We start from the raw sequence: 54546 nt of genomic DNA on the forward strand, positions 1-54546 counted from the left end.
GCCACATGAACGGGCGCAGCGCGTCATACCAGGCCCAGAGCGGCGCGGTCTCTTTCGCATAACCCGCATCGGTGACGGGCTGCGACAGTGCCGCCGGATCGAGCGCCATCTCGACCAGCGCCTGTTTGAGGAAGCTCGCGCCGATGAAATTCGACGGGTTGGGATGGGTGAAACGGCCCGGATGCGCCTTGGCCCAGTCCAGCAGCCCCGCCATATCCTTCGGCGGCTCGCTCACCCGATCCGTGTCGTAATCGAAGACGAATTTCGCAAGCCGCCACGGGCTCTCATAGCCATCGGTCGGAACGGTGAAATCGGTGCTCGCCGCCGAGCCCGTCGACAGATCGAGATATTTCGCATTCGGCAGATCGGCCACGAAAGGCCCATGCAAAAGCCCCGCCTCTTTCATCGCGAGAAAGTTCGGCCCGTTGATCCAGATGAGGTCCACCGCCCCGCCCTCATCCTTGCCCGCCGCCTTCTCGGCCTGCACGCGCGAGACGGCCTCGGCGGTGTCGCTCAGCTTCACCTGCTCGACCGTAACGCCGTATTTTTCCTGCATCTGCTCCGACACCCATTCGATGAAGGCATTGGTGCGCGGATCGCCGCCCCAGGCGTTGAAATAGACCGTCTGGCCCTTGGCCTCAGCCTCGGTTTGCGCCCAGTCGGCGAAAGCGGGCGTGGCAAGCGGCAGCGCAAGGGTCAGGGCGGACAACAGGAACTTCATAGTCTCTCCGTTCAGGAAAACGCCCGCCAGCCCATCAGCCAGCGGGTCAGAGTGGTCACGAAACAGGCAGCAGCGAAGATTCCGGCAAGGATCGGGAAGGCCTGCGGGAAGAGGCAGATCGCCGCGAAGAAGAGGATCGTCTCGGCCCCTTCGGTCAGCCCGCCAAGGTAGTAGATGCCCTTGGTCGGGTAAGCGTCGGTGCTCATCTTCCGTTTCGCGGCAATCGAGGCGAAGGCCAGAAAGCTCGACCCGGTGCCGACGAAAGCGGCGATCAGGATCGCGGCGGGCAGCGCGTTGCGCGCGGGATCGGCCAGCGCGAAACCCACCGGGATCAGCGCGTAGAACAGGAAATCGAGCGCGATATCGAGGAACGCCCCGCGATCGGTCGGCCCCTTGATCCGCGCGATGGCCCCGTCGAGTCCATCCGCGATCCGGTTCATCAGGATCAACACAAGTGCCAGCCAATAGGCGTGGAAAGCAATCGCGGGGATCGCCAGAAGGCCCAGCGCGAAGCCTGCCACCGTCACCTGATCGGCACGCACACCGCGTGCGGCCAGCGCCTGCGCGGGCGGCTGCAACATCGCGCGCTGCAGGGGAAGGAGAGCGGCGTCGATCATCCGCGCCTCCACGCCATGAATCGCTCCGCGAGCCGCAGCGTGCGCGGGTTCACATGGGCCTGCCGCCAGCGCCCGGCGGCGTTCTTCGCGGCCTCGGACCAGCTCGGATAGACATGCGGGGTCGCGAGGATCTTGCCCAAGCCCAGCCCGTGGCGCATCGCCAGCACGAACTCGGCCAGCACCTCGGCGGCATGGGCCCCGCAGATCGTCACACCAAGGATCTTGTCGGAGCCCTTCGCGGTCACGATCCGCACGAAGCCCTCGCCCGCGCCTTCGGCAAGTGCCCGATCCAGATCGCCCAGCGGATAGGTCGTGACCTCATGCGCGATGCCCTCCGCCTCGGCCTCGGACGCCGTCATCCCCACCCGCGCGAGTTCCGGCGCGGTGAAGACCGCATGCGGGATCGGCGCGGCATGGGCCTTGAAACGCCAGAAGGGCGCGGCCAGCGCATTCGCCGCCGCGATCCAGCCCTGATGCCCGGCGGCATTGGTCAGCTGCATCGGCCCCGCCACATCGCCCGCGGCGTAGACATTCGGCGTCAGCGTCTCGAGATACTCATTCGTTTCGATCACGCGGTTTGCCGGGATGCCTAGCTCCTCCAGCCCAAACCCTTCGAGCCGCGCCTTGCGCCCGACAGCGACCAGCAGCGTGTCGAATTCGATCTTCGAGCCGTCCTCCAGCTCCAGCCATTTGCCCGTGTCGCGCCCGAAACGGATCGCCTTCGCGCCGAGCTTCAGCTCGACCCCATCCGCGCGCAACGCCGCCGCGATGGCTTCCGCCGCCTCCGCATCCTCGCGGATCAACAGCCGCTCCGCCGCCTCGATCAGCGTCACGCCCGCCCCAAGCCGCGCCAAGGCCTGCGCGATCTCGCAGCCGATTGGACCACCGCCAAGGATCACCATTTTCTCGGGCGGCGCGGCCATCGCTGCCAGCGCGTCCCAAAGCGTGTCCGAAGTCAGCGGCTCGACCTGTTCGATCCCTTCGATCGGCGGGATCACCGGCGCGGCCCCGGTCGCCAGAACGATCCCACGCGCGGTCAGCCGTTGCTCTCCGATGCGCACCGTCCAGGGGTCTTCCAGCCGCGCATGACCTTCGATCACCTCGACGCCCAACCCTTCATACCGCTCGACGGAGTCATTCGGCGCGATCTGCGCAATCACCTCGGAAATGCGCCGCGTCACCACGGACCAATCGACCGAAACCTCCGCGCGCACTCCCAGCGCCTCGGAGCCGCGCGCCGCCCCCGCCGCCTTGGCCGAGGCGATCAGCGCCTTCGACGGCACACAGCCGAAATTCAGGCAATCGCCCCCCATTGGGCCTTCCTGCACCAGCGTCACCTTCGCCTTGGCCTGCGCCGCGACGTATGAGGCCACCAGCCCCGCCGCCCCGGCCCCGATCACGATCAGGTTGCGGTCGAACTTCGCCGGACGCTGATAGCCGCGATAGGCCCGCCTGCGCGCCCAGAGTCGCAGCACCGCCCGCGCCACCCAGGGAAACACCGCCAGCGCCGCGAACGCGCCCAGCAGCCCCGGCGAGACGATGCCCGACAGGCTGTCCAACTCCCCAAGCTGCGCGCCCGCCGCGACATAGACCGCCGTCCCCGGCAGCATCCCGAGCTGCGAGATCACATAGAACCTCCAAGCCTTCATCCGCGTCAGACCGAAGGCGAGGTTGATCACGAAGAAGGGCACCACCGGGATCAGCCGCAGCGAGAACAGGTAGAACGCACCATCGCGCGCCGCCCCTTTCTCGATCTTCGCGAGCCTCGGCCCGAGCCGTCCGCGCACCCAATCCCGCATCAGGTAGCGCGCCACAAGAAACGCCAGCAGCGCCCCGATCGAAGAGGCAAACGAGATCAGCACCAGCCCCTGCCAGAAGCCCAGCAGCGCCGCGCCCAGCAGCGTCAGCCAGACCGCAAAGGGCAGCGACAGCGCCGTCACGACGACGTAAGTCACGAAGAACCCGATCGGCAGCGCAAGCGGATGCGCGTCGCGCCAATCGGTCAACCCTGCATGAAGCTTGCGCAGCAGATCGGGATCGGGATCGGCCACGAGCACCGCCGCGATCACCGCCAATGCGATCAGGATCAGGAATATCAGGGGCTTGCGCATGGTCCTCCGGCTGCTCTCGTCCCAGTGATAGAGACGTTCCGATCTTTCCCCAAGTCGTTTTGGGTGCGACATACGTTACGCGCTTTCTCTCGTCCGCGCGATTTGGCACTGTTACGCGCAAAACGGAGGCAGGGATGCATTTTCTGGGCGTCGATGGCGGAGGCAGCGGGTGCCGGGCGGTTCTCGCGGATGCGTCTGGCCGCGTGATCGGGCGCGGCGAGGCAGGCCCTGCCAATATCGCGAATGATCTCGAGGGGGCGCTCGGCAATATCCTTGCGGCCTGCCGGGAGGCGACCGGGGAAATTCCGCCGTCCGATATCCGCGCCGTGCTCGGGCTCGCAGGTGCCAACCTGACTCCGAATGGCGAGGCGCTGATCGCGCGCCTGCCCTTTCGCGCCCATGTCACGCAGGATGTGACGACCTCGGTGCGCGGCGCTCTGGGCCACGCGGACGGGATCGTCGCGGCCATAGGAACGGGGTCGGTCTTCGCACGCCAGATCGGCGGGAAAATCCACTCCATCGGCGGCTGGGGGCTGCGGCTGGGCGACGAGGCCTCGGGCGCCTGGATCGGCCGCGCATTGGGCATGCGCGCGGGCCGCGCCATCGACGGCTTTTGCGAGATCACCCCCTTCCTGCGCGCCTTCCTCGAAGAGATCGACGGGCGCTCCGGGCTGATCGGTTTCAGCCTGCGCGCCAGCTCTGCCGATTGGGCGCGCTTCGCCCCGCGCGTGCTCGAATCGGACGACGCCGCCGCTGCCGAGATCCGCGCCGCCGCCGAAACGGAACTGCGCGCGGCGATCACCCTGCTGCAACCCGAGACGCCGCTTCCGGTGACATGGATCGGCGGGTTGGGCCCGTCGCTTGCGCTGGACGACTGGCCCCGCGCCGAGGCGAAGGGCAACGCGCTCGACGGCGCCCTCGCGTTGGCAATGGAGGATGCGTTTTGAACAAGCTGATCCTGACGGCTGCACGCGTTTTCGACGGCGCTGCCTTTCATGAAAACCATGCGATTATGCTGGAACAGGGTCGAATTTCGGCGCTCTGCCCGATCGCGGAACTGCCCGAGGGCAAGGTGATCGAACTCCCCGGCGGCACGCTCGCGCCGGGCCTTGTCGATCTGCAGGTGAATGGCGGCGGTGGCGTGATGCTCGACGGGCACGCGACGCTCGACACGCTCGCGACGATCTGCGCGGCGCACGCTCGGCTCGGGGCCACGACGATCCTGCCGACGCTGATCACCGACACACGTGCGGCGACCCAGACCGTGCTCGCCGCAGGCATCGCCGCGGTCTCACGGGTGCCGGGCTTCGGTGGGTTGCATCTCGAGGGCCCGCATCTCGACCCCAAGCGCCCCGGCTGCCATCCGCCGGGCTGCATCCGTCCGATGGACGACGACGATATCGAGACGCTCTTGGAGGCCAAAACCGGGCTGCCCGCGCTGCTGGTGACGCTCTCGCCCGCCAATGCCACGCCCGCGCAGATCGCGCGGCTGTCCGAGGCCGGGATCGTGGTTAGTCTCGGCCATTCCGAATGCAGCTTTGCGGAGGCGCAGGAGGCGATTGTCGCAGGCGCGCGCATGGTCACGCATCTTTTCAACGCGATGAGCCAGCTTGGGAGCCGCGAGCCGGGCCTCGTCGGCGCGGCGCTGGCGCAGCCCGTCGCGGTGGGACTGATCGCGGACGGCATCCATGTCCACCCCGAGACGATCCGGCTGGCACTGGCCGCGAAACGTCAGGGCGAGATCTTCCTCGTCTCCGATTCGATGGCCTGCGCGGGCTCGGACCTCGCCGAATTCACCCTCGCCGGTCGCCGCATCCTGCGCCGCGACGGCGCGCTGCGGCTCGAGGATGGCACGCTCGCCGGGGCCGATCTGTCGCTACCGCAGGCGGTGCGCTTCATGATCGAGACGGTTGGCGTGCCCCCCGAACAGGCGCTCGCCATGGCCACCCGAATCCCGGCCGAAGCGATCGGCGCGCCAGCGGGCCGGATCGCGCCGGGCCTTGCCGGGGATCTGGTGCATTTCGACGAAAACTGGTGCCTGACCGGGGTCTGGCAGGGCGGTCAGGCGAAGTCTTCCACCGCGTAGCCCTGAATATACAGAAGCGCGCTCAGATCGCCGAAATTGATCCGGATATCGCATTCGGCGGCCACGGACGGTTTCGCGTGCAGCGCCACGCCCGCTCCGGCGAGCTTCAGCATCCCCAGATCGTTCGCCCCGTCACCCACGGCCATTACCTGCGCATGATCGAGCTTCAGTCTTTCCGAAATTTCCAGCAAAGCCTGAACCTTGGCTTCCCGCCCGAGGATCGGCTGCGAGGGTACACCGGTCAGCTTGCCTTCCTCGACGAGCAGCAGGTTCGCGCGGTTCTCATCAAAGCCCAGCGTCTCGGCGACATAGCCGGTGAACGCCGTGAACCCGCCCGAGACCAGCGCGCAATAGGCCCCGTTCGCCTTCATCGTCGCGATCAGGTCATGCCCACCGGGCATGAAGGTGATGCGCTCCTCGATCACCCGCGCGATGACCCCTTCGGGCAGCCCCTTGAGCAGACCGACCCGCTCGGTCAGCGCGCCCTCAAAGTCCAGCTCGCCATTCATCGCGCGCGCGGTGATCTCCTTCACGCGCTCGCCCACGCCCGCCACATCGGCCAGCTCGTCGATGCATTCCTGCTGGATCATCGTCGAATCCATATCCGCGAGCAGCATCTGCTTTTTTCGCCCCTCGGACGGCTGCACCACCAGATCGACGCCGAGCCCCTGCAGCCCTTCCCAGGCCTCCCAGCGATTCGACGGCACCTGTTCGACGCAGAATTCCGCCGCCACATTGGGGTTGAGCCAGCGCGCATCGCCCCCGCCCCAGGCACCACAAAGCGCATCGAGCGTGGCCTGATCCAGATTGGCCTCTTTCGGGTCGGCGATCAGCGTGGCGGTAAACATGCGCGCTCCTTGGGGAATGTCGGTGGAAATGTCGGTTCCGTGACTTCAAGCGGCGCATTAGACCAAAAATTTCCCTTGCGCCAGAGCAAGGGCGGGCGTAATGGCGGCGGTGGGACACCCTTCCCCAACGAAGGGCATATATCTGGAAGGATACCAGCAATGGCTATCGACGCTCCGGCCGCGCGGCCGGCAAACCCGCGCTTCTCTTCGGGCCCCTGCACGAAGATCCCCGGTTTTTCCCTCGACATGCTCTCCGACGCGCCTCTGGGCCGTTCGCACCGTGCCGCCATCGGCAAGGCGAAGCTGAAAGAGGCGATCGAGACCACCCGCGAAATTCTGGGCGTGCCCGCCGATTACCGCATCGGCATCGTGCCCGCCTCCGACACCGGCGCCGTCGAAATGGCGATGTGGTCGCTCCTGGGCGAGCGCAAGGCCACCATGTGCGCCTGGGAAAGCTTTGGCGCGGGCTGGGTGACCGATGTGGTCAAGCAGCTCAAGATCGAAGCCGAGACGAAGACCGCCGAGTATGGCGACATCGTCGATTTCTCGACCGTCGATTTCAACACCGACGTCGTCTTCACCTGGAACGGTACCACCTCGGGCGTGCGCGTCCCGAACGGTGACGCGATCCCGGCCGACCGCGAAGGCCTGACCATCTGTGACGCCACCTCGGCCGCTTTCGCGATGGAGCTGCCCTGGGACAAGCTCGACGTCACCACCTTCTCCTGGCAGAAAGTGCTGGGCGGCGAAGGCGGCCACGGCGTGCTGGTCCTGAGCCCCCGCGCTGCCGAGCGTCTGGAAAACTACGCCCCCGCCTGGCCGCTTCCGAAGATCTTCCGCATGACCAAGGGCGGCAAGCTGATCGAAGGCATCTTCAAGGGTGAGACGATCAACACCCCCTCGATGCTCTGCGTCGAAGATTACCTCGTCTCGCTGAACTGGGCGAAGTCGATCGGTGGCCTGAAAGGTCTCGTCGAGCGCGCGAATGCCAACGCAAAAGCGGTCTGGGATTTCTGCGACGCGCGCGACTGGATCGCGAATCTCGCCAATGATCCGGCGACCGCCTCGACCACGTCCGTCTGCGTGAAGTTCACCGATGACCGCATCAAGGACGGCGCGGCGTTTGCCAAGGCTGTCGCCAAGCGGCTTGAGGCTGAAGGCGTGGGCCTTGACCTCGGCGCCTATCGCGACGCCCCGGCGGGTCTGCGCATCTGGTGCGGCTCGACCGTCGAAAAGGCGGATGTCGAGGCGCTCCTGCCCTGGATCGAATACGCTTTTGAAGCCGAGATCGCCGCTCAGGCGTAACTCCTGACAGATCGGCGGGCCTCCGGGCCCGTCCTTCCCCGATTTTCTGAAAATTCAAGGAGCTCCGAAATGGCGCCCAAAGTTCTCGTCTCCGACAGCCTCTCCGAAACCGCAGTCCAGATCTTCCGTGACCGTGGCATCGAGGTCGATTTCGAACCCAAGCTCGGCAAGGACAAGGAAAAGCTCGCCGAGGTGATCGGCAAATATGACGGTCTCGCGATCCGTTCGGCCACCAAGGTCACCGCGAAGCTGCTCGAAAACGCGACCAACCTGAAAGTCGTCGGCCGCGCCGGTATCGGCACCGACAACGTCGACAAGGAAGCCGCCTCGAAAAAAGGCGTGATCGTGATGAACACGCCGTTTGGCAACATGATCACCACCGCCGAGCACGCCATCGCGATGATGTTCGCGGTCGCCCGCCAGATCCCCGAAGCCGATGCCTCGACCCAGGCCGGCAAGTGGGAAAAGTCGAAATTCATGGGGGTCGAGCTGACCGCTAAGACCCTCGGCGTGATCGGCGCGGGCAATATCGGCGGCATCGTCTGCGACCGCGCGCGTGGCCTCAAGATGAAGGTTATCGCCTATGATCCCTTCCTTGGCGAAGAGAAGGCCGCGAACATGGGCGTGGAAAAGGTCGAACTCGACGAACTGCTCAAGCGCGCCGATTTCATCACCCTGCACGTGCCGCTGACCGATTCGACCCGCAACATCCTGTCGCGCGAGAACCTGCAGAAGACCAAGCCGGGTGTCCGCATCATCAACTGCGCCCGTGGCGGTCTGGTGGACGAGCAGGCGCTGGCCGATCTGATCAAGTCGGGCCATGTCGCGGGCGCCGCCTTCGACGTGTTCTCGGAAGAGCCCGCCACCGAAAACCCGCTCTTCGGCCTGCCGAACGTGGTCTGCACCCCGCACCTCGGCGCCTCGACGACTGAGGCGCAGGAAAACGTGGCGCTGCAAGTGGCCGAGCAGATGGCGAACTACCTGCTCGATGGTGCCGTCGAGAACGCGCTCAACATGCCCTCGATGACCGCTGAAGAAGCGAAGGTCATGGGCCCCTGGGTGAAACTCGCCCAGCACCTCGGCGGCTTCATCGGCCAGATGACCGAGGATGCGATCAAGGCGATCAACATCACCTTCGACGGTGTGGCCTCGGAAATGAACCTCAAGGCGCTCGACGCCGCTGTGGTTTCGGGCATCCTGAAAGCGTCGCAGCCCGACGTGAACATGGTCTCCGCCCCGGTTATCGCGAAAGAGCGTGGTATCCAGATCTCGACCACCTCGCAGGATCGCACCGGCGCCTTCGAGGGCTACATCAAGGTCACCGTCGTCTCGGAGAGCAAGGAGCGCTCGATCGCGGGCACCGTGTTCTCGGATGGCAAGCCGCGCTTCATCCAGATCAAGGGCATCAATATCGACGCCGAAGTGGGCGAGCACATGCTCTACACCACCAACGAGGACGTGCCCGGTATCATCGGCAAGCTCGGCACCGTGCTGGGCGAGCATGGCGTGAACCTCGCGAACTTCACCCTCGGCCGCTCGAAGCAGGGCGGCGAGGCGATCGCAATCGCCTATGTGGACGAGGAAGTCTCGCCCGCCGTGGTCAAGGCGCTCAAGGACAGCGGGAACTTCAAGCAGGTCAAGCCGCTGGAATTCACCCTCGGCTGATCTAGCTGAGGTCGGATACAGGGCCCTCCGCACCTGCGGAGGGCCTTTTACATTCGGGGATCAAGATGCGGACCTATGCGATCGGAGACATTCACGGCCATCTGGCGAAACTGCACGCAGCCCATGCGCTGATCGCGGCGGATCGCGCGGCTTGCGGGGATCAGGAGGCTCCAATCGTTCACGTCGGAGATCTCGTTGATCGCGGGCCGGACTCGTCAGGTGTGATCGAGTATCTGATGCAGGGTCAGGGCCGTGGCGAGAACTGGATCGTGCTACGCGGCAATCACGACCGGATGTTCCTGGGCTTTCTCGAGGATCCTTTCACCGAGGATCCGATCCTCAGCCCCCATGTCTCCTATCTCAACCCGCGCGTCGGTGGCGAGGCGACGTTGCAGAGCTATGGTATTCCCGATGCCTTCTCCCGCCCGCTCGAAGATATCGCGCCAGAACTCACTGCCATCCCGCAGACCCATCGCGACTGGCTCGTGGCGCAACCGGCCTATTTCACCCGCGGCGCGGCGATCTTCGTTCATGCCGGCATCCGTCCGGGTATTCCGCTCGAAGATCAGGTCGAGGATGACCTTTTGTGGATCCGTAAACCGTTCCTGACTGACCGGCGCGATCATGGAGCGCTCGTGGTGCATGGCCATACGAATATCGAGGCGGCCACCCATTATGGTAACCGCCTCAATCTCGATTCCGGCGCGGGTTATGGCCACCCGCTCTCGACAGTGGTGATCGAGGGCCGCGACGCGTGGCTGCTCACGCCCGAGGGCCGGGCAGAACTGCCGCGCGGCTAAACCTCAGCGCGGCTCGAAATAGTCGAGCGGGATCTTGAGGTAGGACCGCCCATTGCCTTCCGCCTCGGGTTTGCGCCCGCCACGGATATTCACCTGAAGCGCGGCCAGCATCAGTTTCGGCAGTGGCAGGGTCGCATCGCGCGCCTCGCGGGTGGCGATGAACTCCTCGCGGCTGATCCCGTCCTTCACATGCTTGTTGCGCGCGCGATGCTCTGCCACGGTCGCTTCGCAACGCGGCTCCTCACCCTCGCCGGGATAGTCGTGACCGATGAACAGCCGCGTCTCGGCGGGCAGATCGAGGATTGCGCGCACCGAATCCCACAGCTCGGCCGCCGAGCCACCGGGGAAATCTGCGCGGCTCGTGCCGCTTTCGGGCATCATCAGCGTGTCATGCACGAAGGCCGCATCGCCCACGACATAGGTGATCGAGGCCAGCGTATGCCCGGTCGAAAGCATCACCCGAACCTCGAGATTGCCGATCGTGAAGGTTTCGCCCTCGGCAAAGAGGTGGTCCCACTGGCTGCCATCCTGCGGCAAATCGGGGGTGTTGTAGATCCCGGCCCAGAGGCTCTGCACCTTGCGCACGCGCTCGCCGATCCCGCGCTTGGCGCCCAGCTTTTCGGCCAGCCAGACGGCAGAGGAGAAGTGATCGGCATGCGGATGCGTATCGAGAACCCATTCCACCTCGATCCTGGTCTCCCGGATGTAATCGAGGATCTTCTCGGCATTGCCATTGCCCGTGGCCCCGGCCTGGTGATCGTAGTCCCAAACCGGATCGACAACGGCGCCCTTCATCGTCTCGGGGTCGTGGAAAACATATTGCCAGCTTCCGGTCGGCTTGTCCCAGAAGCCCTTCACAATCGGGTTCGCGCTCATCTCTGTCTCCTGTATCATATTCGCCTTCGTGAATGTGTTTACGACCTCCCGTGTTTCAACCCCCCGTGAAGGCCTTTGTGACGTGCCGTCATTATGACGCAGTCCCGCTGGTCCGAGTTCCGCCAAGGGATTACCCTCACGCGCAACACAAATCTGGAGGCCCCCATGACCGGCATCGTCATTCTTTCCGGCACCCGCACGCCCATCGGCACCTTTGGCGGTTCGCTTTCGGGCTTCGCGCCCATCGACCTCGCCGCCCTCGTCTCGAAAGAGGCGATCGCGCGTGCGGGCATCGCCCCTGAGAAAATCGACCAGGTCGCTTTCGGCCACATCATCAACACCGAACCGCGCGACATGTATCTCAGCCGCGTCGCTGCCGTGCAGGCGGGCGTTCCGGTTGGCACGCCCGCGATGAACGTGAACCGCCTTTGCGGCTCGGGAGTGCAGGCGGTGGTCTCGGCGGCGCAGATGCTGATGCTCGGCGATGGGGATTTCGCGCTCGCCGGTGGCTGCGACGTGATGAGCAAATCGCCTTACATCATGCCCGCCGCCCGCTTCGGTCAGAAGATGGGCGATACGCGGATGCTCGACATGATGACCGGCGCGCTGACCTGTCCCTTCGGCACCGGCCATATGGGTGTGACCGCCGAGAATGTCGCCGCCGAGTGCTCGATCTCGCGCGAGGATCAGGACGCCTTCGCGATGGAGAGCCAGGAGCGCGCCGCGAAAGCCATCGCCGAGGGCCATTTCAAGGACGAGATCACCCCGGTCGAGATCACCTCGCGCAAGGGCACCGTGGTTTTCGACACCGACGAACACCCCAAGGCCACCAGCCTCGACAAGCTCGCGAGCCTCAAGCCCGTGTTCCAGAAAGAGGGCTCGGTCACGGCGGGCAATGCCTCGGGCATCAATGACGGCGCCGCCGCTCTCGTGATCGCGCGCGAAGAGGCCGCCGCGGCGGCTGGGCTCAAGGCTCGCGCCAAGATCACAGGCTACGCCATCGCGGGCGTGCGCCCCGAGGTGATGGGTCTCGGCCCGATCCCGGCGGTGCGCGCCCTGCTCGACAAGACCGGGCTGTCGGCTGCCGATTTCGATTGGATCGAAAGCAACGAGGCCTTCGCCGCGCAAGCCCTCGCCGTCTCGCGCGAGCTCGGCCTCGACCCGACCAAGGTGAACCCTGATGGCGGCGCCATCGCGCTGGGTCACCCCGTCGGCGCTACTGGCGCGATCCTGATCGTGAAGGCGATGCATGCGCTCGAGCGCACCGGCGGCAAGCGCGCCCTGATCACCATGTGCATCGGCGGCGGCCAGGGTATCGCGCTCGCGATCGAGCGGGTCTGATCCGGCGGCGGGAGATAGATCGGATTTTCGTGATTTTCTCTCGCCAAGCCCCCCATCGCAGTTAAGGGCATGTTCATGCACCTCTGCCAATCTGCCCGCCGAGAGACATTCGAGGGCAGTCTGGCGGCATGCATGCGTCGATCGCAGATAAACTGGCACAGGAGCGGCGATCACGCCTCGCCGCCGAAAAACTTCTGGAACAAAAAAGCCGGGAGCTTTTCGCGGCCAATCAGAAGCTCGCGATGCATGCGCGCATGCTCTCCGATCAGATTGTCGAGCAGCGCGAGGGGCTGGCCAAGGCGCTATCCGAACGTGCGAGCCTGATCGGCGAGAATGACCGCGTCCGCACTGATCTCGAGCGGGCCAATTCGATGGCGATGATCGCGCAGCGCCGACTCTGGGATGCGGTCGATGCGATCGCGGACGGGTTCGCCGTCTATGACACCGAGTTGCGGCTCGTCGCCGCAAACCACGTCTATCTTTCCTTTTTCGAAGGAGAGATCGCGATCGGTCCAGGCGTTTCCTATGACGAGGTCACGCGCATCGCCGCTCAGCGTGGATTGTTCGACCTGCAAGGCCGCGATCCGCAGGACTGGCATTTCGAAATGAGCGAACGGATCCGCCGCAAGGTAATCCCCCCGGTCGAGATCCAGACCCATGATGGCCGCTGGTTCCGCATCAACAACCGCTGGGGGGCGCAGGGTGATCTGGTCACCTATGCGCAGGACATCACCGACGCGGTCCGCCGCGAGGAAGAGCTGCGCGAGGCCCGCGACCGCGCGGAAGCCGCCAATCGCGCGAAATCCGCCTTTCTCGCAAACATGAGCCACGAAATCCGCACCCCGATGAACGGCGTCGTCGGAATGGCCGATCTTCTCTCGGAAACTGACCTGACCGAGGAACAGCGCCTCTATGCCGATACGATCCACTCTTCCGGCGAGGCGCTGCTGACGATCATCAATGACGTTCTCGATTACTCGAAGATCGAGGCGGAGCGGATGCGGCTCTATCCCGAGCCCTTCGATCTCGAACGCTGCCTGCACGAGATCATGGTTCTGCTACAGCCCGGCGCAAAAGATCGCGCGCTGAAGCTGCTGGTGGATTACGACCTGTTCCTGCCCACCCGCTTCACCGCCGATCCCGGACGGATGCGCCAGATCCTCACCAATCTGCTCGGCAATGCGGTGAAGTTTACCCAGGCTGGTCACGTGCTTGCCCGCGTAGTCGGGTTCGAGCGCGATGAAGGTCAATATGAGCTGCATATCACCGTCGAGGATACGGGCATCGGCATCGCGCCCGAGCTGCTCGAGCATGTCTTTGGGGAGTTCAATCAGGTCGAGGCGGACTCGAACCGAAAGTTCGAGGGCACCGGCCTTGGCCTTGCGATCACCCATCGCCTCGTGCAGCTGATGGGCGGCGAGGTCTGGGTCGACAGCGCGCTGGGCGAGGGGTCGTGCTTCGGCTTCAAGCTGACCTTGCCGCGCGCCGAGCCCGCGACGCCGATCGACGTGCCAAGCCCCCCGATCACCCTGCGCGCGGCTCTCGTGGTCGACGATCTTCTGGTCAACCGCATCATCCTCGAACGCCAGCTGCAAACCTACGGTCTCGAGGTCACCCTTTGCCGCTCCGCAGAAGAAGCCCTGCACGTGATCGACGACGGGGCCGAGTTCGACGTGATCCTCACCGATCACCGCATGCCGTCGCTCGACGGGATCGCCTTCGCCCAGAGCCTTCGCGCAAAAGGTCGCGATGTCCCGATCCTGTTGCTCAGCTCTGATCCGGAAGCCGCACGCGTCGCGCAAACAACCGATGTCACGGGCTGCCTGCAAAAGCCGGTGCTGAGATCCGAGCTCTTCCGCGCCTTGCAAGATGTCTCGCAACGCGCGCCGCCTGAACCCGACGCGCCGCTGGAGCCAGCTCCCGCTGCCGAGCTCCCAGCCCGGCAGATGCGGGTGCTTGCGGCCGAGGACAACCGAACGAACCAACTCGTCTTTTCGAAGATGGTGAAGGATCTCGATATCGACCTGCGCTTTGCCAGTAACGGGCGTGAGGCGGTCGAAATCTGGCGCGACTTCGCGCCCGATCTGATTTTCATGGATATCTCGATGCCCGAAATGGACGGGCGCGAGGCTACCCGCGCGATCCGCATGGCCGAAGGTCCGGGGGCACATGTTCCGATCTGCGCGCTGACGGCCCACGCGATGGAGGGTGACAGCGAGTCGATCTTCGCCGCCGGGGTCGACCATTATCTGACCAAGCCGCTGAAGAAATCGCTCATCGCGGAGCGTATCGCCGCGACCGCCCCCGAAGCCACGCGCCCGCCGCTGCCCCCGGAAGATCAGCGATAGGCGCTCAGGATTTCCAGGAAGGCATCGCCAAAACGCTCGAGTTTCGACTCGTTCATTTCGGAAATCCGGCCCATGGCGATGCGGTCGCGGGGCTGTGTTTCGGCAATCTTGCGCAGCGTCGCATGGGAGAGCGAAAGCGGTTTCCCGATCCCGTCCTCGCCGCGCTGAAGTCGCGTGGCCTCGGCGAGAAGCACGTCATAGATTTCGCCTTCCTGCCGTCCGGCCAGCTTGCGCCGCGCCGGGTGCATTTCGTCCACCGCGCCCGCAATGACTGACAGAAACTCCGCGCCGTAGCTTTCAAGCTTCTTCGCGCCCACGCCGCCGATCCCGGCCATTTCATCAAGGCTCATCGGTCGCTTTTCCGCCATCTCGATCAGCGTGCGATCAGTGAAAACGATATAGGCGGGCACGCCCTGCGCTTCGGCCAATGCGCGCCGCTTCGCCTTCAACGCCGACAGCAGCGGTGCATCTTCCTCGCTTACCAGCGTTTTCACCACATTCTTCGCTGTAGCCTTCGCCACGAGATCGCGGCGCAGCGTGATCGATTGCTCGCCGCGCAGGATCGGTCGCGCCGCCTCGGTCATTACCAGCGCCCCGTGCCGCGACGCATCGGGGCGGATCAGGTCATGCCCCATCATCTGCCGGAACACCGCCTGCCACTGTGCCCGGCTCAGGTCGCGGCCCACCCCGAAAGTCGGTAGCTTGTCATGGCCCCACTGCCGGATCTTGTCGGTCTCCGACCCCAGAAGGATCTCGATCAGATGCCCCGCGCCGAAGCGTTCCTCCGAGCGCAGCGCCGCCGAGAGCGCCTTGCGCACTGCCTCGGTCCCATCAAACAGCTCGGGCGGCGTGTCGCAGAGATCGCAATTCCCGCAAGGTGCGGCGTCCTCCCCGAAATAGCGCAGCAGCTTCACCCGGCGGCATTCGGTGGCCTCCGCGAGGCCCAGCAAAGCATTGAGCCGCCCGTGATCGGCTTCTTTGCGCTCGGGCGGGGCCAACCCCTCGTCGATCTGGCTCCGGCGCAGCTTGATATCGTCGGGCCCGTAAAGCGTCAGCGTTTCCGCCGCCGCGCCATCCCGGCCCGCGCGTCCGATCTCCTGATAATAGGCTTCGATCGATTTCGGCAGATCGGCATGGGCGACCCAGCGGATGTCCGGCTTGTCGACGCCCATCCCGAACGCCACGGTCGCCACGACGATCAGCCCGTCTTCCTGTTGAAAGCGCACCTCGACTGCGCGGCGCTCCTCGGCCTCCATCCCGCCGTGGTAATGGCAGGCCAGATGCCCCGCCTCGGTCAGCGCCTTCGCCAAAGTCTCGGTCTTGGCCCGCGTACCGCAATAGACAATCCCGGACTGGCCCTTGCGCGCGGCGGCAAAGTTCAGGATCTGGCGTCGCGGCTGATCCTTGGGCGAAAAAGCCAGATGGATGTTCGGCCGGTCGAAGCCACGCAGGAAGCTCTCCGGGGTCTTCCCGTCGAAGAGCCGGTTGACGATCTCGGCGCGGGTTTCTTCATCTGCGGTGGCGGTGAAGGCCGCAAGCGGCACGCCAAGGCTGCGCCGCAGCTCGCCGATGCGCAGGTAATCGGGGCGAAAATCATGACCCCACTGACTGACGCAATGCGCCTCGTCCACCGCGATCAGGCTGACGCCCGCACGCTTGAGCAGATGCCCCGCGCCGCCCGAGGCGAGCCGTTCCGGTGCCATGTAAAGCAGCTTCAATCGCCCCTCGTCGATCGCGGCAAAGACCTCTTCGGTCTCTTCTTCGGTGTTGCCCGAAGTCAGCGCGCCCGCCTCGACGCCGGCCTGCCGCAGCGCGCGCACCTGATCGCGCATCAGCGCAATCAGCGGCGAGATCACCACCGTCACGCCCTCGCGCGCCAGCGCAGGAAGTTGATAACATAAGGATTTTCCGCCACCCGTCGGCATGATGGCGAGCACGTTCTGCCCCGCGATCACCGCGCGCACGATCTCTTCCTGGCCGGGCCGGAAGGCGTCAAACCCCCAGACCCGCGCCAGTAGCTCGGCGGGGGCTTCGGCTGCCGCAGCCGCTGGCATCAGAAGCTGTTGCCGTAGAAGAAGGCCGCGTTGTTGAAGAGCGCCTGACGGATGATGATCAGTGCGATGAAGGCCACCAGCGGTGCCAGATCCAGCCCGCCCGTATCCGGCAGGAAGCGCCGGATGCGCCCGTAGATCGGCTCAAGCAGGTTGTTCAGGCCAAACCAGATCTGTGCCACCAGCGGTTGACGCAGGTTGAGCACCTGGAAATTGATCAGCCAGCTCATGATGATATGGGCGATCATGATGAACCAGATAACGTTCAGGATCAGCACCAGCGCCTGAAAGAGCGTGACCATCGAACACCTCCGCTTTGGGTCGCAAAGACAGGTAAGCGAGCCGAACCGCCTTTGCAACCGCAGGCTGGGTCGCATTTTCCGTAACGTCTCTCTTGACGCTTCCGCTGCGTCGCAGCACGACTGGTTGCATGTATCCCGTCATCCGCATGGCCAAAGAGATCGTGAAGTTCCGCAACGCCCCGCCGTTGCCGGTCACGGGCACCCATATCAGCCACCATATCTGCTGGCCCTGGGATATCGACCTGTGGATGGAGCTCAATAACGGCCGCACGCTAACGCTTTACGATCTGGGGCGGATTCCGCTGGCGATGCGCACCGGTCTGGGTGCCGTGCTCAAGCGCAACAAATGGGGCATCGTGGTCGCGGGCAACACGACCCGCTATCGCCGCCGCGTGCAGGCCTTCCAGAAGATCGAGATGCGCTCGCGCTGTATCGGCTGGGACGATCGCTGGATGTGGCTCGAACACGCGATGTTTACGCGCGGTGAGTGCTCCTCGCATATCCTGATCCGCGGCGCGGTGACCTCGAAACAGGGGATGATCCCGCCCGCGCGGGTGCTGGAGGAAATGGGCGTGTCCGAGCCCTCCCCGCCTTTGCCCGAGTTTGTCACCGCCTGGGCCGAGGCGGATGCGAAACGCCCCTGGCCGCCGGAGATCTGAGGCGGGTTAGAGCCTTAAATCGACACGCAGGTCAGCACCCGACCGCCGGCTGGGCGCATTTGCGGTGCCATTGCGGGCACGACCGAGCTGCGGGCTTTCGAGAGAAATCGCAGACCGCAAGCGGAGCAAAGCACCCACCCAAGGCTCGGGCGCGCCCTTCACCTCTCACCTTCACCGTGACGCTTGCGCCGACGCCCCTTTTCGGGCTTCATCCTCCTCAAAGGCCGCCAGACCCAATCGGCGCGCCACATGAGGGGGGCAGGGCAGATGATCACCGCGAAGAAACGGATCTGGGGCTGGTGGTTTTTCGACTGGGCAAGCCAACCTTATAACACGCTGCTGATCACCTTCATCTTCGCGCCTTTCGTGAAAGATCTGCTGGGTTCGGGCACCGCGGCGCAGACCGTCTGGGGCTATGGTGTGGGGCTTGCGGGGATCGTGATCGCGCTTGCCTCGCCCTTCCTCGGCGCCATCGCCGACCGCTCGGGGCGCCGCATGCCCTTCATCTGGGTCTTTTCGGTGATGTATTTCGTGGGCGCGTGGTTCCTCTGGTATGCCGAGCCCGGCAATTTCCACCTTATGGCGATCATGATCGCCTTCGCGATCGGCATGATCGGGATGGAATTCGCCACCACCTTCACCAATGCGATCCTGCCCGATCTTGGCCCGCGCGAGGAGATCGGACGGATTTCCGGTTCGGGCTGGGCCTTCGGCTATATCGGCGGGATGATCACCCTCATCATCATGTTACTGCTGCTTCAGGCCAACCCGACGACCGGCAAGACCATGCTCGGGATCGACCCGCTCTTTGGCCTCGATGTCGCCACCCGCGAGGATACCCGCGCCGTCGGTCCGCTCACCGCGCTCTGGTACGCGGTTTTCATGATCCCGTTCTTCCTCTGGGTGAAGGAGCCGCGCAAGGCCGACGCGCTGCCGGTGCGCACCGCGCTGCGCGGCGCCTGGCCGGAACTGCGCGCGACGCTGCGGACGCTGCCGCACCGGCGTTCGTTGTTTTCCTTCCTGCTCAGCTCGATGTTCTACCGCGATGCGCTGAACGGCATCTACACATTCGGCGGGCTCTACGCGGCGGGGGTTCTGAACTGGTCGATCACGATGATCGGCATCTTCGGTATCCTCGGCACGATCACCGGCGCGCTCTTTGCCTGGCTCGGCGGCAAGGCGGATGACCGCTGGGGGCCCAAGGCGGTGATCGTGACCACGGTGATCTTGCTGACGCTCGTCGTGGTGGGCATCGTCTTTGTCTCGCGCGAGAGCGTCTTTGGCATGGCCGTCTCGCCTGACAGCTCGCTGCCCGATATCGCCTTCTACATCCTTGGTGGCATGATCGGCGCTTGCGGCGGCGCGCTGCAATCGGCCTCGCGTACGATGATGGTCCGCCAGGCCGATCCCGAGAAGATCACCGAGCATTTCGGCCTCTACGCGCTCACCGGCAAGGCCACCGCTTTCATTGCGCCGCTTTCGATCGGGGTCGTGACGCAGATCTCGGACAATCAGTCGATCGGCATCACCCCGATCATCGTGCTTTTGATTTTGGGCCTTCTGCTGCTAGGCTGGGTGCGAACCAACGGAGACCACAGCCCCGACGGACAGCCCCAATCATGATCGCCAAGTTTTTCGCAGCCGCCCTTTCGCTTACGCTCATTGCCTCGCCTGTCGCCTCCGAGCCGCTTGCCCGCGTGCTCTTCGGCGCGAAATCCGCGCCCTCCGAACAGGCGCCTTCCGCGATCGGGTTTTATTCGCGCGGCTGCGCCGCCGGGCTTCAGGCAATGCCCGAGAGCGGGCCGACCTGGCAGGCGATGCGGCTGTCGCGCAATCGCAACTGGGGTCAGCCCGAGATGCTCTCCTATCTTCAGGACCTCTCGCGCTTTGCCGCGAGCCTGCCGGGCTGGAAAGGTCTCTATATCGGCGATATCAGCCAGCCGCGCGGCGGTCCGATGACGGGCGGCCATGCGAGCCACCAGATCGGGCTCGATGCCGACATCTGGATGCTGCCGCCGAAACGGCTCGACCTCAGCCGCTCCGAGCGCGAGAAGATCTCCTCGATTTCCGTGCGCACGGCCGATCAGCGCAGCGTCAACGGCAACTGGACGCCGCAGCATATGGCGCTGCTGCGTCACGCGGCCTCCGATCCGCGCGTTGACCGGATCTTCGTCGCCGCGGCGGCAAAGATCGCGATGTGCAATACCGCGCCACGCGGGGATCGCGCCTGGCTTCAGAAGATCCGGCCGATCTACGGGCACAACACGCATTTCCACGTGCGCTTGAAATGCCCGCCCGGCGCGCGATATTGCGAGACCCAGAAACCCACGGTCGCGCAGCTGTCGAAGGGAGGCGATGGTTGCGATGACACGCTGATGTGGTGGGTGACGGATTATCTCAACCCGCCCAAGACGGCACCGAAGCCGCCGAAGGGTCCGCCGAAGAAAACAGCCAAGACCTATGTGATGTCGGATCTCCCCTCCCAATGCCGCGCCGTTCTGTCCTCGCGCTAGCCTTCGGCGCGGGGCTGGCCCTGCTGGCGGGGCTCGCCCCCGCCGGGCCGCATCCGCGCGCGCAATTCCTGCAAAGCTATCACTGGACCATGCCGGGCGTGAGCGTCTTTGGCGGGTTTTCCGGGCTTGAGCTCGGTCCCGACGGGCGCGATTTCGTTACCCAGTCCGACCGCACCACGATCTGGCGCGGTCAGCTCGATCGCGATGCGTCGGAGCGGATCACCGGCGTCACCATAACCGAGGGGCCGAACTGGCTGCACAGCTCCAAGGGCAAGGTTCTGACCCGGCATCTGGGCGATAGCGAGGGGCTTGCGCTTGCCCCCGACGGATCGGTCTATATCTCTTTCGAGGGGCTCGCGCGGGTGTCGCATTTCCCCACCGATGGCGGCCCGGCCGAACTCTTGCCGCGCCCGAAAGCCTTCGCGAAGATGAAAGGCAATTCCTCGCTCGAAGCGCTGGCCATCGACGATCTGGGCACGCTCTACACGATGCCCGAGGACTCCGGCAGCACGCGCAAACCCTTCCCGGTCTGGCGCTATCGCAATGGCGAATGGGACCAGCCCTTCGCGATCCCGCGCGACGGGAACTGGCTGCCGGCGGGCGCGGATTTCGGCCCCGATGGCCGGCTCTATGTTCTCGAGCGTGATTTCTGGGGGCTTCTGGGCTTTCTCACCCGCGTGCAGGTCTTCGACGTGCAGGACGATTCCCTCTCGGGTGGTGACGTGCTCTTGCAGACCGGGGCGGGCCGGCACGACAATCTCGAAGGGATCTCGGTCTGGCGCGATGCGAGCGGCGCGATCCGGCTCACGATGATTTCGGATGACAATTTCTTCCCGTTCCAGCGCACCGAGATCGTCGAATATCGCCTCGCATCCCCGCAGCGCACCGCCAAGAGGGATTGACGCACGCGCTACAAGCGCGTATCGCGCGCCCTTGCCCGGAACGGTCCGGGCCATGTCTCCGCTACCATGTAAAAACGGTTGAACATCATGACCCGCTACATTCCTGGCATCATTGCCATGGCCATCATCGTCGTGGCCTCCAACATCCTGGTGCAGTTCCTTCTGGGCAACTTCCTCACCTGGGGTGCGTTTACCTATCCCTTCGCCTTCCTCGTCAACGACGTGATGAACCGCATCTACGGCCCGGGCGCTGCCCGCCGTGTCGTCTTCGCCGGTTTCGTCGTGGGCGTGATCTGCTCGCTGATCGGCAGCCAGATCATGTTGCAGGGCGACGGCTTCGAATATCCCGCCGTGACGCTGCGCATTGCGATCGGTTCGGGCACCGCCTTCCTGATCGCGCAGATGGCCGACATCCTCGTCTTCGACAAGCTGCGCAACGGCGTGTGGTGGCAGGCCCCTGCGGTCTCGACCCTGATCGGCGCCTCGCTCGACACGATGATCTTCTTCTCGATCGCCTTCTCGGCCTCGCTGACCTTCCTCGAGCCGGCCAATGACGTGTCCTGGGCGAACGAGCATTTGCCGCTTCTGGGCTTTGGTCCGCAGGTTCCGCTCTGGGTGTCGCTTGCCTGTGCAGACTGGCTTGTGAAACTTGCCTTAACTTTGGTCGCTCTGCTGCCTTTCAAGGCAATTGTTACCAAACTTTCTCCAAGGATTGCGTAATTCTTCTTGCCACACACAAAATCTGTGGCACGCTGTGGATAACGGCAACGCATTGAAAGGAGGTGGTCCAGTGTCGAGAGTGATAGTGGAGAGAGGTGTCGGGACAGTCAGGGGGGCCGTGGCCTGAGGGCAAACCCTAGGGCAAAGAGCCTTGACTGGGACGGCTGGATCCTTCGGACCCTAACCGGACCATCTCCGTAGATCTCGGAGGGCCGTCTCACCCAGAGACGGCCCTTTTCGATAAGGCGCTCCATCGCATATGGAGCGCCTTATTTCGTTGATGGAGATCACAGACGAGATCACGTTTCGGGCCTACCCTTCCCTTGCGTAACCTTTGTGGGAGGGAAGAAAATGCGCTTCATCACCAGTCTCGCCGCCTTTGCGGCGCTCACCGTCACGACCCCGGCCTTCGCTCAGAATGCCGAAGTCGGGAAGCGTCTCTTTGACCAGTATTGCTCGTCATGCCATGGCCTGGAGGGCAAGGGCGACGGCGCGATGGCCGAGTTTCTGAACATCAAGCCGAGCGATCTGACCGCTCTGTCCGCGGCCAATGACGGGGAATACCCGATGCTCAAGGTCATCCACATCATCGACGGGCGCACCGGCGTGCGCGGCCATGGCGGCGACATGCCCGTTTTCGGTGACGTGTTCATGGAAGAGGGCGGGCACGATCCGAATTCCTATACCGATGTTCTGGAAACGCGCGGGCGCGTGCTCTCGCTCGCGACCTATCTCGAATCGATCCAGCAATAAGCGACGTATCGTTCACAAACCGGTCTGGCTCGCGGGGTGATCTCGACTTCGCGATCCGGATATGCTTTTGAAAGGCGGGGGCGCGAGTCCCCGCAATTTCAGTATGTCTGAGGGTTGAGGCGAATGAGCGATATTGACGCGATGAGCTTTGAAGAGGCGATGAAGGCTCTCGAAGAGGTCGTGGGCCAGTTGGAGCATGGCGACGTGCCACTGGATCGCTCGATCGAACTTTACGAGCGTGGCGCGAAGCTCAAGGAGCGCTGCACGAAGCTTCTCAAGGAAGCCGAGGAGCGCGTCGAGAAGATCACGCTCGGTGCCGATGGCTCCCCGCAAGGCACGGCGCCGGCCGAAGGTCTGTAAATGTTCGAGACCCGCCTGAAAGAGGTTCAGCGCTCCGTTCAGGTTGCGCTCGACGCGGCCGTTGCCCGACAACCCGAAGGTCCGCTGCGCGCCCCGATGCATTACGCGCTGCAAGGCGGCAAGCGTCTGCGTGCCTTTCTCGCGCTCGAAAGCGCCGCGATCTTCGGCATCCCGGAGGCGCAGGCGATGCCCGCCGCCGCCGCCGTCGAGGCGCTGCACGCCTATTCGCTTGTGCATGATGACCTGCCCTGCATGGATGATGACGACCTGCGCCGGGGCCAGCCGACCGTGCATGTGAAATGGGATGACGCGACCGCCGTGCTGACCGGCGACGTGCTCCAGACGCTGGCCTTCGAGCTTTGCGCCGATCCCATCCTCGGCGCGGCAGATCGGCGCATCGCGCTTGTCACGGCGCTGGCGAAAGCCTCCGGCGCGGCCGGTATGGGCCACGGTCAGGCGCTCGATATCGCCGCCGAGACCGCCCCCGAACCGCTCACGCTTGACCAGATCATCGCGCTGCAGGCGGGCAAGACCGGGGCGCTGATTTCCTTTGCCACCCGTGCCGGGGCGATCCTCGCCGGGGAAGACCAAAACCCCTTGCAGGCTTACGCCGAAGCGGTCGGCCTCGCCTTCCAGATCCATGACGACATCCTCGACGTCACCGGCGATGAGGCCGCCACCGGCAAGCGTGTCGGCAAGGATAGCGAGGCGGGCAAAGCCACTTTCGTTTCGCTGCTTGGTCTCGATGGCGCCCGCGCCCGTGCCGATGCCCTGATCCAGGACGCGATCGACGCCGTTTCCCCTTACGCAGAGAAGGCGGAAAACTTGCGAGCGGCCGCGCGTTTCGTTATCTCCCGCGAGATGTAGCGCGCCTCAGGGGGCAAGCCGATGACCGATACGCCGAAAGATCCGACCGCAACGCCGACCCTCGACCGGGTGCGGCTGCCCTCCGATCTCAAGAGCCTCACCGATGCCGAGCTGAAAAAGCTCGCCCATGAACTGCGCACCGAGACGATCTCAGCCGTGTCGCAGACCGGCGGGCACCTGGGCGCGGGGCTCGGCGTGGTCGAGCTGACCGTGGCGCTGCACGCAGTGTTCGACGCGCCGCGCGACAAGATCATCTGGGACGTGGGCCACCAGTGCTACCCGCACAAGATCCTCACGGGCCGCCGCGAGCGTATCCGCACGCTGCGCATGAAGGGCGGTCTGTCGGGCTTCACCAAACGCTCGGAATCCCCCTATGACCCGTTCGGCGCGGGCCATAGCTCCACCTCGATCTCGGCGGCTGTCGGCTTCACGATGGGCCGCGAGCTGGGCGCCGAGACGGGCGATGCGATCGCGGTGATCGGCGATGGCGCGATGTCGGGCGGCATGGCCTTCGAGGCGATGAACCACGCGGGCCATCTGGGCAAGCGGATGTTCGTCGTGCTCAACGACAACGAGATGTCGATTGCTCCGCCCGTGGGGGCGCTCTCGAACTACCTCACCCGGCTTTATTCCGAAGCCCCGCTGCAGGATCTGAAATCGGCCGCGAAAGGCGCGATGAGTCTTCTGCCCGAACCGTTCCAGGAAGGCGCGCGCCGCGCCAAGGAAATGCTCAAGGGCATGGCGATGGGCGGCACGCTCTTCGAAGAGCTCGGCTTTTCCTATGTCGGCCCGGTGGATGGGCATGATCTCGACCAGCTCCTGCCGCTCCTGCGCACGCTCAAGGCCCGCGCGACCGGCCCGGTGCTGATCCATGCGCTGACCAAGAAGGGCAAGGGTTACGCCCCCGCCGAGAGCCGCCCCGATGGTGGCCATGCCACCGCGAAATTCGACGTGGCGACGGGCGAGCAGAAGAAATCCCCCTCGAACGCGCCAAGCTACACCAAGGTCTTTGCCGAAAGCCTGATCAAGGAAGCCGTGAAGGACGAAAAGATCGTCGGCGTCACCGCCGCGATGCCCGATGGCACGGGGCTCAAGCAATTCGCCGAGCACTACCCGCGCCGCTGTTTCGACGTGGGTATCGCCGAGCAACACGCCGTGACCTTCTCGGCCGGTCTCGCCGCTTCGGGGATGAAACCCTTCTGCGCGATCTACTCGACCTTCCTGCAACGCGGCTACGACCAGATCGTGCATGACGTGGCGATTCAGCGCCTGCCGGTGCGTTTCGCCATCGACCGCGCGGGTCTGGTGGGGGCCGATGGCGCGACCCATGCGGGCAGCTTCGATATCGGCTTCATGTCGTCCCTTCCGGGCATGGTCGTGATGGCCGCCGCCGACGAAGCCGAACTCGTCCACATGGTCGCCACCGCCGCCGCCCATGATGAAGGCCCGATCGCCTTCCGCTACCCGCGCGGCGAAGGCATGGGTGTCGACATGCCCGAAGAAGGCGTGCCGCTGGAAATCGGTAAGGGCCGGATGATTGCGGAAGGCGCGCGCGTCGCGATCCTGTCCTACGGCACCCGTCTGGCCGAGGTTCTCAAAGCCCGCGAAGCGCTCGCCGCACGCGGCCTTGCGCCGACGATTGCCGATGCGCGCTTCGTCAAGCCGCTCGACACCGATCTGATCGACCGGCTCGTGGCCGAACACGAGGCGCTGATCTGCATCGAGGAAGGCGCGGTCGGCGGCTTCGGCTCCCATGTCGCGCAGTATCTGTCGGATCAGGGCGTCTTCGATCGCGGCTTCAAATTCCGCTCGATGGTCCTGCCTGATACGTTCATCGACCACGCCTCGCCCGAGGACATGTATCGCTCGGCGGGCATGGATGCACCGCAGATCGAGGCGAAGGTGCTGGAGCTTCTGGGCGTCGCGATCGCGAAACGGGCCTGAGATAAGCGCAGCTTATGCAGGCGAGGTCTGCATAAGCCAGGCTTATGTGGCCTCGGTCTCGCTCAGCAGCCCTTCCGAAACCAGCCGCGCGGCCCAGCCCTCCGGCCCCTCGAAGAGATGCGTCTTCCAGCCGAAGGTATGCGCCGTCGCGATATTGTCCGCGCGATCATCGGTGAAGATCAGATCGGCGCCCGAAAGCCCCGTCGCCTCTTCCACCATCTGATAGATCTTCGGATCGGGCTTCGTTACGCCCATATGACCCGAGATGAAATCGCGGTCGAACTCGCGCAGAAACGGGTAATGGGTCGCCGCATAATCATAACTCCCGATCCCGAAATTCGTCAGCGAGAAGACCGGCATCCCCTTGGCCTGCAAGGCTTTCATCAGCCGCAGCGAATGCGGGATCTCGGGGGCGGCCATCTCGATCCAGTCATCGTGCCAGCGCCGGATCGCATCGCGCCAGGTCGGGTATTTCTCGGCCCAGGCATAGATCGTCTCGCGGAACGGCGCGCCGCGGTCGATCTCGTCATTCATGCCGTGCAAATCGACCTCGGCGAACATCGCCTCGCGCGTTTCGCGAGGCATGATCCGATCGTAATGCCGCTCGGGCTGCCACTCGATCAGCACGTTGCCGATATCGAAGATCACCGCCTTAACCATTGCCTGCCTCCTTGATCGCCGCCCGCGCCACCCGGTCGAGCGCATCCGAGAACCGCGCGCGATCGGCCTTGGAGAACGGCTTGCCACCGCCCTGCCGGAACGGATCGGCCGAACGAAGATCGGCCATAAGATCCCGCGTTGCCAATACGTTACCGATATTGGAAGGGTTTAGCGCCTCGCCATCGGGGCGCAGTACCCGTGCGCCCGCCTCGACACATTTCGCGGCCAGCGGAATGTCATTGGTGATGACCACATCGCCCCGGCCCGCGCGTTCGGCGATATACATGTCGGCCACGTCCGGCCCCTGATCGACATAGATCATCTCGACCAGCGGATTGGGCGAAGGCCGCAGCCCGCCATTCGAGACCAGCATCAGCTTGACGCCCAGCCGGGTCGCGACCCGCTCGGCCTCGGCCTTCACCGGGCAGGCATCGGCATCGACCCAGATCACGCCCAGAGCGCCTCGGCGTGGAATTCGAGGTGATCGGGGATGAAGCTTTGTACGAAGTAATAGCTGTGATCGTAGCCCGCCTGCATCCGGAAGGTGCCGGGTTGACGACGCGCGGCCATCGCTTCGGCGAGCGCCTCGGGCTTCAGAAGATCGAGGAACTGGTCCGAGCCGCCCTGATCGATCAGCACCTCGCCGTCGAAGCCGTTCTCGCGCATCAGAAGGGTTGCGTCATGTGCCGCCCAAGCCGCCTCATCGGATCCAAGATAGGCATCGAATTGCTTGCGCCCCCAATCGCTTTGCGTCGGATGCACGATCGGTGCGAAGGCCGAGACCGAGCGGAACCGGTCGGGCAGCGACATCGCGAGCGTCAGCGCGCCATGCCCGCCCATGGAATGGCCGGTGATCGCCTGCCGTTCGGGGTCGATCTCGAAGGCTGCGTCGATCGCGTTGGGCAGTTCCTCGGCGATGTAATCCCACATCCGGAAATGCGGCGCCCAGGGGGATTGCGTGGCGTTGACGTAGAAGCCCGCGCCCTGGCCCAGATCGTAATCCTCGTGATCCGCCACGCCTTCGCCGCGTGGTGACGTGTCGGGAAAGACCAAGGCAATCCCGTGATCTGCGGCATAGGCCTGCGCACCAGCCTTGGTCATCGCGTTCTCATGCGTGCAGGTGAGCCCCGAGAGATACCAGAGCACCGGCACCGGCCCGTCCTCGGCCTCGCGCGGCAGGAACAGTCCGAACGTCATCTCGCAGTCATTGACCTTGGAGATATGCGAATAGACGCCCTGAACGCCTCCGAAACAGCGGTTTTCCGAGATCGTTTTCATCAAAGCCTCCTCAGCCGTTAACCCAGTGGATGACCGCCGGAACCGTGAGGATCGAGACGGCGGTCGAGACGAGGATGGAGGCCGAGACACGCTGCGGCGCCACCCCGAAATGCTGCGCCAGAATATAGACATTGCCCGCGACGGGAAGGGCGGCGGCGGCGATCATCACGCCCGCCGCGTAAGGATCGACATCGAAGATCAGAAGCGACGTGATCGCGATGGCGGCTGGGTGCAGAAAGAGCTTGCCGAAAGAGAGCCAGACCGCCGGCGCCGGCTTCTCGGCAGATTTCCCCGCGAGCGAGGCGCCGATGGCGAAAAGCGCACCCGGCGTGGCCGCCGCGCCGAGAATCGTCATGAATTCTTCGAGCGGCCCCGGCATCGGCAGTTTCAAACCAGCCCAGGCCAGCCCCGCGAGCATCGAGACGATCATCGGGTTCTTCACCAGCCCCAGCGCGATCGGCGCGAGAGAGACCTTCCCGTGCCGCGCGGCAGTGATGAAGATCGTGATGATCGAGGAAAACACGATCAGATCGCAGCTCAGCACCATCAGCACCGGCCCGACCGCAGCCGGTCCCAGCAGCACCACAAGCATCGGCACGCCGAGAAAACCCGTGTTGCCGGTCATCGACGTATGCGCCTCCATTGCCGAAAGCGCGGTCGGCAGCTTGCGCGCCCTGGCGACGGCGAAAGTGATCAGCCAGACCGCTCCGGAGCCGCTGATATAGGCGAGAATGAACTGTGGATCGAAGAGCTGACCCAGATCGAGATTGGCGGAGAATTTGAACAGCATCGCCGAGAGCGCGAAATAGAAGACGAATTTCGTCAGCCACGCGGTCGCCTCGGCGGTGAAAAAGCGGATTTGCCCGGCGAACCAGCCAAGCCCGATCAGGGCGAAGAAGGGCAAGGTCTTGAGAAAGATCTCGAGCATGGCCAAGCGCTAGCATGCAGTTTGGACAAGTGCCAGACAGGGAATGAAACCGCTGCGCTGTTTGGAAAGCGCAGGAGGCCTCCGGCGGGGATATTTCGAGCAGTTGGAAGGATGGAACAGCACTCATCTTCCAACTGCTTCAAATATCCCCCGCGGAGCGTCCCTCATGCGCAAGCCGCGCGGCGGTTGGGATCAGCCGCCGCCGATCAACACGCCGGCGGCAAAGACCAGCGCGCCGCCGAGCACGACCTGGAAGGTGGCGCGCAGGAAGGGCGTTTCCATGTAGCGGTTCTGGATCCAGGCGATGGCCCAGAGCTCGAAGAACACGATGATGATCGCGATCGTGGTCGCGGTCCAGAAATCGGGGATCAGGTAGGGCAGGGCGTGGCCCAGACCGCCAAGCGCGGTCATCACGCCCGAGGCGATGCCGCGCTTGATCGGCGAGCCGCGGCCCGAGATGACGCCGTCGTCATGGGCGGCCTCGGTGAAGCCCATCGAGATGCCCGCGCCGACCGAGGCTGCGAGGCCGACGAGCAGCGTGGTATGCGGGTCTTGCGTGGCAAAGGCGGTGGCGAAGATCGGGGCCAGCGTCGAGACCGATCCGTCCATCAGGCCGGCAAGGCCCGGCTGCACCCAGGTCAGCACGAACTGGCGATGCGCGGCGCGGTTTTCCTCGTCGCGCTCATCCTCGCCCAGATGGGTCGCAGTCAGTTCCTCGGCCTTCTTCTCGTGGCCAAGTTCGGCCGCGGCCAGATCGCCCAGCAATTCGCGGGTCGCCGCGTCCGAGCTGCGCTGCGCGGCCAGCGTGTAGAACTTGCCCGCCTCGCGCTCCATCGCCTCGGCCTCGCCGCGGATCGTGTCGAGCGAGAGGTTCTTCGCCAGCCAGATCGGTTTGCGGTTGTAGAAGCCCGCGACATGTTCGCGACGAATGAGCGGGATCACCTCGCCGAAGCGTTCCGTGTGGCGCGCGATGAGACGGCGGCGATGCTCGTCCTCCTCGGCGGCCATGCCCTCGAAGATCTTGGCCGAGGCGGGGAAATCCTTGCGCAGGTGCTCGGCATATTGGCGGTAGATGCGCGCGTCGTCCTCTTCCGAGGAAATCGCGAGCGCGAGCACTTCCTGCTCAGACAGGTCATCGAACCGGCGGCGGGAGGCAAATCCGGGGAGCATGGGGAGGCCCTCTCTTTTTAGAACGATTCCAAAATAGCGGGGTTTGCACGCAATGCAATGCAGCATTTCGAACTAATCAGTTCAGAAACTCTTGCAATCTGAACGGATCGGTTCATATTCCTAACTGAACGAACGAGTTCAGTTATGGAGATTCGTCATGAAACGCTTCGCTTTCGCCCTTATCCTGAGTGTTGCCGGTGCCACTGCGGCTTCGGCCGGTATCGGGGATTTCTCGCTGCCGCGTCTCGACTTCCCGGGCACGGGCAGCCCCGTCGTCACGCAAGGTTGCAATGACCTGACGCAGACCTGCGCGGATAATTAATCGCGACCAAGATGCGTCTCTCCGCGCTCGGCGGCGAGGCGCATCTGGTGCTCGCGTTCGCGAAACCGCGCGCGATCGGCGGCGGAATATTCACCGATGCAGCGATGGCAGGAGACGCCCTCCTCATAATCGGGATGGCGCTTGTCCTCAGCCGAAACCGGGCGGCGACAGGCGTGACAGCTGTCATAGTCGCCCTGCTTGAGCCCGTGACGCAGGCTCACGCGCTGGTCGAAGACGAAACAGTCGCCGTGCCAGAGCGAGCCCTCTTCGGGCATCTCTTCGAGATATTTCAGGATGCCGCCCTTGAGGTGATAGACCTCGGGCACGCCCTCAGCGAGCAAGAAATTCGTCGATTTCTCGCAGCGGATACCTCCGGTGCAGAACATCGCGACGCGCTTGTTGTGGAAACGGTGCGCGTTGTCGCGCCACCACTGCGGAAACTCGCGGAAGGATTTCGTGCCGGGGTCGATGGCGCCCTCGAAGGTGCCGATCTCGATCTCGTAATCGTTGCGGGTGTCGATCACGACCGTGTCGGGCGAGGAGATCAGGTCGTTCCAGTCCTGCGGCTCGACGTAGTGGCCGACGCGGGCCTTCGGGTCGATATCGGGCTCACCCATGGTGACGATCTCGCGCTTGAGGCGCACCTTCATCCGGCCGAAGGGCATCTGCTCGGCCGTGCTTTCCTTCCACTCCAGATCGGCGCAACCCGGCAGGGTGCGGATATGGGCCAGCACCGCGTCGATCCCCGCGCGCGAGCCCGCGATGGTGCCGTTGATCCCCTCGCGCGCGATCAGGAGCGAGCCTTTCACGCCTTGCGCACACGCGAGCTTCGCCAGCGGGGCCTTGAGGGCCTCGGGATTTTCGAACCGGGTGAAATGATAAAGCGCGGCGACGGTGAACATGGGGCAGGCATTAGCGCCGCGCGGGGGCTTTAGGCAAGAGCCGTTGACCATATGGGGTCCGCGCCCTACCCATGAGAGGAGCCTGCGGGAGAGACAAGATGACCAAAGCCCTGATCGTGATCGACGTGCAAAACGACTTCTGCCCCGGCGGCGCGCTGGCTGTGGCGGGCGGGGACGAGATCCTGCCGCGCGTGAACGTGCTGATGAGCGAGTTCGACACGGTGGTGCTGACGCAGGACTGGCATCCGGGTGATCATTCCTCTTTCGCGAGCCAGCATGAGGGCGCAGCGCCCTTTACGCAGGTGCATATGAATTATGGGCTGCAGACGCTTTGGCCGGATCATTGCGTTCAGGGCACCAAGGGCGCCGCGTTCCATCCCGATCTGGCGGTGGAGCGGGCGCAGATGATCATCCGCAAGGGCTTTCGCACGGGAGTGGACAGCTATTCGGCCTTTTTCGAGAATGACCACAAGACCACCACGGGGCTCGCGGGCTACCTGCGCGACCGGGGCATTGAGGAGCTGAGCTTTGTCGGCCTCGCCACCGATTTCTGCGTGGCGTGGTCTGCGCTCGATGCCGCGAAGCTGGGGTTCAGGGCGCGCGTGCTGGAAGGCGCGTGCCGGGCGATCGACCTCGACGGTTCGCTGGTTGCCGCGCATGAGGCGATGCGCGCGGCGGGCGTGAAGCTGGAGGCCTGACCGATGGTCGATATCGCGAGCCGCGTTTATAACCACAAGTGGAAGATCGACCCGATCGTGCGGTCGCTCATCGACACGGATTTCTACAAGCTGTTGATGTGCCAGTCGATTTTCCGCAACAAGCCCGACACCAACGTCAAATTCAGCCTGATCAACCGGACCAAGGCGATCCGGCTGGCGGAGCTGATCGACGAGGGGGAGCTGCGTGAACAGCTCGATTATGCGCGCTCTCTGAAGCTGACGCGGGGCGAGAGCACCTGGCTGCGCGGCAACACGTTTTACGGCAAGCGGCAGATGTTCCGCTCGGATTTCATGGAGTGGTTCGAGGGCTATCAACTGCCGCCCTACACGCTCGAAAAGCGCGACGGGCAGTATGAGCTGACCTTCGAGGGGCCGTGGCACGAGGTCATGCTCTGGGAGATCCCGGCGCTGGCGATCCTGATGGAGCTGCGCGGGCGCGCCGTGCTCAACCGGATGGGGCGGTTCGAGTTGCAGGTGCTTTATGCCCGCGCGATGACCAAGGTCTGGGAGAAGATCGAGGCGCTGCGCGAACTCGACGATCTGCGGATCGCGGATTTCGGCACGCGGCGGCGGCATTCCTTTCTGTGGCAGGACTGGTGCGTGCAGGCGATGCTGGAAGGGCTGGGCGATATCTCGGAAGGTGGCGCCTTCACCGGCACGTCGAACTGCCTGATCGCGATGCGGCGCGATATCGAGGCGGTGGGCACGAACGCGCATGAGCTGCCGATGGTCTATGCCGCGCTGGCCGAGAGCGACGCGGAGCTGGCGCAGGCGCCCTACAAGGTTCTGGCCGACTGGCATGAGGAGCACGAGGGCAACCTGCGCATCATCCTGCCCGACACTTACGGCACGAAGGGGTTTCTGGAGCACGCGCCGGACTGGCTGGCGGGCTGGACGGGGATCCGGATCGACTCGGGCGATCCGGCGACGGGGGCCGAGGTCGCGATCGAGTGGTGGAAAGCGCGCGGCGAGGATCCGCGCGAGAAGCTGGTGATCTTCTCGGACGGGCTCACCGTCGACAAGATCCGCGAGCTGCATGCGCAATTCGCCGGTCGGGTGAAGGTGAGCTTCGGCTGGGGCACGCTGCTGACCAACGATTTCCGCGGGCTGGTGCCGAATGATGCGCTCGCGCCGTTCAGTCTGGTGTGCAAGGCGGTCGAGGCGAACGGGCATCCGACGGTGAAGCTGTCGGACAACCCGGAAAAGGCGATGGGGCCGGAGGCAGAGATCGCCCGCTACAAGCGCGTCTTCGACGTGGGCCAGCAGCAGGCGATGAAGGTTCTCGTCTGAGTGCTCAGGTGATCGCGTTCAGGATCAGGTAAAGCACCGCCGAGAGCGCGGCCGAGGCCGGAACGGTGACGACCCAGGCCGCGGCCACGGTCAGCATATGCGAGCGGCGCACGAGAAGGCGGCGCTTGCGCTCTTCGGGGGGCACGGGCTTGCCCTTCTTGATGCCCAGTTCGCGGGCGCGTTTCTCGGCATGCCATTCGCGGTAGAAGCCCACGCCGAAGATGCCGCCGACCGCGATATGGGTCGAGGAAACCGGCAGGCCCAGCCAGGACGCCACGATCACCGTGATCGCCGCCGAGAGCGCCACGCAATAGGCGCGCATCGGGTTGAGCTTGGTGATCTCGTTGCCCACCAGCTTGATCAGCTTCGGCCCGAAGAGCAGGAGGCCGACTGAAATGCCGAGCGCGCCGACCGCCATGACCCAGAACGGGATGCCGACCTGAGCGGCGATATCGCCCTGCTCGACGGTGTGGACGATCGCGGCGAGCGGGCCGACCGCATTGGCTACGTCATTCGCGCCATGCGCAAAGCTCAGCAGCGCCGCCGAGACCACGAGCGGGACCGAGAACAGCGACTTGAGCGATTTTTTGCGGTTCTCCATCCCCTCCGACTGGCGACGGATCATCGGCAGGGTGATCAACCAGCCGCCGACACCGACGACAAGGCCGATCGCGATCGCTTGGAGCAGGGTGATCTTGAAGAGGTGCTTGAGGCCCTTCAGCGCGAGATAGGTCGCGAAGGCGCCCGCCATGATGCCGATCAGGATCGGCACCCATTTGCGCGCGGCGGCGATCTTGTCGTCGACATAGATCACCTTGGATTTGATGATCGCGAGGAAGAAGGCCGCGATCACACCGCCCATCACCGGCGAGATCACCCAGCTTGCCGCGATCATCCCCATGGAGGTCCAGTCGACCGCACCGAAGCCCGCCGCAACGATTCCGGCGCCGACGACGCCGCCGACGATGGAGTGCGTGGTCGAGACCGGCGCACCGAGCCACGTCGCGAGGTTCAGCCAGAGCGCGGCAGCCAGAAGCGCCGACATCATGGCCCAGACGAAATGGGTGGAATCGGGCAGGGCCGTCGGTTCGATGATGCCCTTGGCGACGGTTTTCACCACGTCCCCGCCCGCGACAAGCGCGCCGAGGGATTCGAAGACCGCAGCGATGATCAGGGCAAACAGCAGCGTCATCGCCTTCGAGCCCACGGCCGGGCCCATGTTGTTGGCCACGTCATTCGCGCCGATATTCAGCGCCATATACGCCCCGATTGCGGCTGCCGCGATCACCACGAGCTGACCGGGCTGCCCGCCCATCAGCAGCGCCGCGACGAGACCCGCGAGCACGATGAAGGCCAGCGCCAGACCCGGCGCGACGAGCCCGCGCGCAACGAAATGCGCGCCCTCTTCGACCCGACCGATCCGCTTGAGATCCTTATCGAGAGTTTTCCACTGATTGACGCGGGGGTCGGGGTTCTGGTTGGCCACTGTCACGAACCTGTCGTCTGGGTGTCACAAATCCCCGGTGGCCTAGCGGGAATGGGCCTTTGTGACAAGCCTGCGCAGGCGTCTCTCTCTCAAAGGTTGCGCAGAATCTTCTGCAATCCTTCTTCGGCGACGAGGCTGGCGGCTTCTTTCGGCGCGAACCATTTGCGCTTGCGCTGGCCGACCTCCGGATAGGTTTTCTCCAGTTGCTCCACCCGCAGCAGGAAAACGACGACATCGGTTGGCACCGCAAGACCACTGTCGAGGATCTTGTCATAGCGGAAATCGCCGATCGGTTCCTTGTCGATCTTGCCGCGTGCACCGGCCTCTTCCCAGGCCTCCTGCTTGGCCGCGCCCGAAAGCGAGCGGCCCCGCATCGGCCAGCCCTTGGGCAGAACCCAGCGCCCGGTATCTCGGGATGTGATCAGCAGAACCTGGGTCTTGCCGTCGCGCACGCGCAGGCACAGCGCCGCCACCTGCAACGAGGCGGGGCGATGGCCGAGAATGCCCTTCGCAACGGTGGTGGCCCATTTCATCTGCCGGTCTCCCATGGCGGCGTGTCGTCGATCAGGTGGCGCGCGAGGTCGAGCGCACGCTCTAGGTACAGTCTCTGACGCGGATCGGAAGGGGTGGCGCGGGTCACAATCCAGCCAGCGGACGCAAAGGCACGTAGTGCTATGAAAAGCGGCAGCAGTGCCTCCTGTTCCGGCGGGAACGCGCGCGCGCCGCGATAGCCCGCCACCAGCCCCTCGGCCTGCGCGGCCCAGAGCGGGTCGCCCCAGCCCTGCACGAGCGCCGTCGCGAGGTCGTAAAGCCGATAGCCCGGCCCGCAATCGTCGAAATCGATCAGCGCGAGGCCCGCCGGACCGCTCAGCACGTTCTCGCGCAGGATGTCGGCATGGATCGGGCCGATATCGCCGGCCAATGCAAGGCGTGCCCGCGCCAGATCGCGCGCCTCGATCAGCGTCGCGGCCTCGTCCGTGGTGAGTTGCGGATGCTCCCAGAACCGTCCCCAGAGCGCCTGCTCGCCCAAAAGCCCCTCGAGATCCCAGGCATGGCGCGTGAAGTCATCCGGCGGGGCGGCGTCGCAGGCGGTATGAAACTGCGCGATCAGCGCGCCCAGGGCCTCGGCCTCGCGGCGCACCTGCGCAGCATCTGGCCCAAGAGGGAGATCCCCCGCCCCGATCGGCACCCCCTCGAGCCATTCAACGCAGGAGGTCACCCGGTTGCGCACCTGGCCCGTCAGTTCGCCGTTCAGCGCACGCACCGGGCGCGGCACCGGCAGGCCCTGCTCGGCCAGCGCCTCGCACCAGCGCAGCTCGGCCTCGATCCCCTGTCGCCCCTGATAGCCGGGCCGGTGCAGCCGCAGCGCCACGCGGCGGCCATCCTTCAGCCGCGCCTCGAAGACGATATTCTCGCGGTTCTTCACCAACCGGGGCGGTTCGGCGGCCTGCCCCCAGGAATAAAGCGCGGTCTCCGCCATCGCCTGCGCGATCTTGTCAGAACTCATGCGGGCAGCTCCTCGAAACAGTCTGTGAGCTTGCCGATCAGCTCGTCGGCATCGCTGCGCGAGAAGACCATCGGCGGGCGGATCTTGAGGATATGCTGGGCGCGGCCCACCCGACCCATCAGCACGTGGCGGTCGCGCATCGCCTCGACGATCCGGCCTGCCTCCGCGCTGGCAGGCTCGCCATCCCGCGCCAGTTCGATCCCGAGGAAAAGGCCAAGCCCGCGCGTGTCGGCGATCAGCGGATGCGAGAGCTCGCGCAGCCCGCCAAGCAGATAGGCCCCAACCTCGGCGGCATTCTCCTGCAGGCCTTCGTCCTCGATCACCCGCAAGACCTCCATCGCCGCGACGACCGAAACGGGATTGCCGCCAAAGGTGTTGAAATAGCCGAACGCCTCGCGGAAGGCGGCCATCACCTGAGGCTGCGCCACCAGCCCCGCGACGGGGTGGCCATTGCCCATCGGCTTGCCCATCGTGACCACGTCGGGGGTAAAGCCCAGCCATTCGTGGCCCCAGAAATTCGACCCTATTCTGCCGAAACCGGGCTGAACTTCGTCGCACAGGATCAGCCCACCGGCGCGGCGGATCACCTCCACCGTGGGATCGAGGAAACCGGGGGCGACGCCGGGCATGCCCTCATTGGCGAAGATCGGGCAAAGCATGAAACCGGCGAAACCGTGGCCGCTGGCCTCGAGTTCGTCGATGGCGCGCGCGACATGCGCGGCAAAAGCCTCGGGCTGCGCGGCGAGCGAGCCGCCCAGAGGCGCGAGGCTATCCGGCGCGGGCACCCGGCGGATATGATCGGGCCAGCCCCCGATCGGCGGGCGCCGGGTCGACAGATGCGCCACCGCCGTCGTGTTGCCGTGATAGGTGTTGTCGGTCGCGATGAAGCCGCGCTTGCCGGTGACCGCCTGCGCCATGCGCAGCGCCACGTCATTCGCCTCGGAGCCGGTGCAGGTCATCAGAAGCTGGCCGGGGAAACTGACCTTGCCCAGCAGCGCCTCGGCATAATCGAGAATGCCCTCATGCAGGTAGCGCGTGTGGGTATTCAGCACCCCCGCCTGCTCGCAGATCGCCTTGACGATGCGCGGATGGGAATGGCCGCAATGGGCGACGTTGTTATAGGCGTCGAGGTAGCGCTGCCCGTGGGCGTCAAACAGAGACGCGCCCTGCCCGCGCACGATCTCGACAGGGCGATCATAGAAAATCGGCACGTTCGGGCCCAGAAGCCGCGCGCGCCGCTGCAGCAGATCATTCCCCATCCGATACCTTCCCACGCAGCGCCTTCACCTCGCCCCGGATCGTCTTCGCCTTCAGCCGCCGCTTCTTGGACCCGAGCGTGGGCCGCGTCGCGATCCGCGTCTTCGGCTTTTCCAGCGCCTTGCGGATCATCTCGGCCAGACGCTCGCGCGCGATGTCGCGGTTGCGCGCCTGCGAGCGCGTGTCCTGCACCTGCAGGATCAGCGCCCCGTCGGTGGTCCATTTCCGCCCCGCGATCCGGCGCAGACGGGTCTTGACCGGCGGCGGCAGATTGGGCGAGCGTTCCGCCTCGAAGCGCAGCTCCACCGCGGTCGAGACCTTGTTCACGTTTTGCCCACCGGGGCCCTGCGCCCGGGTGAAGCTCTCGGTGATTTCCCAATCCTCGATGGCAATCTGATCGTTGATCCGCAGCATGGGCCACAAGCTAGCCCAAGAGAGGGAAAACGAAAGCCCCCTCCTTCCAACTGCATGAAATATCCCGGGGGTGAATGGCCGCAGGCCAGAGGGGGCAGCGCCCCCTTTCTGACTGAGACACGTCGCCATCCGGCGACGGCGGTGGCAGCGCCTCCTTACCCCGCCAGCAACCGCGCCCCGTCATGGCCGGTGATGCGCACGCGCATCAACGTACCCTCGGGCTGGTCGGTCTCGAAGGCAACCTCGGCAAAGCCTTCGGTGCGCGCCACGCGCGGGCCTTCGGTCAGCACGATCTGTTCGGTTCCCACTTGCGCCTGAAGGTGGGCGGCCAGAGCCGCCTCGCCCTTGGCGCGCAGACGCGCGGCGCGCTCCTTGATGATCGGGCCCTTGACGGCGGGCATCCGGGCGGCGGGCGTGCCCTTGCGCGCGGAATAGGGGAAGACATGCAGGAAGGTCAGATGGCAGTCATCGACGAGCCGCAGGGAGTTTTCGAACATCTCCTCGGTCTCGGTCGGGAAGCCCGCGATGATGTCCGCGCCGAAGACGATGCCGGGGCGTAGCTTGCGCGCCTCTTCGGTGAAGGCGATGGCATCGTCGCGCAGATGGCGGCGTTTCATCCGCTTGAGGATCATGTCGTCGCCCGCCTGAAGGCTCAGATGCAGATGCGGCATCAGGCGCGGTTCGGTTGCGATCGCGAGCATCAGGTTCTCGTCCGCCTCGATCGAATCGATCGAGGAGATCCGCAGGCGCGGCAGGTCCGGCACCAGCTTCAGGATGCGCATCACCAGATCGCCCAGGCGCGGCTCGCCCGGCAGGTCCGCGCCCCATGACGTCAGGTCCACCCCGGTCAGCACGACCTCGTTGAAGCCGCGATCGACGAGACGCTTGATCTGCTCGACCACGACACCCGCCGGGACCGAGCGCGAATTGCCGCGACCGAAGGGGATGATGCAGAAGGTGCAGCGGTGATCGCAGCCGTTTTGCACCTGCACATAGGCTCTATGCCGGCCGAATCCGTCGATCAGATGCCCGGCCGTCTCCTTCACCGACATGATGTCATCGACCATGACGCGCTCGGTCTGGCCGATGAAATCGGGACCTTGCGGGGCAAGCTGCGCCCAGGTCTCGGCCTGCATCTTCTCGTGATTGCCGATGACCTTGGTGACCTCGCCCATCGCGGCGAAGGTCTCGGGTTCGGTCTGCGCGGCGCAGCCCGTCACGATCACCGGCGCGCCGGGGTTCTCGCGCGCCAGACGGCGGATTTCCTGCTTGGCCTTGCGCACGGCCTCGGCGGTCACGGCGCAGGTGTTCACGACGACCGCACCCTCCAGACCGGCCTGCTCGGCCAGCTCCTTCATCGCCTCCGTCTCATAGGCGTTGAGACGGCAGCCCAGCGTCGAGAAAACGGGCGGCTTCATAGCGCGGCCAGAAATTCGGGGGTGAGGGTCGCGTCGAAGACATGCGCGGTCGGGCCGGTCATCCAGACGCCGTCCTCGCGCCAGTCGATCTCGAGCTGGCCGCCATCGACATCGACAAGGACGCGTTTGCCTGTGAGGCCGCGCAGGTTCGCGGCGACGGCGGTGGCGCAGGTGCCCGAGCCGCAGGCCAGCGTGATGCCGGTGCCGCGCTCCCAGACGCGCATGCGCAGGTGGTCGGGGCCGATGAGCGAGGCAAATTCGACATTGGTGCGCTCGGGGAAGAGCGGATCATGCTCGATCACCGGGCCCTGCATCGCGACCTCGACAGCCTCGGCATCCTCGACGAAGAAGACGCAATGCGGGTTTCCCATGCCCACCGCAACCGGATCGCCCCCGAGCGGCAGATGTTGGGGATCGGTGCCCGGCAGGATCGGGATCTGCGAAGGCTCGAGAATCGGTGCGCCCATATTGACCGAGACGAGACCATCGGTGCGTCGAAGCGCCGAAAGCGCCCCGCGTTCGGTGACAAGCGTGACGTGATCCTGCCCGAGCTGGCGCATCATGTAATCGCTCACGCAGCGGGTGGCATTGCCGCAAGCGCCCGCGCGCGATCCATCAGAGTTCCAGAAATCGAGCGTGAAATCAGCACTTTGTGCCGGACGGATCACGGCAAGCTGGTCAAACCCCACGCCGCGATGACGATCTCCGAGCGCGCGCGCAAGCGCAGGCGTGACCGGATCGTCGCCCTCGCGGGCGTCGATCACGACGAAATCATTGCCGAGCCCGTGCATTTTCATGAAGGGCAGGCCGGAGGCTGTGCGCGTTGTATTCATGGCGCGCGATATACGCCTGCGGCCCGGTTTTTTCCAGATGCGTAGTTTTTGTGAATTTTATGCCTTGACCCCCCCGACGCGGGTTTGTAGAGACGCGCCCTGTGATGGGCCGTTAGCTCAGTTGGTAGAGCAACTGACTTTTAATCAGTGGGTCGCAGGTTCGAATCCTGCACGGCTCACCATCACCTTCCAAAGCCCGGGCCTCGGCCCGGGTTTTTGCGTTTCCGGGGCGCTGCAACGCGGCATGTTTCGGAACCCGGGCCGGGGCGGCTGCGTAACTCCTGCAAAGGAGGCACCATGTTTCAGTGGATTACCGGCGTGATCGCGGCTTTTGGGTATCTGGGCATTGCTGGGCTGATGTTGGCCGAGAACGTCTTTCCGCCCATCCCTTCCGAGCTGATCATGCCGCTGGCGGGCTACATGGCGGCGCAGGGGCAGTTTTCCTTGGTCTGGCTGATCCTGGCCGGGACGGCTGGGTCGGTCATCGGCGCTGTGCTGTGGTACTGGATCGGGCTGAAGATCGGCCTGGAGCGACTTGTGCGCTCTCACGCCGCCACGGGCGCTGGATCGGGATCGCTCCGCGCGACATCACCCGCACGAAACATTGGTTCGACCGCCACGGCTGGGCGGCGGTGTTTCTCGGGCGGATGATGCCGGGCGCGCGCACATTGATCTCGGTGCCTGCGGGGATGGCACGGATGCCTTTCGTGCCGTTTCTTGCCTATACGACCGTCGGCTCGGCGCTCTGGACGAGTTTCCTGACGATCGCGGGTTTCTTGTTGCACAAGCAATATGGCGAGGTAGCGGATTGGGTGAACCCGGTGTCGACTGGTCTGCTGATCGCTTTGGTTCTGATCTATCTCTGGCGGGTGATCCGCTGGAAGCCCCGCGAGGAAAGCCCCGCGTGAGCGCACTCAAAAAAGGTCGGTTGCGTATCCGAACGCTTCGAAATCAGCCGCGTAAAGTTTGCGGATGAGCGCTTCGCTTTCTTCGCAATAGGCCGCGCGAAGTTTTCCCTCCGCATTCGTCGGATTGCCCGCCCGCGGAAGCTCCGCCGGGCCGTCGCTTCCCCAGATCCGCTGCACGACCGTCGCGAGATCCGCATCGAGCGTTTCCACTTTGCAGATATGATCGAAGGCCTCGATCGGCAGCAGCATCAGCGCGCTCTGCGGCGCCCAGTGGGCATCGCGATAGAGACCGCCCTGATCGAGAAAGCGGCAAAAGGAGAGAAAGCTCGGCTGACCGTTCTCGTCGAGTTCGAGCATGTGTTTCCAGCGATCCATGCGCGGGCCGCGCAGGATTTTGTCGTGATAGGACGACAGCAGCCGGGTGAAGGGATTGCGCACGACGGTGAAGGTCACGACGGCATCGGTCTCGAGTGCTGCGACCTGAGCGCGCGACATGTAAGGCGGGCGCAGCCATCTGTGCTTGTCGCCTTCGCCCGAGAGCGGGCGGCGATAGGCGGAATGTTCCGACAGGATCCGGGCGACGGTCGTATTCGCCGCTTTCGGCACGCGATTGTAGAAAAAACCGTCTTCGGGTGAAAACGCGCCGCGCGGAATCATGTGAAAGAGGCTGCACGGGCTGGAACTGGGATATTTTCGGAAAAACGGTGTCAGGGCATTGAGGGCCGGTCGCGCGATCCTGTCGCGCAGATCATTTGCCGGAAGGGAAGCCATGAGGGTCGAGCGTCTTTTCTTTCGCGGGGTGCTTTTCTTCCTTCGGGGAATTGAGCCGATAAATCAACGCTTGAGATGATGCGCCGATGATGCGGTGCATTTCGGGAACGAGGGCAGTGGATTTGGGTCGAACTATGGTGAGCCCGCGAGCCGGCGCAGCCATCGTTTGATCTCGCGACAGTCCGAAAACTGTTGTTCGAGGCGACCTGCGAAGCTACACCCGCGCCCTGAAACATGCCCGCTACGTAAAGTGATCCCATGTCCGCCCAGAAACGCCGCATCATCATTCATCTCGGATTTCCGAAGACGGGAAGCACGACGATCCAAGGGATGCTCGCCGCCAATCGCGATCGTCTGGGTGATGGGATTGTCGCGTCGCCCAAGGACGAGCTGACCTACCGGCTACGCAAATATGCGCTCAAATACCGACGCAGCGGGCATCTCTTCTGGTGGAAGCTCCGGCACGAAGTGGCGCTGCGCCAGATGGTTCGCAAGATTGATACCATGGAGTTTGAAACCCTGATCATCTCGGATGAGAACATGATCGGCATCGAATCCGGGAAGATTTTCGATCCGCCCGAACAGACCAACTATCTGCCTTGGGTAGCCCATCTCGACGCGGCCCTCTCGGGCTATGATGTCCATTACGTTATTTATCACCGGGAACCGAAATCCTGGCAGCGCAGCTCCTGGAACCAGGCGTTCAAGATGCGGCGCGTGAAGGCTGATTTCGAGACCTGGGCGAAGGATCACTCCGATCTCGACGCGCCCCGCCGGATTATCGAGCAATTCCGCGGGTTGCTGGGCGACCGGCTACATGTGCTCGACATGGCCGAGGAGATTGGCGCGGATCGTCTGATGGGGCGCTTCATACTCGAACTCGCGGGGGTCTCGCAGGAACGGATTGCGGACGTGGTGCTTCCGCCGCGCGAGAACGAAAGCCTGCCGCTGGCCTCGATCGAATTGCTGCGCCTGATCCATGAGACCGGGAAGTTCCGTGGCGGTCGCTATCGGACCCTGTCACGGCTCTTCAAGGCGCATCCCGAGCTCTTTGCTCCCAATCCGAAGCCGCCGCGCAAGGACGGGTGATCGCAGCTGCGGTCTTCCCGCGTTGGCAAGTAGGGCGCAAAGCGCTTATATGCCCGGCAGAACGATCTGAGAGGACAAGCCGTGGCGATCCACCTGCATCACAATGACCTGCCCGAAGGGCTCGATCTTGGGCCTGTCGTGGCCATCGACAGCGAGACCATGGGGCTCGACCCGCGGCGCGACCGCTTGTGCCTCGTCCAGCTCTCTTCGGGTGATGGCGATGCGCATCTGGTGAAGATCGCGAAAGGTCAGACCGAGGCGCCGAACCTGTGCAGGATGCTGGCCGATCCCGACGTCGAAAAGCTCTTTCATTTCGCGCGTTTCGACGTGGCCGCGCTCTATAATGCCTTCGGGGTCGAGACGAAGCCGGTCTTCTGCACGAAGATTGCCTCGAAGATGGTGCGCACCTTTACCGATCGGCACGGGCTGAAAGTGCTGGTGCAGGAACTGGTCGGTGTCGATATCTCCAAGCAGCAGCAAAGCTCGGATTGGGGTGCGGCGGAGCTGACCGAGGCGCAGATGGAATATGCGGCTTCGGACGTGCTGCACCTCCACAAGATCAAGGCCGAGCTGGTGAAGCGGCTGGAGCGCGAGAACCGGATGGAGCTTGCGCAGGCCTGTTTCGACTTCCTGCCGACGCGGGCGAAGCTCGATCTGCTGGGATGGGAGGAGCCCAATGACATCTTCCACCACTGATTATTCCGGCATCGCCAAGCGGGTGATCGGGATCGAGGCGGCGGGGCTGGCGGCACTGGCCGACAGTCTCGATGGCGAGTTTTCGCGTGCGGTGGGGATGATCCTCGAGACCAAGGGGCGGGTCATCGTCTCGGGAATGGGGAAATCGGGCCATATCGGGCGCAAGATCGCGGCGACGCTGGCTTCGACCGGCACGCCCGCGCAATTCGTGCATCCGGCAGAGGCAAGCCATGGCGATCTGGGCATGGTCACGCGCGATGATCTGGCGCTGGTGCTGTCGAATTCCGGGGAGACGCCGGAACTGGCCGACCTCATCGCCCATACGCGGCGCTTCGGCATTCCGCTGATCGGGGTGGCGAGCCGACCGGAGTCGACCCTGCTGCGTCAGGCGGATCTGGCGCTGGTGCTGCCTGCGGCCGAAGAGGCGTGCGGCACCGGCGTCGTTCCCACGACCTCGACGACGATGACGCTCGCGCTGGGCGACGCGCTGGCGGTGGCGCTGATGGAGCATCGCGAATTCACCGCCGAGCATTTCCGCACCTTCCACCCCGGCGGCAAGCTGGGCGCGCGGCTGTCGAAAGTCGCTGACCTGATGCATCGCGAGATGCCGCTTGTCGGGCTCGAGACGCCGATGCCCGAGGCTCTGCTGGTGATGAGCCAGAAGGGCTTTGGCGTCGTGGGTGTCACCGACGCGGCGGGGCGTCTGGCCGGGATCGTCACCGATGGTGATTTGCGGCGTCACATGGAGGGGCTGCTCGATCACAAGGTGGCCGAGGTGATGACCGCCAATCCGCGCACGATCGCGCCGGGCCAGCTGGCCGAGGCGGCCGTGGCGCAGATGAATGAGCGCAAGATCACCTGTCTCTTCGTCGTGGAAGACGAAAAGCCCGTGGGCTTCCTGCAAATCCATGACTGTCTGCGTGCCGGGATCGTCTGATGATCTATGACAACCGCCATACGCAGCTGGTGAACTGGGCGAAGGTCGTCCTGCCGCTGCTGGCGCTTGTCCTTTTGTCGACGATCTTCCTGATCTCGCGCCGGATCGATCCGAGCGCGGCGATCCCCTACGCCAAGGTCGACGTCGAGAAGCTCGCGCGCGAGAACGCACTGACCCGGCCGGAATATTCCGGGGTGACGGATGATGGCTCGACCCTGTCGGTGACCGCGAAACAGGCGCGTACATCGCCCGAGGCGACAGGTGGCGCGAGTGCCGATCAACTCGCAGCGAAGCTCACCGCGCCGGACGGGCATGTCACGGACCTGAGTTCGAATGCGGGTCTGTTCCGGCCCGATCTGGGTCAGGTCGAGCTGTCGGAAAAGGTCGCGATGCAGACTTCGGATGGCTACCGGATGAATTCCGATAAGATGGTCATGAAGACCGATGGCAGCCTGCTGAGCTCGCCCGGTCCGATCCATGGCGAGGCGCCATTCGGCACGCTTGACGCAGGCTCGATGCAAATGACGCCCACGGCCGATGGCAAAGGGCATGATCTTGTTTTCAATGGCGGCGTGAAGCTGATATATCAGCCGCAACAGTGAGGGTTTTCATGTTTCGGACGCCTTTTCCCGCAGCTTTCCTGATTACGATCGCGCTTCCCGTTCTGGCGACGGCGCAGCAGCTGTCCTTCGCGGGCATCCGCGCGGACCAGAACGCGCCGGTCGAGGTGCTCTCGGATAGTCTCAAGGTGAACCAGGAGAGCGGACAGGCCGTGTTCAGCGGCGATGTGCGCGTCAATCAGGGCACCATGCATATGCAGGCGGCGGAGGTCGAGGTCATCTATGATCCGAAGGACCGCTCGAAGATCTCGACGCTGCATGCGACGGGCGGCGTGACGCTGGTTTCGCCCACCGAGGAGGCCGAGGCACAGGAAGCCGTCTATGACGTGGCGGCGGGCACCGTGGTGATGACCGGCAATGTGCTTCTGACTCAGGGCGAGAACGTGATGTCGGGCAACAAGCTCAATGTCGATCTGCGCACCGGCACCGGCCAGATGGACGGGCGCGTGCGCACGCTGCTCAAACCCGCGACCAAGACCGGGGGACAGTGATGTCGGTTACGACGGGGGAACAGGACGCGACCGGGCTCGCCCCGGTGGCGGGGCAGGGCGGCTTGCAGGTGCGGGGTTTGCGCAAGAGCTATCGCCGCCGCCCGGTGATCCGCGATGTCTCTCTGGATCTCTCGCGGGGGGAGGTCGTAGCGCTGCTGGGTCCGAACGGTTCGGGCAAGACCACCTGTTTTTACAATATCGCCGGCTTGATTCGCCCTGATGCGGGCGAGGTGCTGATCGACGGGCGCGACGTGACGGGCCTGCCGATGTATCGGCGCGCGCGGCTGGGGATCGGCTATCTGCCGCAGGAAGCCTCGATCTTCCGCGGGCTTTCGGTCGAAGATAACATCATGGCGGTGCTGGAGATCGCCGAGCCTGACCCGCATACGCGCCGCGAGCGGCTCGAAGAGCTGCTGGGCGATTTCTCGATTGGCCATCTGCGCCAGGCGCCTGCACTGGCGCTGTCGGGCGGAGAGCGGCGGCGCTGCGAGATCGCGCGCTGCCTTGCTGCCGATCCGAAATATCTCTTGCTCGACGAACCTTTCGCTGGCGTCGACCCGATTGCCGTGGCCGAGATCCGCGCGCTGGTCGCCCAGCTCAAGGATCGCGGCATCGGGGTGCTGATTACCGATCATAACGTGCGCGAGACGCTCGAGATCGTCGACCGCGCTTACATTCTGCACGACGGGACGGTCTTGATGTCGGGGACCACCGAAGAAGTCGTGCAGGACGAAAACGTGCGCCGCGTCTATCTCGGGCAGCACTTCCGCATCCTTTGAGCGCCGCGTGAGCGCGGCTTTTGCGCTGCGGCGAAGGTGACCCGTTGACACCCCCCCGGTTCCATACCCAAATAAGATTCAAATGCGTGACCGTTGTTCCCATCCCCTGCGCGCAGACCGAGCTTGTTTCGGACAGCTACGGCCTGTCGCCTTGCAACCCGGAGCACGGCCCGCTACGCGCTTTCGAGAAGAATTTAACTGGCTTGCAACCCGCCCCTGTCAGGGTCGGGTGAAGCAGGCCAATGCGTGAAGGAGGAAATCCATGCGTTACCAGATCAGTGGCAAGCAGATCGACATCGGGGAAGCTCTGCAATCCCATGTCAAAACCGAGCTCGGCGAAGTCGTCGACAAATACATGCAGCGCCCGACGGACGCGACGGTCACCTTCTCCAAGAACGCGCATGAATTCATCTGCGAAGCGACCGTGCACCTCTCGACCGGCCTGACGGCGTCGGCGAAGGGGCATGCCACCGAGATCTACGCAGCCTTCGACAGCTGCCGTGAAAAAATGGACAAGCAACTGCGCCGTCATAAGCGCAGGCTGAAAGATCATCACCGCGACCGCGTCGAACCGGTTGAATTCGAGGCTGCGGGCCTGTATGTGCTCGCATCCGATGAGAATGACGAGTCGGGCGAGGTGGCTGATGGCGCGCCGATGATCGTGGCCGAGATGGAAACCAAGGTTCCCACGCTCTCGGTTGGCGAAGCGGTGATGCAGATGGAGCTGTCGCATGCGCCCCTTCTGGTGTTCCGCAACGAGAAACATGGCGGGGTTAACGTCGTCCATCGCCGCGAAGACGGCAATATCGGCTGGATCGACCCGCGCAACAGCAAATGAGCGCCGAAGAAAAAGGCGCGGAAAAGACGAGTTAAATGGAACTTTCTAAATTGCTTGCGCCGGGCGCCGTGAAGGTGCTGTCGAACGTCACAAGCAAGAAGCGCCTTTTTCAGGATCTCGGCGATATCGCCGCGTCGGTCTACAAGCTCGGCGCGGCGCAGACTGTTGATGCCTTGCAGGAGCGTGAAAGCCTCGGGCCGACGGGTGTCGGTCATGGCGTGGCGCTTCCGCATGCGCGGCTCGACGGGCTCGATGAGGTTGTCGGCGTCTTCCTGCGGCTGGAAAAACCGCTCGATTTCGACGCGGTGGACCGGCTTCCGGTCGATCTGGTCTTCGCGCTCTTCGCGCCGAAGGATTCCGGGGTGGAGCACCTGAAGGCGCTTGCGCTCGTGTCGCGTACCATGCGCGATCCGGAAACCTGCGAAAAACTGCGCGCAAATACCGATCCGGCAGCGCTGCATGCGGTGCTGACCGAGGCGCAGGGCCGTCAGGCGGCCTGATCCTGCCAAAGATGAGATTGAAATGCGCGTCGGCCTGTCCGGCGCGCTTTTCTTTTGGCGCTCAGGCTTTCCAGGGTCCGAAACCGAACTGCATCATGTCGCGCGTATAGGTTTCACGAGCGGCGGCCTCGAGATCCGGAGTCCAGATATCGGCCAGCTTGATCGGCGCGGTGTCGCCATCGATCTGCGCGAACTCAGGCGCCTCGATCCCGGCGGAATGCGCGAGAAAAGCCAGATCCTCCGTCAGCCGGTCCTCGCGCAGCAGCATGTCGGGCAGGGCAAATTGCGCGATCCCCTGCAACTGGGCCGATTGCGTGGCCCAGAGCGCGTTCACCGGCAAGCTCGTCTGGTTCGCGAGGTTGGACTTGAGCCAGCCAAGGAACGCGATCAACGCCTCCGCATAGGCGCCAAACGCAATGGCATCGCCTTCCGCAGGGATCGGCAGCTTGTAGCTTTGACGCAGCACCGCACGAGTCTCGAGCATGTTGTCCCAGTTCAACACCGCCGAGAAGGCGAGATGTGCGCGCATCAGCGGGTGGCGCAGAACGGTGAAACTGCGATGGCCGGTATGGCGGCGCTTCCACTGGCGCAGCGTCTTTTGCGAGAAGCTTTCCTCCAGCGGCCCGAGCTGGGCGAGCCAGTCGCGGATCGGCGCATCCATTGCGGGGCGCATCGGCATATAGAGCAGCCCCGCTTCGCTCGCGATGAAGCCCGGCACGCCGGGGCCGCGCCGGGGCTCGAAATTCGGGGTCTTCGAGAGGTTGAACCGATCGAGCCGTGCCAGCGACGCTTCCATCCCCGGAAAATTCGAGACTTTCGCCTCCAGAGGCTCGGGGTTCTGGACCTTGAGACTGTCGGGCAGCTTCTCAAGCTGCGCCTCGACGCCTAGCCATTTCGCGAGCCCGTTGAGCAGCTCGACCGACTGCGCATCCTCGTAATCAATGTAGAAGGCGGTCTGGCCCGAGCGTTGCAGAGCGTTTTGCAGCGTGACCTGAAAATCCTGCAACCCTTCGAGATGGGCCTCGAACTCGTCGGCATCGAAACGCGCCTTGCTCGCCTTGCGGTGCTTGGCATCGCCCAGCTTCCATTGGCCGGTGGCGCGCGCGATCATCAGGCTGACATAGCTCTCGATCGGATTGCGGGTCAGCACGATCTTGGCGCATTTCGGGTCGTTGACGAAGACGGCGAGCATGCGCGGGTCGTGATCGTGGAAATAGCGACAACCGTTCAGGCCATCCTGCGCCTTGATCGCCTGCCACAGCACCAGCGGGTCCGCGTCACGCTCGGCCTTGCTCACGCCCACCAGATCCTTGCGGTTCGGATAGCCGATCAGGGCGGGGTTGAAGGCCTCGCCATGGCAGGTGACGCCATCAAGGCTGTTGAGTGCGGCCTCGAGCAGGTTCGACCCGGTCCGCATTTCGGCGAAGACCACGAAACTGTCGAACTTCGCCATCTTACTTCACCAGATAGGGGCGGCCGCGGCGGTTCGCGTTGCGCTCTTCGCCGGCATCGAGCGGGAAATCCCCCATCACGAGCGGTTGCATCCCCTGGTTCTTGAGGTTTTGCAGGAATTGCCTGAAGCCCGTCAGCTCGACCATCTGCGGCGCCTCGGTGAGCCGGCGCGTGGCACGGGGGCTGATCTCGTCGATGATGGTCTGCAAGGGCTCCATCGGGTTCTCGATGAAATCGGCCACGGTCCAGATCCGCACCCGTGCCTTCACATACATCGAGCGCAGGATCTCGAGATGCTCCAGCTCGCGCTTTTGCAGCCGTGCGGCTTCGCGCCGGATCGTCGCGAAATTCTCGTTCATCCGCGACAGCGGCAAGGCCCAAGCGCCGGTGATCACCGAGATCTGGGCGTTCGGGTCGGTCGCGGTGAACCAGTTGTTCGCCTGGTTGTCGCGTGGCGAGAACATGAAGCACTGACGCTCGCCGCGCGAGTTCCAGATCAGGTTCGTCAGGAAGGCGCGCGGGTTGTAGTCGCGCAGCACGGGGTCGTCGGTCAGGCAGCCGTTGAACATCCGCTCGCCACCAGCGAACTCGGCGCGTTCGGGCGCGTAGAGATGGCCATGCACTCGGGCGCCCACGTATTTCGCGAGCCAGCCGTCGAAATTCTCGAAGAGATCCGAGAAGCCGTGGAAGACCGAATAGGGCGCCGAGGTCTTGCCGTTCTCGTGGTCCTTCTTCGGATAACGGCTTTGCATGTAGAGGCCGGGCCGACCGCGCGTGCGCCGTTCGATGGATTTCGAGAACAGCCGGTCGATCTTGGCCGGGTTGGGTTCGGCCATTGCCGAGCTTTCGGCATTTTTCGACAGAAAGGTCTGGTAAAGACGGTCCGCCCGCGGCCAGATCTTGCGCGCGATGAAACAGTCCGAGCGGCGCAGAAGCTGAAGGTGATCGTCGTAGAAGATATGCGGCTTGCCCTGAAAGTCGAACTTGGTCAGCGTGAGCGACCGGCTCTCGATCGAGGTGGCATAGAGCCGCGCGAGGGTCTGGAAATAGCTTTCATCGGGAATCCAGACGCGCTTGAAGTAGCGGTCGTAGAGCGGCCGGTCGGGGTCTTGCAAGATTGCGGACAAGGTTTGCCGGGTGAGGCACCACCACTGGCTGCCCAAATGCGGGACGAGCCCCGACGGAATGCGGCGCTTGAAGCCGACGCGGCGCTGAAACTCGACATAACGGTCGAAGAGGCGGCGCTGCTTTTTCCACGAGAAGGGGAAGCGCAGGGTGAAACGCTCGATATCGATGCCGCCGACGGTCCAGCCGACCTCGGTCGTGGTTACGCTTTCGATGAAATCGGTAAACGGGCGCGCGTCGAGGTAGTCGGTCAGTTCCTTGAGCGGACGCAACGGCAGACACGAGCCGGAGGCGAGATAGACATGGCGCACCTCGGCATGGCGCTCCAGCATCTGCTCGGCCGCGGCCTGGCTGGCAGCGACGAGCGACCAGGTCCCCCATTCGCATTTGTAGCGCCGCGAGAAGGAGACATTGTCGAGATCGGCCAGGGCTTTCTTGAAGCTCTTGTAATCATGCGCGGTGACCCGGGCGTCGACATGGATCACCACCGGTGCGCCACCCTCGGCCCAGAACCGCGCGACCTGCGCGGCGCGGTCGAGCGCGGTGTGGCACATCATGATGAAACCGACCGTCACGCGTAAAATCCCCTCAAGCCCAATTGCCTTTGGACATCAGCCCGAGGATCTCGAGCTGACGCCAGTTGATATATTTCTCCGACCATTTGCACCATAAATCAGGCTCTTTTGAGATGGTCCGGGCGTAAGCGTGATATTCGCGCGACCCTGCATAATGCTGTTGGCGTTCCAGCTCCTCTTCGACCTTTTCGGTGAGCGGAGAGAGGAATTTTGCATGCAGCAAGCAGCCCGAGGCCATCTCGCCGCCGATCGTGTCATAGACCTGGTTCAGCCCGCGCGGCAGCAGCATGTGGGTCGAGGACAGATAGACATGCCCGCGCTCCCATTTCACCAGCGGGATCTTGTTGAGCGAGGGCGCGTTCTTCGGCGCATCTGGAAAGAAGATCCGCGCACGTGGCCCTCCCTGAATCCAGAGATTGCGATATTCCGGGTTGGTCTTGATCATGTAATTGCCAGCGTCGAACCAGCAGGCGATATCGAGAGGGTTCTGCCCCTCGCGGTACGGTTTCGCGTCGATCGGACCCTTCGGATACATATCCAGCAACATCGCCGGGAAAGAGCGGATGCCATAGGTGTCGAGCCAGTCGGTAAGCGCCTGAATGGGCCGCGTGTCGCAGAACGGGTAGACAAAGAACTCATCGGGATCGAGCGTCAGCGTCCAGTGCCCGGTGCCGTATTTGCGCAGGAGCCAGTTCATCCAGTCGATACTGAAATTCGAGGCCTTGTAGGAGGCCGTCGTCGTCCAGACCGAGCAATCTTCCTGCTCAGCGAGATACTCGGCCGAGCCGTCATCGCTGTTATTGTCGACGAAAAGGAAATGACGCACGCCCATGTCGCGGTAGTAGCGCAGGAAATAAGGCAGTCGGATGCGTTCGTTGCGGGCGGTGACGAAGACAAGCACGTCGCCGGGGCGGATCTGGGCGGTACGATTGGAAAGCGGGCTCAGTTCCCGCCGTTTTCGAAAGGCGCGAACCTGTTTCAACCTGCGTTTTCGACGCAGCCTGACCAGATCTCTCAGTCCCACTTATCGTCCCTTCCGCAAATGCGGCCCTTTATCGCTTAATATACTTATCAACGCATTAACTGTCGCCTTGTTCAAAACGACAAGTTTTCCCCTTTGGATTCAATAGGCTCTTGCCTCTTAGCCAGTTTTTGGCCGACTGAGAAGGGTTTGCATTACCTTCGCGTCACCCAATGTTGCGAATTTGGCAACAGTCATTCAGGCCCAACCACCTCGCGACATCAGCCCCTGCGCCTCCAGCTGACGCCAGTCTCCGAGTGGTGCGGAGTGCGGCGTCCAAAGCTGCGGGTCGGCGATGATCGCGTCGTAATAGGGTTCGAACTCCTCGGGGCGACCGAAATGCTCGCGCCGCGCTTTTTCCTCGGAGGATTTCTCGATCACCGTGTCGAGGAATTTTGTGTGCAGCAGCAGCCCGGAAATCGCCTCGCCGCCGGCATCGTCATAGGTCCTGTTGAGATGGCGCGGCAGCAGCGAGTGGGTCGAGTTCAGATAAGCGAAACGGCGGTTCCAGCGTACCAGCGGGATCTTCGAGAGCGTCGGCGCCCGCCGCGGCCGCTGCGCAAAGAAAGCCCGCGCGCGGGGCCCTCCCTGAATCCAGAGCGCGTCACTGTGCTTCTGCCGGGTAATCGCGTAATTGCCCGCGTCGAACCAGCTCAGGATCTGACGGGGATCCTGGCCAGCCGTGTAAGTCTGCGCGCCGATCCGCCCTTTCGGGTAGAGATCGAGCATCATCGCCGGAAAGGCGGGGATGTCGGACGCATCAAGCCAATCGGTCAGTGCAGGCAGCGGGCGAGTGTCGTGATATGGGTAGATCAGCAGCTCATCGGCATCGACGGTCAGGCACCAGTGGTCATGCCCGTGCCGGATCATCAGCCAGGTGATCCAGTCGAGACCGAAGCGCGAGGCGCGATAGCTTGCCTGCGTCGTCCAGAGCGAGACATCGCGCGCTTCGGCCAAGAGGGCCGTTGTGCCATCGGTGCTGCCATTGTCGACGATGAGGAAGTGATTCACCCCCAGATCGCGGTAATGGCGCAGGAAATAAGGCAGGCGGGCGGCCTCGTTGCGCACCACCGCGAAGGCGAGGATGTCGCCGGGGCGGATCTTGCCGGTGCGATCGGTCAGGCGGTCGAGCTGATGACGCTTGCGCAGGGCACGCCACAGGAAGTGCTTGCGCTTGAGGCGCAGCCTGTAGGCCTCCCATAGCTCCCGGCGTGATGCCATGCCCTCTCCTGATCCGCTTGGCGCGGATCAGTATTCATACTCTTTCGCCTGATGCCAGCGCCACGCATCGCCGATCATCACAGAAAGATCGGAGCGTTGCGGCTGCCAGCCCAGTTCCTCAAGGGCACGTTTAGAGCCCGACACGAGGCAGGCGGCATCACCGGGACGGCGCTCGCCCTCGACGATCGGCACGTCGCGATTGGTCACCGCGCGCGAGGCGTCGATCACTTCGCGTACCGAGAACCCGTTGCCGGAGCCCAGGCAGAACACCCGCGAGGGTTTGCTGTCTTGCAGCCATTTCAGCCCCAGCACATGCGCATCGACCAGATCGGAGACATGGACGTAATCGCGGATGCAGGTGCCGTCGCGCGTGGGGTAATCCGAACCGAAGACCGTCAGCGCAGGGCGCTTGCCCGCGATCGCATCGAGCATCAGCGGGATCAGGTGGGTTTCGGGCACATGCTGCTCGCCCACCTCGGCGTCAGGATCGGCGCCGGCGACGTTGAAATAGCGGAAGATCACCGAATTCAGCCCGTGGCTCGCGCCGAAATCGCGCAGCATATCCTCGATTGCGCGCTTCGAGCCGCCATAGGCATTGATCGGGCGTTGCTCGGTCTCTTCGTTCAGAACCACCCCGTCCTGATCGCCATAGGTCGCGCAGGTCGAGGAGAAGACGAAGTTCCAGCAATCGGCCTCCACCGCCGCCTCGATCAGGTTCAGCGCGCAATTGACGTTGGTGCGCCAGTATTTCGAGGGGTTCTGCATCGACTCGCCGACAAGGCTCAGCGCCGCGAAATGCATCACCGCGATGGGCTGATATTTCGCGAAGACCTCATCAAGACGCGCGCGATCGGCCAGATCGCCCTCTTCGAGCGGACCGAATTTCACCGCCTCTTTCCAGCCGGTCGAGAAATTGTCGAAACAGATCGGGACATAGCCCGCCCGGCTCAAAGCCTTGCAGGCGTGCGAGCCGATATAGCCCGCACCGCCAGTGACCAGAACATGCGGCTTCATCGCTTACTCGGCTGCCGTCCGCATGTTCATGATATCGCCAAGATACTCGCCGAACTCGTCCTTGAGATCGGGGCGCTGGAGACCGAAGGCGACAGTGGCCTGAAGGAAGCCCGCCTTGGAGCCACAATCGAAACGCTGGCCCTTGAAACGGTAGCCGTAAACCGGGTTTCCGTTGGCAATCTCCTGCGCGATCGCGTCGGTGAGCTGGATCTCTCCGCCCGCACCGGTTTCCTTCTTGTTAAGGTTCCTCATGATCTCCGGCGTCAGGATGTAGCGCCCGATCACGGCGAGGTTCGAAGGCGCGACATCGGGCTGGGGCTTTTCGACCATGCCCTTCACCTTCACCATCGGCCCGTTCACCTCGGAAATGTCGAGGACGCCGTAGGACGAGGTTTTCTCCGAGGGCACTTCCATCGCTGCGACGATGTTGCCGCCGGTCTCCTCATAGGCTTCCATCATCTGCTGGAGGCAGGGCTTCTCGGCGGCGATCACGTCATCGGTCAGGATGACCGCGAAGGGCTCGTCATGCACGAGGC

At 64.1% G+C, this 54546-nt stretch carries 57 protein-coding genes and 1 tRNA gene (2 of these 58 cut by a window edge); 30 read left to right on the forward strand and 28 right to left on the reverse strand.

The genetic code is table 11. From position 1 onward, the window contains the following. The 3 genes in view from TP2_RS07995 to TP2_RS08005 are tightly spaced (at most 11 nt apart) and all read right to left on the reverse strand, a layout consistent with a single transcriptional unit that may run on beyond the window. Positions 1–721: the 5' portion of an ABC transporter substrate-binding protein gene (locus TP2_RS07995; protein WP_038075693.1), read on the reverse strand. 467 nt of this gene lie to the left of the window's left edge; the window shows 721 of its 1188 coding nt (coding positions 1–721); the start codon lies at positions 719–721; the stop codon falls past the left edge of the window. Between the two features lie 11 nt (positions 722–732). After that, positions 733–1338 carry a CDP-alcohol phosphatidyltransferase family protein gene (locus tag TP2_RS08000; protein ID WP_038075695.1) on the reverse strand — a complete coding sequence of 202 codons (606 nt, stop codon included), beginning with the start codon at positions 1336–1338 and terminating at the stop codon, positions 733–735. Continuing rightward, complete coding sequence (locus TP2_RS08005; protein ID WP_038075696.1) at positions 1335–3449, reverse strand: FAD-dependent oxidoreductase; 2115 nt, start codon at positions 3447–3449, stop codon at positions 1335–1337. The genes TP2_RS08000 and TP2_RS08005 overlap by 4 nt, the downstream gene beginning before the upstream one ends. A gap of 134 nt (positions 3450–3583) precedes the next feature. Here TP2_RS08005 and TP2_RS08010 point away from each other — a divergent pair, with 134 nt between their 5' ends. Then, the gene (locus TP2_RS08010) at positions 3584–4396 is read left to right on the forward strand and encodes a glucosamine kinase nucleotide-binding domain-containing protein (protein WP_038075697.1); all 813 of its coding nucleotides are present in this window, start codon (positions 3584–3586) and stop codon (positions 4394–4396) included. Further along, positions 4393–5535, forward strand: coding sequence for an N-acetylglucosamine-6-phosphate deacetylase (nagA, locus tag TP2_RS08015; protein WP_038075698.1), 1143 nt, complete (start codon positions 4393–4395; stop codon positions 5533–5535). The genes TP2_RS08010 and nagA overlap by 4 nt, the downstream gene beginning before the upstream one ends. On the opposite strand, the gene serB is transcribed toward nagA, so the two are convergent. Then, positions 5511–6383, reverse strand: coding sequence for a phosphoserine phosphatase SerB (serB, locus tag TP2_RS08020; RefSeq protein WP_038075699.1), 873 nt, complete (start codon positions 6381–6383; stop codon positions 5511–5513). The genes nagA and serB overlap by 25 nt on opposite strands. A 159-nt stretch (positions 6384–6542) precedes the next feature. Between serB and TP2_RS08025 the strand changes: the two genes are divergently transcribed. The 3 genes from TP2_RS08025 to TP2_RS08035 all read left to right on the forward strand — a co-directional run bounded on the left by TP2_RS08025 (position 6543) and on the right by TP2_RS08035 (position 10153). After that, entirely contained in the window at positions 6543–7688 is a 1146-nt protein-coding gene (locus tag TP2_RS08025) for a phosphoserine transaminase (RefSeq protein WP_038075700.1), read from the forward strand. 69 nt (positions 7689–7757) lie between these two features. Beyond that, entirely contained in the window at positions 7758–9353 is a 1596-nt protein-coding gene (gene serA, locus TP2_RS08030; RefSeq protein WP_038075701.1) for a phosphoglycerate dehydrogenase, read from the forward strand. Between the two features lie 65 nt (positions 9354–9418). Further along, complete coding sequence (locus TP2_RS08035) at positions 9419–10153, forward strand: metallophosphoesterase (RefSeq protein WP_038075704.1); 735 nt, start codon at positions 9419–9421, stop codon at positions 10151–10153. Between the two features lie 3 nt (positions 10154–10156). Here TP2_RS08035 and TP2_RS08040 read toward each other — a convergent pair whose 3' ends face one another. Continuing rightward, positions 10157–11029, reverse strand: coding sequence for an MBL fold metallo-hydrolase (locus TP2_RS08040; protein ID WP_038075705.1), 873 nt, complete (start codon positions 11027–11029; stop codon positions 10157–10159). A gap of 165 nt (positions 11030–11194) precedes the next feature. On the opposite strand from TP2_RS08040, the gene TP2_RS08045 reads away from it, so the two are divergent. Beyond that, the gene (locus tag TP2_RS08045) at positions 11195–12370 is read left to right on the forward strand and encodes an acetyl-CoA C-acyltransferase family protein (protein WP_038075706.1); all 1176 of its coding nucleotides are present in this window, start codon (positions 11195–11197) and stop codon (positions 12368–12370) included. A 242-nt stretch (positions 12371–12612) separates the two neighbouring features. After that, positions 12613–14718: a response regulator gene (locus tag TP2_RS08050; RefSeq protein ID WP_240473727.1), complete on the forward strand. Its 2106-nt coding sequence runs from the start codon at positions 12613–12615 to the stop codon at positions 14716–14718. Here the strand turns inward: TP2_RS08050 and recQ are convergent. Then, a complete protein-coding gene (gene recQ / locus TP2_RS08055; protein ID WP_038075709.1) occupies positions 14709–16772 on the reverse strand; it encodes a DNA helicase RecQ in 2064 nt (687 codons plus the stop codon). The genes TP2_RS08050 and recQ overlap by 10 nt on opposite strands. Beyond that, positions 16772–17071, reverse strand: coding sequence for a YggT family protein (locus TP2_RS08060; protein ID WP_038075712.1), 300 nt, complete (start codon positions 17069–17071; stop codon positions 16772–16774). Before TP2_RS08060 ends, recQ begins: the two co-directional genes overlap by 1 nt. A 128-nt stretch (positions 17072–17199) precedes the next feature. On the opposite strand from TP2_RS08060, the gene TP2_RS08065 reads away from it, so the two are divergent. The 9 genes from TP2_RS08065 to dxs all read left to right on the forward strand — a co-directional run bounded on the left by TP2_RS08065 (position 17200) and on the right by dxs (position 25789). Continuing rightward, on the forward strand, positions 17200–17730 hold the full coding sequence (locus tag TP2_RS08065) for an acyl-CoA thioesterase (RefSeq protein WP_038075713.1): 531 nt from the start codon (positions 17200–17202) through the stop codon (positions 17728–17730). A 267-nt stretch (positions 17731–17997) separates the two neighbouring features. Continuing rightward, the gene (locus TP2_RS08070; RefSeq protein ID WP_038075714.1) at positions 17998–19353 is read left to right on the forward strand and encodes an MFS transporter; all 1356 of its coding nucleotides are present in this window, start codon (positions 17998–18000) and stop codon (positions 19351–19353) included. Further along, positions 19350–20243: a penicillin-insensitive murein endopeptidase gene (mepA, locus tag TP2_RS08075; RefSeq protein WP_038075717.1), complete on the forward strand. Its 894-nt coding sequence runs from the start codon at positions 19350–19352 to the stop codon at positions 20241–20243. The genes TP2_RS08070 and mepA overlap by 4 nt, the downstream gene beginning before the upstream one ends. Further along, positions 20216–21145, forward strand: a complete 930-nt coding sequence (locus TP2_RS08080; protein WP_038075718.1) for an esterase-like activity of phytase family protein — start codon at positions 20216–20218, stop codon at positions 21143–21145. Before mepA ends, TP2_RS08080 begins: the two co-directional genes overlap by 28 nt. 87 nt (positions 21146–21232) lie before the next feature. Next, positions 21233–21865 (forward strand): queuosine precursor transporter, encoded by a 633-nt coding sequence (locus tag TP2_RS08085; RefSeq protein WP_038075720.1) that lies wholly within the window; start codon positions 21233–21235, stop codon positions 21863–21865. A 351-nt stretch (positions 21866–22216) separates the two neighbouring features. After that, entirely contained in the window at positions 22217–22618 is a 402-nt protein-coding gene (locus TP2_RS08090) for a c-type cytochrome (RefSeq protein ID WP_038075726.1), read from the forward strand. A gap of 123 nt (positions 22619–22741) precedes the next feature. Then, positions 22742–22978 carry an exodeoxyribonuclease VII small subunit gene (locus TP2_RS08095; protein WP_038075727.1) on the forward strand — a complete coding sequence of 79 codons (237 nt, stop codon included), beginning with the start codon at positions 22742–22744 and terminating at the stop codon, positions 22976–22978. Continuing rightward, positions 22979–23845 carry a polyprenyl synthetase family protein gene (locus TP2_RS08100; protein ID WP_038075728.1) on the forward strand — a complete coding sequence of 289 codons (867 nt, stop codon included), beginning with the start codon at positions 22979–22981 and terminating at the stop codon, positions 23843–23845. It begins immediately after the preceding gene. 21 nt (positions 23846–23866) lie between these two features. After that, positions 23867–25789 (forward strand): 1-deoxy-D-xylulose-5-phosphate synthase, encoded by a 1923-nt coding sequence (gene dxs / locus TP2_RS08105; RefSeq protein ID WP_038075729.1) that lies wholly within the window; start codon positions 23867–23869, stop codon positions 25787–25789. A gap of 42 nt (positions 25790–25831) precedes the next feature. On the opposite strand, the gene TP2_RS08110 is transcribed toward dxs, so the two are convergent. The 5 genes from TP2_RS08110 to mbfA form a co-directional block, all read right to left on the reverse strand. Then, the gene (locus TP2_RS08110; protein ID WP_038075730.1) at positions 25832–26449 is read right to left on the reverse strand and encodes an HAD family hydrolase; all 618 of its coding nucleotides are present in this window, start codon (positions 26447–26449) and stop codon (positions 25832–25834) included. After that, positions 26442–26900 carry a YaiI/YqxD family protein gene (locus tag TP2_RS08115; protein ID WP_038075731.1) on the reverse strand — a complete coding sequence of 153 codons (459 nt, stop codon included), beginning with the start codon at positions 26898–26900 and terminating at the stop codon, positions 26442–26444. Before TP2_RS08115 ends, TP2_RS08110 begins: the two co-directional genes overlap by 8 nt. Beyond that, on the reverse strand, positions 26897–27727 hold the full coding sequence (gene fghA, locus TP2_RS08120) for an S-formylglutathione hydrolase (RefSeq protein WP_038075734.1): 831 nt from the start codon (positions 27725–27727) through the stop codon (positions 26897–26899). Before fghA ends, TP2_RS08115 begins: the two co-directional genes overlap by 4 nt. Positions 27728–27737: 10 nt before the next feature. After that, on the reverse strand, positions 27738–28655 hold the full coding sequence (locus TP2_RS08125) for an AEC family transporter (RefSeq protein ID WP_038075738.1): 918 nt from the start codon (positions 28653–28655) through the stop codon (positions 27738–27740). Positions 28656–28847: 192 nt separating this feature from the next. Beyond that, positions 28848–29825 carry an iron exporter MbfA gene (gene mbfA, locus TP2_RS08130; RefSeq protein WP_038075740.1) on the reverse strand — a complete coding sequence of 326 codons (978 nt, stop codon included), beginning with the start codon at positions 29823–29825 and terminating at the stop codon, positions 28848–28850. Between the two features lie 157 nt (positions 29826–29982). Here mbfA and TP2_RS18475 point away from each other — a divergent pair, with 157 nt between their 5' ends. Then, on the forward strand, positions 29983–30147 hold the full coding sequence (locus TP2_RS18475; RefSeq protein ID WP_157617070.1) for a hypothetical protein: 165 nt from the start codon (positions 29983–29985) through the stop codon (positions 30145–30147). Here the strand turns inward: TP2_RS18475 and trhO are convergent. Further along, positions 30144–31049, reverse strand: a complete 906-nt coding sequence (trhO, locus tag TP2_RS08135) for an oxygen-dependent tRNA uridine(34) hydroxylase TrhO (RefSeq protein WP_038075741.1) — start codon at positions 31047–31049, stop codon at positions 30144–30146. The two genes, TP2_RS18475 and trhO, sit on opposite strands and share 4 nt — an antisense overlap. A 98-nt stretch (positions 31050–31147) precedes the next feature. Between trhO and pncA the strand changes: the two genes are divergently transcribed. Together pncA and pncB are read left to right on the forward strand one after the other, a co-directional pair. After that, positions 31148–31747, forward strand: coding sequence for a bifunctional nicotinamidase/pyrazinamidase (pncA, locus tag TP2_RS08140; RefSeq protein WP_038075742.1), 600 nt, complete (start codon positions 31148–31150; stop codon positions 31745–31747). A 3-nt stretch (positions 31748–31750) separates the two neighbouring features. Beyond that, positions 31751–33058 carry a nicotinate phosphoribosyltransferase gene (gene pncB / locus TP2_RS08145; protein ID WP_038075743.1) on the forward strand — a complete coding sequence of 436 codons (1308 nt, stop codon included), beginning with the start codon at positions 31751–31753 and terminating at the stop codon, positions 33056–33058. A gap of 4 nt (positions 33059–33062) precedes the next feature. On the opposite strand, the gene TP2_RS08150 is transcribed toward pncB, so the two are convergent. From TP2_RS08150 to dapF, 7 genes are all read right to left on the reverse strand, one after another. After that, positions 33063–34550, reverse strand: coding sequence for an inorganic phosphate transporter (locus tag TP2_RS08150; protein WP_420804608.1), 1488 nt, complete (start codon positions 34548–34550; stop codon positions 33063–33065). An 83-nt stretch (positions 34551–34633) separates the two neighbouring features. Then, on the reverse strand, positions 34634–35077 hold the full coding sequence (locus TP2_RS08155; protein WP_038075744.1) for an NUDIX hydrolase: 444 nt from the start codon (positions 35075–35077) through the stop codon (positions 34634–34636). Next, on the reverse strand, positions 35074–36051 hold the full coding sequence (locus TP2_RS08160) for a phosphotransferase enzyme family protein (protein ID WP_038075745.1): 978 nt from the start codon (positions 36049–36051) through the stop codon (positions 35074–35076). The genes TP2_RS08155 and TP2_RS08160 overlap by 4 nt, the downstream gene beginning before the upstream one ends. Continuing rightward, positions 36048–37310 (reverse strand): aspartate aminotransferase family protein, encoded by a 1263-nt coding sequence (locus TP2_RS08165; protein ID WP_038075746.1) that lies wholly within the window; start codon positions 37308–37310, stop codon positions 36048–36050. The genes TP2_RS08160 and TP2_RS08165 overlap by 4 nt, the downstream gene beginning before the upstream one ends. Then, on the reverse strand, positions 37300–37722 hold the full coding sequence (arfB, locus tag TP2_RS08170) for an alternative ribosome rescue aminoacyl-tRNA hydrolase ArfB (protein ID WP_038076217.1): 423 nt from the start codon (positions 37720–37722) through the stop codon (positions 37300–37302). Before arfB ends, TP2_RS08165 begins: the two co-directional genes overlap by 11 nt. 155 nt (positions 37723–37877) lie before the next feature. After that, entirely contained in the window at positions 37878–39140 is a 1263-nt protein-coding gene (mtaB, locus tag TP2_RS08175; RefSeq protein ID WP_038075751.1) for a tRNA (N(6)-L-threonylcarbamoyladenosine(37)-C(2))-methylthiotransferase MtaB, read from the reverse strand. Continuing rightward, on the reverse strand, positions 39137–39973 hold the full coding sequence (gene dapF / locus TP2_RS08180; protein WP_038075752.1) for a diaminopimelate epimerase: 837 nt from the start codon (positions 39971–39973) through the stop codon (positions 39137–39139). Before dapF ends, mtaB begins: the two co-directional genes overlap by 4 nt. A gap of 106 nt (positions 39974–40079) precedes the next feature. Here dapF and TP2_RS08185 point away from each other — a divergent pair. The 3 genes from TP2_RS08185 to TP2_RS19020 all read left to right on the forward strand — a co-directional run bounded on the left by TP2_RS08185 (position 40080) and on the right by TP2_RS19020 (position 40881). Next, positions 40080–40155 (forward strand) — tRNA-Lys (locus tag TP2_RS08185). A 115-nt stretch (positions 40156–40270) separates the two neighbouring features. Continuing rightward, positions 40271–40624: a DedA family protein gene (locus TP2_RS19015; protein ID WP_338065279.1), complete on the forward strand. Its 354-nt coding sequence runs from the start codon at positions 40271–40273 to the stop codon at positions 40622–40624. Beyond that, complete coding sequence (locus tag TP2_RS19020; protein WP_338065278.1) at positions 40561–40881, forward strand: DedA family protein; 321 nt, start codon at positions 40561–40563, stop codon at positions 40879–40881. Before TP2_RS19015 ends, TP2_RS19020 begins: the two co-directional genes overlap by 64 nt. Positions 40882–40887: 6 nt before the next feature. Here TP2_RS19020 and TP2_RS08195 read toward each other — a convergent pair whose 3' ends face one another. Both TP2_RS08195 and TP2_RS18480 read right to left on the reverse strand, forming a co-directional pair. Then, positions 40888–41538, reverse strand: coding sequence for a sulfotransferase family protein (locus TP2_RS08195; RefSeq protein WP_169739510.1), 651 nt, complete (start codon positions 41536–41538; stop codon positions 40888–40890). Between the two features lie 91 nt (positions 41539–41629). Beyond that, positions 41630–41815: a hypothetical protein gene (locus tag TP2_RS18480; protein ID WP_157617071.1), complete on the reverse strand. Its 186-nt coding sequence runs from the start codon at positions 41813–41815 to the stop codon at positions 41630–41632. A gap of 95 nt (positions 41816–41910) precedes the next feature. On the opposite strand from TP2_RS18480, the gene TP2_RS08200 reads away from it, so the two are divergent. From TP2_RS08200 to TP2_RS08235, 8 genes are all read left to right on the forward strand, one after another. Then, the gene (locus TP2_RS08200) at positions 41911–42741 is read left to right on the forward strand and encodes a hypothetical protein (protein WP_038075755.1); all 831 of its coding nucleotides are present in this window, start codon (positions 41911–41913) and stop codon (positions 42739–42741) included. Between the two features lie 81 nt (positions 42742–42822). Continuing rightward, positions 42823–43437 carry a ribonuclease D gene (locus TP2_RS08205; RefSeq protein ID WP_038075756.1) on the forward strand — a complete coding sequence of 205 codons (615 nt, stop codon included), beginning with the start codon at positions 42823–42825 and terminating at the stop codon, positions 43435–43437. Then, positions 43418–44374 carry a KpsF/GutQ family sugar-phosphate isomerase gene (locus tag TP2_RS08210; RefSeq protein ID WP_038075757.1) on the forward strand — a complete coding sequence of 319 codons (957 nt, stop codon included), beginning with the start codon at positions 43418–43420 and terminating at the stop codon, positions 44372–44374. The genes TP2_RS08205 and TP2_RS08210 overlap by 20 nt, the downstream gene beginning before the upstream one ends. After that, entirely contained in the window at positions 44374–44976 is a 603-nt protein-coding gene (locus tag TP2_RS08215; protein ID WP_038075758.1) for a hypothetical protein, read from the forward strand. Before TP2_RS08210 ends, TP2_RS08215 begins: the two co-directional genes overlap by 1 nt. A gap of 8 nt (positions 44977–44984) precedes the next feature. Then, positions 44985–45485, forward strand: coding sequence for a lipopolysaccharide transport periplasmic protein LptA (gene lptA, locus TP2_RS08220; RefSeq protein ID WP_051692330.1), 501 nt, complete (start codon positions 44985–44987; stop codon positions 45483–45485). Then, the gene (gene lptB, locus TP2_RS08225; protein WP_051692332.1) at positions 45485–46264 is read left to right on the forward strand and encodes an LPS export ABC transporter ATP-binding protein; all 780 of its coding nucleotides are present in this window, start codon (positions 45485–45487) and stop codon (positions 46262–46264) included. Before lptA ends, lptB begins: the two co-directional genes overlap by 1 nt. A 262-nt stretch (positions 46265–46526) precedes the next feature. Further along, positions 46527–47102 (forward strand): ribosome hibernation-promoting factor, HPF/YfiA family, encoded by a 576-nt coding sequence (hpf, locus tag TP2_RS08230; protein WP_038075759.1) that lies wholly within the window; start codon positions 46527–46529, stop codon positions 47100–47102. 35 nt (positions 47103–47137) lie between these two features. Beyond that, positions 47138–47602 carry a PTS sugar transporter subunit IIA gene (locus TP2_RS08235; RefSeq protein WP_038075760.1) on the forward strand — a complete coding sequence of 155 codons (465 nt, stop codon included), beginning with the start codon at positions 47138–47140 and terminating at the stop codon, positions 47600–47602. Between the two features lie 61 nt (positions 47603–47663). Here the strand turns inward: TP2_RS08235 and TP2_RS08240 are convergent, their stop codons facing one another. From TP2_RS08240 to galU, 6 genes are all read right to left on the reverse strand, one after another. Then, on the reverse strand, positions 47664–49055 hold the full coding sequence (locus TP2_RS08240) for a nodulation protein NodH (protein ID WP_038075767.1): 1392 nt from the start codon (positions 49053–49055) through the stop codon (positions 47664–47666). A gap of 1 nt (position 49056) precedes the next feature. Continuing rightward, positions 49057–50754, reverse strand: a complete 1698-nt coding sequence (locus TP2_RS08245; RefSeq protein WP_038075770.1) for a DUF5927 domain-containing protein — start codon at positions 50752–50754, stop codon at positions 49057–49059. Positions 50755–50767: 13 nt separating this feature from the next. Further along, positions 50768–51778 (reverse strand): glycosyltransferase family 2 protein, encoded by a 1011-nt coding sequence (locus TP2_RS08250; RefSeq protein WP_038075773.1) that lies wholly within the window; start codon positions 51776–51778, stop codon positions 50768–50770. A gap of 195 nt (positions 51779–51973) precedes the next feature. Next, the gene (locus TP2_RS08255; RefSeq protein ID WP_038075776.1) at positions 51974–52996 is read right to left on the reverse strand and encodes a glycosyltransferase family 2 protein; all 1023 of its coding nucleotides are present in this window, start codon (positions 52994–52996) and stop codon (positions 51974–51976) included. Positions 52997–53023: 27 nt separating this feature from the next. Continuing rightward, positions 53024–54010, reverse strand: a complete 987-nt coding sequence (gene galE / locus TP2_RS08260; protein ID WP_038075777.1) for a UDP-glucose 4-epimerase GalE — start codon at positions 54008–54010, stop codon at positions 53024–53026. Between the two features lie 3 nt (positions 54011–54013). Then, positions 54014–54546, reverse strand: partial view of a UTP--glucose-1-phosphate uridylyltransferase GalU gene (gene galU / locus TP2_RS08265; protein ID WP_038075779.1) — the 3' portion only. Its footprint extends 361 nt past the window's final position; only the last 533 of its 894 coding nucleotides appear in the window; its start codon lies off the right edge, out of view — the gene reads right to left on this strand; it ends in the stop codon at positions 54014–54016.

This window comes from Thioclava pacifica DSM 10166, assembly GCF_000714535.1.
Classification (GTDB): Bacteria; Pseudomonadota; Alphaproteobacteria; order Rhodobacterales; family Rhodobacteraceae; genus Thioclava; species Thioclava pacifica.

What these genes read in the sequence shown, in the direction of transcription:
- TP2_RS08000 (WP_038075695.1), bottom strand. Translation starts at nt 1,338, where the DNA reads ATGATCGACGCCGCTCTCCTTCCCCTGCAGCGCGCGATGTTGCAGCCG.
- TP2_RS08005 (WP_038075696.1), bottom strand. Translation starts at nt 3,449, where the DNA reads ATGCGCAAGCCCCTGATATTCCTGATCCTGATCGCATTGGCGGTGATC.
- TP2_RS08010 (WP_038075697.1), top strand. Translation starts at nt 3,584, where the DNA reads ATGCATTTTCTGGGCGTCGATGGCGGAGGCAGCGGGTGCCGGGCGGTT.
- serB (WP_038075699.1), bottom strand. Translation starts at nt 6,383, where the DNA reads ATGTTTACCGCCACGCTGATCGCCGACCCGAAAGAGGCCAATCTGGAT.
- TP2_RS08025 (WP_038075700.1), top strand. Translation starts at nt 6,543, where the DNA reads ATGGCTATCGACGCTCCGGCCGCGCGGCCGGCAAACCCGCGCTTCTCT.
- serA (WP_038075701.1), top strand. Translation starts at nt 7,758, where the DNA reads ATGGCGCCCAAAGTTCTCGTCTCCGACAGCCTCTCCGAAACCGCAGTC.
- TP2_RS08035 (WP_038075704.1), top strand. Translation starts at nt 9,419, where the DNA reads ATGCGGACCTATGCGATCGGAGACATTCACGGCCATCTGGCGAAACTG.
- TP2_RS08040 (WP_038075705.1), bottom strand. Translation starts at nt 11,029, where the DNA reads ATGAGCGCGAACCCGATTGTGAAGGGCTTCTGGGACAAGCCGACCGGA.
- TP2_RS08045 (WP_038075706.1), top strand. Translation starts at nt 11,195, where the DNA reads ATGACCGGCATCGTCATTCTTTCCGGCACCCGCACGCCCATCGGCACC.
- TP2_RS08050 (WP_240473727.1), top strand. Translation starts at nt 12,613, where the DNA reads ATGCATGCGCGCATGCTCTCCGATCAGATTGTCGAGCAGCGCGAGGGG.
- recQ (WP_038075709.1), bottom strand. Translation starts at nt 16,772, where the DNA reads ATGCCAGCGGCTGCGGCAGCCGAAGCCCCCGCCGAGCTACTGGCGCGG.
- TP2_RS08060 (WP_038075712.1), bottom strand. Translation starts at nt 17,071, where the DNA reads ATGGTCACGCTCTTTCAGGCGCTGGTGCTGATCCTGAACGTTATCTGG.
- TP2_RS08065 (WP_038075713.1), top strand. Translation starts at nt 17,200, where the DNA reads ATGTATCCCGTCATCCGCATGGCCAAAGAGATCGTGAAGTTCCGCAAC.
- TP2_RS08070 (WP_038075714.1), top strand. Translation starts at nt 17,998, where the DNA reads ATGATCACCGCGAAGAAACGGATCTGGGGCTGGTGGTTTTTCGACTGG.
- mepA (WP_038075717.1), top strand. Translation starts at nt 19,350, where the DNA reads ATGATCGCCAAGTTTTTCGCAGCCGCCCTTTCGCTTACGCTCATTGCC.
- TP2_RS08080 (WP_038075718.1), top strand. Translation starts at nt 20,216, where the DNA reads ATGCCGCGCCGTTCTGTCCTCGCGCTAGCCTTCGGCGCGGGGCTGGCC.
- TP2_RS08085 (WP_038075720.1), top strand. Translation starts at nt 21,233, where the DNA reads ATGACCCGCTACATTCCTGGCATCATTGCCATGGCCATCATCGTCGTG.
- TP2_RS08090 (WP_038075726.1), top strand. Translation starts at nt 22,217, where the DNA reads ATGCGCTTCATCACCAGTCTCGCCGCCTTTGCGGCGCTCACCGTCACG.
- TP2_RS08095 (WP_038075727.1), top strand. Translation starts at nt 22,742, where the DNA reads ATGAGCGATATTGACGCGATGAGCTTTGAAGAGGCGATGAAGGCTCTC.
- TP2_RS08100 (WP_038075728.1), top strand. Translation starts at nt 22,979, where the DNA reads ATGTTCGAGACCCGCCTGAAAGAGGTTCAGCGCTCCGTTCAGGTTGCG.
- dxs (WP_038075729.1), top strand. Translation starts at nt 23,867, where the DNA reads ATGACCGATACGCCGAAAGATCCGACCGCAACGCCGACCCTCGACCGG.
- TP2_RS08110 (WP_038075730.1), bottom strand. Translation starts at nt 26,449, where the DNA reads ATGGTTAAGGCGGTGATCTTCGATATCGGCAACGTGCTGATCGAGTGG.
- fghA (WP_038075734.1), bottom strand. Translation starts at nt 27,727, where the DNA reads ATGAAAACGATCTCGGAAAACCGCTGTTTCGGAGGCGTTCAGGGCGTC.
- TP2_RS08125 (WP_038075738.1), bottom strand. Translation starts at nt 28,655, where the DNA reads ATGCTCGAGATCTTTCTCAAGACCTTGCCCTTCTTCGCCCTGATCGGG.
- mbfA (WP_038075740.1), bottom strand. Translation starts at nt 29,825, where the DNA reads ATGCTCCCCGGATTTGCCTCCCGCCGCCGGTTCGATGACCTGTCTGAG.
- TP2_RS18475 (WP_157617070.1), top strand. Translation starts at nt 29,983, where the DNA reads ATGAAACGCTTCGCTTTCGCCCTTATCCTGAGTGTTGCCGGTGCCACT.
- trhO (WP_038075741.1), bottom strand. Translation starts at nt 31,049, where the DNA reads ATGTTCACCGTCGCCGCGCTTTATCATTTCACCCGGTTCGAAAATCCC.
- pncA (WP_038075742.1), top strand. Translation starts at nt 31,148, where the DNA reads ATGACCAAAGCCCTGATCGTGATCGACGTGCAAAACGACTTCTGCCCC.
- pncB (WP_038075743.1), top strand. Translation starts at nt 31,751, where the DNA reads ATGGTCGATATCGCGAGCCGCGTTTATAACCACAAGTGGAAGATCGAC.
- TP2_RS08155 (WP_038075744.1), bottom strand. Translation starts at nt 35,077, where the DNA reads ATGAAATGGGCCACCACCGTTGCGAAGGGCATTCTCGGCCATCGCCCC.
- TP2_RS08160 (WP_038075745.1), bottom strand. Translation starts at nt 36,051, where the DNA reads ATGAGTTCTGACAAGATCGCGCAGGCGATGGCGGAGACCGCGCTTTAT.
- TP2_RS08165 (WP_038075746.1), bottom strand. Translation starts at nt 37,310, where the DNA reads ATGGGGAATGATCTGCTGCAGCGGCGCGCGCGGCTTCTGGGCCCGAAC.
- arfB (WP_038076217.1), bottom strand. Translation starts at nt 37,722, where the DNA reads ATGCTGCGGATCAACGATCAGATTGCCATCGAGGATTGGGAAATCACC.
- mtaB (WP_038075751.1), bottom strand. Translation starts at nt 39,140, where the DNA reads ATGAAGCCGCCCGTTTTCTCGACGCTGGGCTGCCGTCTCAACGCCTAT.
- dapF (WP_038075752.1), bottom strand. Translation starts at nt 39,973, where the DNA reads ATGAATACAACGCGCACAGCCTCCGGCCTGCCCTTCATGAAAATGCAC.
- TP2_RS19015 (WP_338065279.1), top strand. Translation starts at nt 40,271, where the DNA reads ATGTTTCAGTGGATTACCGGCGTGATCGCGGCTTTTGGGTATCTGGGC.
- TP2_RS08195 (WP_169739510.1), bottom strand. Translation starts at nt 41,538, where the DNA reads ATGATTCCGCGCGGCGCGTTTTCACCCGAAGACGGTTTTTTCTACAAT.
- TP2_RS18480 (WP_157617071.1), bottom strand. Translation starts at nt 41,815, where the DNA reads ATGGCTGCGCCGGCTCGCGGGCTCACCATAGTTCGACCCAAATCCACT.
- TP2_RS08200 (WP_038075755.1), top strand. Translation starts at nt 41,911, where the DNA reads ATGTCCGCCCAGAAACGCCGCATCATCATTCATCTCGGATTTCCGAAG.
- TP2_RS08210 (WP_038075757.1), top strand. Translation starts at nt 43,418, where the DNA reads ATGACATCTTCCACCACTGATTATTCCGGCATCGCCAAGCGGGTGATC.
- TP2_RS08215 (WP_038075758.1), top strand. Translation starts at nt 44,374, where the DNA reads ATGATCTATGACAACCGCCATACGCAGCTGGTGAACTGGGCGAAGGTC.
- lptA (WP_051692330.1), top strand. Translation starts at nt 44,985, where the DNA reads ATGTTTCGGACGCCTTTTCCCGCAGCTTTCCTGATTACGATCGCGCTT.
- lptB (WP_051692332.1), top strand. Translation starts at nt 45,485, where the DNA reads ATGTCGGTTACGACGGGGGAACAGGACGCGACCGGGCTCGCCCCGGTG.
- hpf (WP_038075759.1), top strand. Translation starts at nt 46,527, where the DNA reads ATGCGTTACCAGATCAGTGGCAAGCAGATCGACATCGGGGAAGCTCTG.
- TP2_RS08235 (WP_038075760.1), top strand. Translation starts at nt 47,138, where the DNA reads ATGGAACTTTCTAAATTGCTTGCGCCGGGCGCCGTGAAGGTGCTGTCG.
- TP2_RS08240 (WP_038075767.1), bottom strand. Translation starts at nt 49,055, where the DNA reads ATGGCGAAGTTCGACAGTTTCGTGGTCTTCGCCGAAATGCGGACCGGG.
- TP2_RS08255 (WP_038075776.1), bottom strand. Translation starts at nt 52,996, where the DNA reads ATGGCATCACGCCGGGAGCTATGGGAGGCCTACAGGCTGCGCCTCAAG.
- galE (WP_038075777.1), bottom strand. Translation starts at nt 54,010, where the DNA reads ATGAAGCCGCATGTTCTGGTCACTGGCGGTGCGGGCTATATCGGCTCG.